The 57036-nt window shown below is 71.6% G+C and carries 48 protein-coding genes and 1 pseudogene (2 of these 49 cut by a window edge); 20 read left to right on the forward strand and 29 right to left on the reverse strand.

Translation table 11 applies throughout. The features are described 5' to 3' along the window. The 6 genes from MF672_RS11815 to MF672_RS11840 form a co-directional block, all read right to left on the reverse strand. Positions 1 to 554 carry the 5' portion of a GTP-binding protein gene (locus tag MF672_RS11815; protein ID WP_242380012.1) on the reverse strand. 19 nt of this gene lie to the left of the window's left edge, so only the first 554 of its 573 coding nucleotides appear in the window; it begins with the start codon at positions 552 to 554; its stop codon lies beyond the left edge, outside the window. Next, the gene (locus MF672_RS11820; RefSeq protein WP_242380014.1) at positions 535 to 900 is read right to left on the reverse strand and encodes a DUF742 domain-containing protein; all 366 of its coding nucleotides are present in this window, start codon (positions 898 to 900) and stop codon (positions 535 to 537) included. Before MF672_RS11820 ends, MF672_RS11815 begins: the two co-directional genes overlap by 20 nt. Next, positions 897 to 1304 carry a roadblock/LC7 domain-containing protein gene (locus MF672_RS11825; protein ID WP_242380016.1) on the reverse strand — a complete coding sequence of 136 codons (408 nt, stop codon included), beginning with the start codon at positions 1302 to 1304 and terminating at the stop codon, positions 897 to 899. The genes MF672_RS11820 and MF672_RS11825 overlap by 4 nt, the downstream gene beginning before the upstream one ends. Then, positions 1301 to 3430 (reverse strand): sensor histidine kinase, encoded by a 2130-nt coding sequence (locus MF672_RS11830; RefSeq protein ID WP_242380018.1) that lies wholly within the window; start codon positions 3428 to 3430, stop codon positions 1301 to 1303. Before MF672_RS11830 ends, MF672_RS11825 begins: the two co-directional genes overlap by 4 nt. A 164-nt stretch (positions 3431 to 3594) precedes the next feature. Further along, on the reverse strand, positions 3595 to 4455 hold the full coding sequence (locus MF672_RS11835; protein WP_242380021.1) for a PrsW family intramembrane metalloprotease: 861 nt from the start codon (positions 4453 to 4455) through the stop codon (positions 3595 to 3597). Further along, a complete protein-coding gene (locus MF672_RS11840; protein ID WP_242380023.1) occupies positions 4452 to 6122 on the reverse strand; it encodes an FAD-dependent oxidoreductase in 1671 nt (556 codons plus the stop codon). Before MF672_RS11840 ends, MF672_RS11835 begins: the two co-directional genes overlap by 4 nt. A 132-nt stretch (positions 6123 to 6254) precedes the next feature. On the opposite strand from MF672_RS11840, the gene MF672_RS11845 reads away from it, so the two are divergent. The 3 genes from MF672_RS11845 to MF672_RS11855 all read left to right on the forward strand — a co-directional run bounded on the left by MF672_RS11845 (position 6255) and on the right by MF672_RS11855 (position 8721). Next, a complete protein-coding gene (locus tag MF672_RS11845) occupies positions 6255 to 6455 on the forward strand; it encodes an NfeD C-terminal domain-containing protein (protein ID WP_242380025.1) in 201 nt (66 codons plus the stop codon). 12 nt (positions 6456 to 6467) lie between these two features. After that, positions 6468 to 7952: an SPFH domain-containing protein gene (locus MF672_RS11850; protein WP_242380028.1), complete on the forward strand. Its 1485-nt coding sequence runs from the start codon at positions 6468 to 6470 to the stop codon at positions 7950 to 7952. 73 nt (positions 7953 to 8025) lie between these two features. Then, entirely contained in the window at positions 8026 to 8721 is a 696-nt protein-coding gene (locus tag MF672_RS11855) for a hypothetical protein (RefSeq protein ID WP_247815227.1), read from the forward strand. A 12-nt stretch (positions 8722 to 8733) separates the two neighbouring features. Here MF672_RS11855 and MF672_RS11860 read toward each other — a convergent pair whose 3' ends face one another. From MF672_RS11860 to wecB, 3 genes are read right to left on the reverse strand one after another with little or no spacing between them, the layout of a single operon-like run. Continuing rightward, the gene (locus MF672_RS11860) at positions 8734 to 9711 is read right to left on the reverse strand and encodes a winged helix-turn-helix domain-containing protein (RefSeq protein WP_242380032.1); all 978 of its coding nucleotides are present in this window, start codon (positions 9709 to 9711) and stop codon (positions 8734 to 8736) included. Then, positions 9712 to 11748: a glycosyltransferase family protein gene (locus MF672_RS11865; RefSeq protein WP_242380034.1), complete on the reverse strand. Its 2037-nt coding sequence runs from the start codon at positions 11746 to 11748 to the stop codon at positions 9712 to 9714. A gap of 55 nt (positions 11749 to 11803) precedes the next feature. Continuing rightward, positions 11804 to 12934, reverse strand: coding sequence for a non-hydrolyzing UDP-N-acetylglucosamine 2-epimerase (gene wecB, locus MF672_RS11870; protein ID WP_242380036.1), 1131 nt, complete (start codon positions 12932 to 12934; stop codon positions 11804 to 11806). Positions 12935 to 12990: 56 nt separating this feature from the next. Here wecB and MF672_RS11875 point away from each other — a divergent pair, with 56 nt between their 5' ends. From MF672_RS11875 to hisC, 7 genes are all read left to right on the forward strand, one after another. After that, complete coding sequence (locus MF672_RS11875) at positions 12991 to 14676, forward strand: glycosyltransferase family 4 protein (protein WP_242380039.1); 1686 nt, start codon at positions 12991 to 12993, stop codon at positions 14674 to 14676. 130 nt (positions 14677 to 14806) lie between these two features. Beyond that, positions 14807 to 16054, forward strand: coding sequence for a nucleotide sugar dehydrogenase (locus tag MF672_RS11880; RefSeq protein WP_302893194.1), 1248 nt, complete (start codon positions 14807 to 14809; stop codon positions 16052 to 16054). Positions 16055 to 16073: 19 nt separating this feature from the next. Beyond that, positions 16074 to 17162 (forward strand): glycosyltransferase, encoded by a 1089-nt coding sequence (locus MF672_RS11885; protein WP_242380041.1) that lies wholly within the window; start codon positions 16074 to 16076, stop codon positions 17160 to 17162. A 20-nt stretch (positions 17163 to 17182) separates the two neighbouring features. Next, complete coding sequence (locus tag MF672_RS11890; protein ID WP_242380043.1) at positions 17183 to 18982, forward strand: DUF4434 domain-containing protein; 1800 nt, start codon at positions 17183 to 17185, stop codon at positions 18980 to 18982. A gap of 44 nt (positions 18983 to 19026) precedes the next feature. Continuing rightward, the gene (locus tag MF672_RS11895; RefSeq protein WP_242380045.1) at positions 19027 to 19692 is read left to right on the forward strand and encodes an NUDIX hydrolase; all 666 of its coding nucleotides are present in this window, start codon (positions 19027 to 19029) and stop codon (positions 19690 to 19692) included. Positions 19693 to 19702: 10 nt separating this feature from the next. Beyond that, positions 19703 to 20128, forward strand: coding sequence for an Rv1352/Rv1906c domain-containing protein (locus tag MF672_RS11900; protein WP_242380047.1), 426 nt, complete (start codon positions 19703 to 19705; stop codon positions 20126 to 20128). 9 nt (positions 20129 to 20137) lie between these two features. After that, positions 20138 to 21202, forward strand: a complete 1065-nt coding sequence (gene hisC / locus MF672_RS11905; protein WP_242380050.1) for a histidinol-phosphate transaminase — start codon at positions 20138 to 20140, stop codon at positions 21200 to 21202. Between the two features lie 15 nt (positions 21203 to 21217). Here hisC and MF672_RS11910 read toward each other — a convergent pair whose 3' ends face one another. Further along, positions 21218 to 22156: an EamA family transporter gene (locus tag MF672_RS11910; RefSeq protein ID WP_242380052.1), complete on the reverse strand. Its 939-nt coding sequence runs from the start codon at positions 22154 to 22156 to the stop codon at positions 21218 to 21220. Positions 22157 to 22307: 151 nt separating this feature from the next. Between MF672_RS11910 and MF672_RS11915 the strand changes: the two genes are divergently transcribed. Beyond that, on the forward strand, positions 22308 to 22733 hold the full coding sequence (locus MF672_RS11915) for a rhodanese-like domain-containing protein (protein ID WP_242380054.1): 426 nt from the start codon (positions 22308 to 22310) through the stop codon (positions 22731 to 22733). 303 nt (positions 22734 to 23036) lie between these two features. Here the strand turns inward: MF672_RS11915 and MF672_RS11920 are convergent, their stop codons facing one another. The 4 genes from MF672_RS11920 to purD form a co-directional block, all read right to left on the reverse strand. Continuing rightward, a complete protein-coding gene (locus MF672_RS11920) occupies positions 23037 to 24326 on the reverse strand; it encodes a GTP cyclohydrolase IIa (protein WP_242380056.1) in 1290 nt (429 codons plus the stop codon). 201 nt (positions 24327 to 24527) lie between these two features. Then, entirely contained in the window at positions 24528 to 25793 is a 1266-nt protein-coding gene (gene murA / locus MF672_RS11925) for a UDP-N-acetylglucosamine 1-carboxyvinyltransferase (RefSeq protein WP_242380058.1), read from the reverse strand. 79 nt (positions 25794 to 25872) lie between these two features. Then, the gene (locus MF672_RS11930) at positions 25873 to 26709 is read right to left on the reverse strand and encodes a phosphoribosylaminoimidazolesuccinocarboxamide synthase (protein ID WP_242380060.1); all 837 of its coding nucleotides are present in this window, start codon (positions 26707 to 26709) and stop codon (positions 25873 to 25875) included. Next, positions 26706 to 27923, reverse strand: coding sequence for a phosphoribosylamine--glycine ligase (gene purD, locus MF672_RS11935; protein ID WP_242380062.1), 1218 nt, complete (start codon positions 27921 to 27923; stop codon positions 26706 to 26708). Before purD ends, MF672_RS11930 begins: the two co-directional genes overlap by 4 nt. Before the next feature lie 395 nt (positions 27924 to 28318). On the opposite strand from purD, the gene corA reads away from it, so the two are divergent. Beyond that, positions 28319 to 29392 carry a magnesium/cobalt transporter CorA gene (gene corA / locus MF672_RS11940; RefSeq protein WP_242380065.1) on the forward strand — a complete coding sequence of 358 codons (1074 nt, stop codon included), beginning with the start codon at positions 28319 to 28321 and terminating at the stop codon, positions 29390 to 29392. Here the strand turns inward: corA and MF672_RS11945 are convergent, their stop codons facing one another. Beyond that, positions 29393 to 30298, reverse strand: coding sequence for a glycerophosphodiester phosphodiesterase family protein (locus MF672_RS11945; protein ID WP_302893195.1), 906 nt, complete (start codon positions 30296 to 30298; stop codon positions 29393 to 29395). It lies immediately after the preceding gene. Between the two features lie 108 nt (positions 30299 to 30406). On the opposite strand from MF672_RS11945, the gene MF672_RS11950 reads away from it, so the two are divergent. After that, a complete protein-coding gene (locus tag MF672_RS11950) occupies positions 30407 to 31063 on the forward strand; it encodes a GNAT family N-acetyltransferase (protein ID WP_242380069.1) in 657 nt (218 codons plus the stop codon). A 109-nt stretch (positions 31064 to 31172) separates the two neighbouring features. Here the strand turns inward: MF672_RS11950 and MF672_RS11955 are convergent, their stop codons facing one another. The 3 genes from MF672_RS11955 to fbaA form a co-directional block, all read right to left on the reverse strand. Then, on the reverse strand, positions 31173 to 32456 hold the full coding sequence (locus tag MF672_RS11955; RefSeq protein ID WP_242380071.1) for an adenylosuccinate synthase: 1284 nt from the start codon (positions 32454 to 32456) through the stop codon (positions 31173 to 31175). A gap of 107 nt (positions 32457 to 32563) precedes the next feature. Then, complete coding sequence (locus tag MF672_RS11960; RefSeq protein WP_242380073.1) at positions 32564 to 32974, reverse strand: DUF3151 domain-containing protein; 411 nt, start codon at positions 32972 to 32974, stop codon at positions 32564 to 32566. 34 nt (positions 32975 to 33008) lie between these two features. Beyond that, entirely contained in the window at positions 33009 to 34031 is a 1023-nt protein-coding gene (fbaA, locus tag MF672_RS11965) for a class II fructose-bisphosphate aldolase (RefSeq protein WP_242380075.1), read from the reverse strand. 128 nt (positions 34032 to 34159) lie between these two features. On the opposite strand from fbaA, the gene MF672_RS11970 reads away from it, so the two are divergent. Together MF672_RS11970 and MF672_RS11975 are read left to right on the forward strand one after the other, a co-directional pair. Beyond that, entirely contained in the window at positions 34160 to 34861 is a 702-nt protein-coding gene (locus tag MF672_RS11970; RefSeq protein ID WP_242380077.1) for a DedA family protein, read from the forward strand. A gap of 44 nt (positions 34862 to 34905) precedes the next feature. After that, positions 34906 to 35343 carry a hypothetical protein gene (locus MF672_RS11975; RefSeq protein WP_242380079.1) on the forward strand — a complete coding sequence of 146 codons (438 nt, stop codon included), beginning with the start codon at positions 34906 to 34908 and terminating at the stop codon, positions 35341 to 35343. On the opposite strand, the gene pyrE is transcribed toward MF672_RS11975, so the two are convergent. Next, positions 35340 to 35873 (reverse strand): orotate phosphoribosyltransferase, encoded by a 534-nt coding sequence (gene pyrE, locus MF672_RS11980; protein ID WP_242380082.1) that lies wholly within the window; start codon positions 35871 to 35873, stop codon positions 35340 to 35342. The two genes, MF672_RS11975 and pyrE, sit on opposite strands and share 4 nt — an antisense overlap. After that, positions 35870 to 36607: a hypothetical protein gene (locus tag MF672_RS11985; protein WP_242380085.1), complete on the reverse strand. Its 738-nt coding sequence runs from the start codon at positions 36605 to 36607 to the stop codon at positions 35870 to 35872. The genes pyrE and MF672_RS11985 overlap by 4 nt, the downstream gene beginning before the upstream one ends. Before the next feature lie 124 nt (positions 36608 to 36731). Between MF672_RS11985 and MF672_RS11990 the strand changes: the two genes are divergently transcribed. Further along, a complete protein-coding gene (locus MF672_RS11990; RefSeq protein ID WP_247815228.1) occupies positions 36732 to 38237 on the forward strand; it encodes a sigma-70 family RNA polymerase sigma factor in 1506 nt (501 codons plus the stop codon). Between the two features lie 1031 nt (positions 38238 to 39268). Further along, complete coding sequence (locus MF672_RS11995; RefSeq protein ID WP_242374253.1) at positions 39269 to 40579, forward strand: NYN domain-containing protein; 1311 nt, start codon at positions 39269 to 39271, stop codon at positions 40577 to 40579. A gap of 147 nt (positions 40580 to 40726) precedes the next feature. Here the strand turns inward: MF672_RS11995 and MF672_RS12000 are convergent, their stop codons facing one another. Beyond that, the gene (locus MF672_RS12000; protein WP_242374249.1) at positions 40727 to 41356 is read right to left on the reverse strand and encodes a response regulator; all 630 of its coding nucleotides are present in this window, start codon (positions 41354 to 41356) and stop codon (positions 40727 to 40729) included. A gap of 3 nt (positions 41357 to 41359) precedes the next feature. Further along, the gene (locus MF672_RS12005) at positions 41360 to 46084 is read right to left on the reverse strand and encodes a hybrid sensor histidine kinase/response regulator (protein WP_247815229.1); all 4725 of its coding nucleotides are present in this window, start codon (positions 46082 to 46084) and stop codon (positions 41360 to 41362) included. Between the two features lie 570 nt (positions 46085 to 46654). Here MF672_RS12005 and MF672_RS12010 point away from each other — a divergent pair. Further along, the gene (locus MF672_RS12010; RefSeq protein ID WP_242374247.1) at positions 46655 to 47749 is read left to right on the forward strand and encodes a PP2C family protein-serine/threonine phosphatase; all 1095 of its coding nucleotides are present in this window, start codon (positions 46655 to 46657) and stop codon (positions 47747 to 47749) included. Between the two features lie 569 nt (positions 47750 to 48318). Here MF672_RS12010 and MF672_RS12015 read toward each other — a convergent pair. The 3 genes and pseudogenes from MF672_RS12015 to MF672_RS12025 form a co-directional block, all read right to left on the reverse strand. Next, positions 48319 to 50085, reverse strand: coding sequence for a S9 family peptidase (locus MF672_RS12015; protein WP_242374246.1), 1767 nt, complete (start codon positions 50083 to 50085; stop codon positions 48319 to 48321). A 924-nt stretch (positions 50086 to 51009) separates the two neighbouring features. Next, positions 51010 to 51246 (reverse strand): annotated as a pseudogene (locus tag MF672_RS52085) (putative RNA methyltransferase); the annotation flags it as partial. Positions 51247 to 51274: 28 nt separating this feature from the next. Then, entirely contained in the window at positions 51275 to 51739 is a 465-nt protein-coding gene (locus tag MF672_RS12025; RefSeq protein WP_242374244.1) for a GntR family transcriptional regulator, read from the reverse strand. 194 nt (positions 51740 to 51933) lie between these two features. Between MF672_RS12025 and MF672_RS12030 the strand changes: the two genes are divergently transcribed. Further along, on the forward strand, positions 51934 to 52113 hold the full coding sequence (locus MF672_RS12030; RefSeq protein ID WP_242374243.1) for a hypothetical protein: 180 nt from the start codon (positions 51934 to 51936) through the stop codon (positions 52111 to 52113). Between the two features lie 310 nt (positions 52114 to 52423). Here MF672_RS12030 and MF672_RS12035 read toward each other — a convergent pair whose 3' ends face one another. From MF672_RS12035 to rho, 4 genes are all read right to left on the reverse strand, one after another. After that, positions 52424 to 52867 (reverse strand): hypothetical protein, encoded by a 444-nt coding sequence (locus MF672_RS12035; RefSeq protein WP_242374242.1) that lies wholly within the window; start codon positions 52865 to 52867, stop codon positions 52424 to 52426. 124 nt (positions 52868 to 52991) lie between these two features. Then, on the reverse strand, positions 52992 to 55094 hold the full coding sequence (locus tag MF672_RS12040) for a Rossmann-fold NAD(P)-binding domain-containing protein (protein WP_242374241.1): 2103 nt from the start codon (positions 55092 to 55094) through the stop codon (positions 52992 to 52994). Next, positions 55091 to 55342: a hypothetical protein gene (locus tag MF672_RS12045; protein WP_242374240.1), complete on the reverse strand. Its 252-nt coding sequence runs from the start codon at positions 55340 to 55342 to the stop codon at positions 55091 to 55093. Before MF672_RS12045 ends, MF672_RS12040 begins: the two co-directional genes overlap by 4 nt. Positions 55343 to 55417: 75 nt before the next feature. Then, complete coding sequence (rho, locus tag MF672_RS12050; protein WP_302893196.1) at positions 55418 to 56527, reverse strand: transcription termination factor Rho; 1110 nt, start codon at positions 56525 to 56527, stop codon at positions 55418 to 55420. A gap of 404 nt (positions 56528 to 56931) precedes the next feature. Between rho and MF672_RS12055 the strand changes: the two genes are divergently transcribed. Then, positions 56932 to 57036, forward strand: the 5' portion of a protein-coding gene (locus MF672_RS12055) for a hypothetical protein (protein WP_242374239.1). 42 nt of this gene lie beyond the right edge of the window; only the first 105 of its 147 coding nucleotides appear in the window; it begins with the start codon at positions 56932 to 56934; its stop codon lies off the right edge, out of view.

Consider the following 57036-nt stretch of genomic DNA (forward strand, 5'->3'; position numbering starts at 1 on the left):
GTCCGCAGCGAGTGCTCGACCAGGGTGATCATCACTTCCTTGGCCGAGGCGCGGCGGCGCACGTCGCACAACATCACCGGGACGTCGTCGTCGAGGTCGAGCGCGATGCGCACGTCGTCGACGGTGTGCCGCTCGGCGCCGTCGAAGCAGTTGACGGCCACCACGAACGGCGTGCCGCGCTGCTCGAAGTAGTCGACCGACGGGAAGCAGTCGGTCAGCCGCCGGGTGTCGGCGATCACCACGGCGCCCAGCGCGCCGTAGGACAGCTCGTCCCACATGAACCAGAACCGCTCCTGCCCGGGCGTGCCGAACAGGTACACCACGAGCCCTTCGCGGATGGTGATGCGGCCGAAGTCCATCGCCACGGTCGTGGTGGTCTTGGCCTCGACGCCGTCGAGGTCGTCCACGCCGACGCCGCGGTCGGAGAGCACCTCCTCCGTGCGCAGCGGTTTGATCTCGCTGATCGACCCGACCAGGGTGGTCTTGCCGACGCCGAAACCGCCGGCGATGAGGATCTTCAGCGCGACGGGATCCTCAGAGAGCACGGAGTCCATTGATCACTTCCTTGAGAATGCGCTCATTCGTCCGCGTCCCTCCGGCGGAGGGCGAGGAGACGGTGATGAGGCCGTGGTCACGCATGTCGCCCAGGAGCACCCGGACGACGCCGACGGGCAGGTCGAGCTCGACGGCCAGGTCGGCCACCGAGATCGGGGTCCGGGCAGCCCGCAGGATCAGTCGCTGCTCGGGACCGAGCTCGCCGGCCGGCGCCTCGCCGACGGCGCGCACGGTCGCGACGAGGTCGAACACGTCACCGGTGGGACGCGTGCGACCACGGATGAGAGCATAGGGCCGGACGACCGGTCCGGCCTCCTCATCGAACCACTGCGGGCCGTCGCTCATGACGCTCCAGCGCGCGGGTTGGTGGTGATGTGCTGGCCCACCCGCTTGACCAGCATCGCCATCTCGTAGGCGATGTGCCCGACGTCCACGTTGGCCTCGGCGATCACGGCCAGGCAGGTGCCCTGCCCCGCCGCGGTCACGAACAGGAAAGCCGACTCCATCTCCACGATGGTCTGGCGCACGTCGCCGCCGCCGAAATGGCGCCCGGTGCCGCGGGCCAGGCTCTGGAAGCCGGCGGCCACGGCCGACAGGTGCTCGGCGTCCTCCCGGGTCAGCCCCTTGGAGTGGCCGACCGCCAGCCCGTCGGTCGACAGGATGACCGCCTGGCGCACCGCCGCCACCCGCGACGTCAGGTCGTCCAGCAGCCAGTTCAGCTCACCGATGTTGCTGGTCGGCAGACTCATGCATCCCCCTTGCTCATGGGCCCCTCCTCAGAGGCTTCTTCTCGGGCGCGCTGGGTCCCCCGCTGGAAGGCCGAGAACAGGTCGCGGACCTCGTCGGGGGAGCGCTCGGCCGGCTTGTCCTCCCCGGGCGGCCGGGGCGGCCCTGAGGACGTCTCCGCCGGCCTGGGTGAGACGGCGGCCTGGCGCACGCGCCTGGGCAGCCCCTTGTGGGTGCCCGAGGTCACGACCGCGAGCGCCTTCTTCCGCGTCCGGCTGGGCAGCGAGGCCATCTCCTCGCCGCCGTGGCCGGCCGTCAGCGCGGTCTGCTCGGTGACCAGGGAGCGCGGCACCAGGACGATCGCGATCGTGCCGCCGAACGGCGAGCGGCGCAGCATGACCTTGACGCCGTGCCGCTCGGCCAGCCGGGCCACCACGAACAGCCCGAGCCGGTCGCTGTCGGCCAGGTCGAACTCGGGCGGGTTGGCCAGCACGCGGTTGGTGGCGGCGTACTCGGCGGCGGACAGGCCGAGGCCCCTGTCCTCGATCTCGATGGCGTAGCCGTTGCTGACCTGGTCGCCGCGCACCTGCACGGCGGTGTCCGGCGGGGAGTAGATGGTGGCGTTCTCGACCAGCTCGGCGACCAGGTGGGTGAGGTCGGCGGCGGCGGTGCCCTCGACCGCGCTGACCGGCATCGCCTGCACCTCGACCCGCGTGTAGTCCTCGACCTCGGCGACCGCGGCCCGGACGATGTCGATCACCGGCACCGGCTTGCGCCAGGCGCGGCCGGGCGCGGAGCCGGACAGCACGATCAGGCTCTCGGCGTGCCGGCGCATGCGGGTGGTCAGGTGGTCCAGGCGGAAGAGCTCCTCCAGCCGGTCGGGGTCGTGGGTGCGCCGCTGCATGCCGTCCAGCAGCGCGAGCTGGCGGTGCAGCAGCCCCTGCTTGCGCCGGGCGAGGTTGAGGAAGACCTGGCCGACGCCGCGGCGCAGCGCGGCCTGGCCGACCGCCGCGGTGACCGCGGTGCGCTGCACGGAGTGGAAGGCCCTGGCCACGTCGGTGATCTCCGCAGAACCGCTCACCTTGATCGCCTTGGCCTCCTTCCGCACGTCGACGTCCTCGCCCTTGCGCAGCCGCGCGACGAGGTCGGGCAGCCGCCGATCCGACAGCTCGACCGCGGCCGCGCGCAGCCCGCCGAGCTCCCCTGCCAGGCGACGACCGAAGCGTACCGAGATGATGATCGAGGCGAGCACCGCGATCAAGCCGAGGCCGCCCGCGACCGCGATCTGCGCGACGGTGGCGGTGGCGGCGTCGGAGGTGCGCGCGGCGAGCGCCTCGGTGGCGGCCCGGCCGTCCTTGTCGAGCCGGCCGGTGAGCTTGTCGAGGGTCTCGTGCCAGGCGGCGCCGTCGGCGGGCGGCGTGCCGGTCTGGGCGATCCGCGCCTCCATGGCGGTGAAGGTCTGGAAGGGCTCGGAGGCGAAGATCTGCTCGTACGGCCGCCGCAGCGACACGTCGAGGCCGGCCATGCCGCGCGCGTGCAGGAAGCGGCGGGAGGCGGCGTACTCGGTGAAGGCCGTGACCTCGGGCGGGGTGAGCCGGTGGTCGGCGAGGGCGGCGAGGACGAGGGCGTGCTCCCTCGCGATCTGCTCCCTGGCCGCGCCCATCGCCTGCAGCGAGCCGGCCTGCTGGAGTATGGCCAGGTCGGAGACGGAGACGAGGTGGTCGTAGAGGGTGAACAGCGCGTCGAGGATGCGGTTGTAGGCGGTCAGGCCGGTCAGGCGGGAGCTGATGCCGTTGTCGATGTCCGCCCGGACGGGGCCGAGCCGGTCGAGCGCGGCGGTGAGCGCGGCGAGCGGGGCGTGGAGGCCGTCGGCGGCGTCCCCGGCCTCGGCGACCGCCCGGCGGAAGTCCTCGACGGCGCCGTCGGTGCGGGCGCGCTGGGCGCCGAGCACGCCGGTGGGCTCACGCGTCGTGATCGCCTCGGCGGAGCGTTCGCGCTCGGCCTGGAGCTGGGTCCCCAGGTCGGTGGAGGTGACGCCGATGGTCCGGTACAGCGTGTTCGCCCGGAGCAGTGACTGGGCGTCGCCCATGGTGAGGTTGAGGACGAAACCCCAGAGCGCGCTCAGAGACAGGAGGGGTAGCAGCAGCAATAAGAAGATCTTGAACCGAATTGACCGGTTTCGCGAGCCCATGTCCCAACCTCGAGTCGGGGGCATTTCCACACCTTGTGTAAATACACCTCCGGAAGATCGCACAGGAGACTAGCACCGTTTATGCTTCCGGCGCAGTGGGAGGAACACGTTCATTACCGTGATTATTGGGACAAGATCTCCCGATCCCGGCGTCCCGTGCGCACCGTCGACCACAGCCAGCCCAGCGCGACCAGCGAGATCACGATGAGCCCCGCCCAGTTCAGCAGCGTGTAGACGTGCACCTGCCAGGCGGTCACGTGCGGCACCCGGCCGATCCGCAGCGCCTCGAACTGCCACGGCCGCCCGGTCAGCACGAGCGTGACCGCGATGGCGATGGCGCTCATCGAGTCCCACAGCGCGTGCAGCGCCGAGACGCCGAGGTAGGCCAGCACCACGCGGTTGGTCAGCCGGCCGCCCGCCGCGAACAGCGCGCCGCCCAGCACGGCCGTCCACAGGCCGTGCCCGACCGGGGCCAGGATGCCGCGCAGCACCTCCGTCTCGACGAGCTGCCCCAGCGACAGGCCGTCGGCGGTGAACAGCGCGTTGAAGGCGTAGCCGGCGCTCTCGAAGGCGGCGAAGCCGAAGCCGACCGTCGCGCCCAGGATGACGCCGTCCATGGTCGAGCGCCGCTCCATCCGCCGGGTGACGAACATCAGCGCCGCCAGCTTCACGCCCTCCTCGATGAGGCCGACGGCGACGTACATGAGCAGCGAGGGCCGGAGCAGCCAGCTCTCCAGCAACGAGGCCCCGAGCACGCCCAGCACGCCGCCCACGACGAACGCCATGAACAGCAGCTCGACCGTCACCCGGGGCGAGCGCCCCCGCCCGTACGCCCACACCACGAACGTCACCGGCACCAGGAAGCTGCCGAACAGCACCACGGTCGGCACCAGGTTGGAGTTGCCCGTCCAGGCGGTCACCAGCACCGTGGCCGCCCACAGGACGAACCCGGTGACGAAGATCCGCACCCACAGTCTCTTCATTCGATCAGCTCCTCGACGGCTCGGAAGGCGGCGGTGACGGCGGCGTCGGCGCGGGCGGCGGGAGCGGCGTCGGAGCCCGCGATCGCGATGCGGCCGAAGCGCCGGCGGGCCACGTCGGCGGGGAACGGCCCGTCGGGGTAGAAGGCGTGCCACGGCCGGCAGTACTCGGGGGCGTTGCCATGGCCCCAGCGGTTGACCGTGATGCCCTCGACGTCCCTCGCCGGGTCGAAGCCGGCCGGGCCGAGCAGCCGGGTGAGCTGCTCGCGGATCGTGCGCTCCAGCACCTCGTACGGCGTCCTGATCAGCTCCCTCCGCCCCGCCACCGCGCCCGCCCGGGGCCCCAGCTCCGCCCGGCACGGCGTCGCCAGCAGGTGCACCTCGGCCGGGCCGCCCGGCCGCTCCGGCGGGTCCAGCTCGACCAGCGACCAGTACGCGCCCGTCCACCGCACCCGCCGCACCCCTGCCCGCCGCCAGGCGTCCCAGTCGCGCACCCGCACGCTCGCGTGCACCAGCGGCACCCGTACCGCCTCGCCCAGGGCCTCGCGCTGCGCGGCCGGCAGCTCCGGCACCAGGTACGGGATCACCGCGCTCCAGCAGGCCAGGACGACCGACCCGGCCGCGACGCTCCTGACCCGGTGGCCGTCGAAGTAGGCGACGCTCGCCGCCCCCTCGCCGTCGCGCACCGACACCACCGGGCTGGACAGCCGGAACCGCACCCGGTCCCCGGCCCGGTCCGGCGAGCCGGGATCGGGCAGCATCCGGTTGACCATCGCGCGCACCAGCGCCTGGTTGCCCTCGGGGAAGAGGTAGACGTCGGGGTCGCCGATCCCCCACTGCTTCCTGACCGTCGGCGAGTTGTAGCGCGAGGGCTTGTCCGTCTCCAGCCCGAGCCCCCCGAACCCCGGGTAGCCGGTGCCCCAGGCGTCGATCGCGCCGAGCGCCCGGGTGTCGTAGCCCCACTCGGGGCAGGACATGCTCCGGCAGAACCGCTCGACCTCCGGGTGCGCGCCGCAGACCTCCAGCAGGAACGCCGAGTACGTCAGCCCGGCCAGCCGCTCCTGCTTGGCCTCGGCGGGCAGCCCGGGGAACCAGTCGGGCGGGTCGTGGCGGAGCCGGCGCAGGTCGTCCCTGGCGCGGGCGGCGAGCGGCAGCCGCGAGACCCAGTCGCCGGTGAGCCGGACCAGGGTGTCCGCGCCGAAGGACTCCTCGTCGCACATCACCGCGTCGGCGAGCCCGGCCTCGGCCCCGCCCGTCCGGCCGCGGACGCTCTGCCGGTGGAACATCGCCCGCCGTGCCTGCCCGCCGATCTCGTCGTGGTTGTCGAGGACCAGCACGCTCGCGCCCGGCCGCCGGCGCCGCCACTCGTAGGCCGCGCTGACGCCGCTCAGCCCGCCGCCGACCACGACGAGGTCGTAGCTCTCGCCGGTGGGCTCGGGCGGGCCCGCGTACTGCCAGAAGCGGCCGTCCCTGAGCGCGTGCGGCACGCTCAGCGCTTCCGGGCCGCCGCCGCGGAACCCGGAGGGGCCGGGAGGCGGGGCGGCCTGGCGCGCCGCCTCGGCCGTGCCGCCGGAAACCACGCTCCCCAGGGTGCTCACCGCGATGCCGTCGAAGAAGTCGCGGCGGGAAATAGTCCGGTTCATCCCGAGGTCCCGTGGCGTCAGTGTCATGGCGCGATCATCGGCAGCCCCGGAATTGCGGGCGCAGGGACGCGCAGCGCCTCGAGAAACATTTTGCGCGGCCTATTACCGCGAATGCCGGTTTGGAGTAGCGTCCGGAAGAGCGAGACGGGGGGAGCCGGGGTGGTCGGCAAGCAGGGCAGGGTCACCGGACGGATCGGGCCCGGCCTCGTCGGCGAGGTGATGATCACCATCAGGGGCGGCAGCGAGGCCTTCTACGCGTACCCGAGCATCCCCGACGAGGAGATCCCGGTCGGCGCCGTCGTCGTCGTGGTCGAGTACTTCCCCCCGCGCACCGTCTACGTGGCCAAAGCACTCCTTTGAGGGAGGCAACCGATGTCCCCGGAGCTCTACATCATCGGCGGCGGGGTGCTCGTCGCCGTCGTCGTCGTGATCCTGCTGTTCAAAGCGGTGTGGCGGGTGGCGGAGCCGAACGAGGCGCTGATCATCTCCGGTCTCGGCGCGCGCCGCCGCGGCGAGGGCGTGGACAGCCTCGGCTTCAAGATCGTGACGGGCAAGGGCTCGGCGGTGATGCCCGGCTTCCAGACCGCCCGCCGCCTCCGCCTCGACACCCGGGCCGCCAACCTCCAGGTCTCCTGCGTCACCCAGCAGGGCATCCCCGTGCACATCCGCGGCGTGGTGATCTACAAGGTCGGCGACGACTTCGTCTCCATCGCCAACGCCGCCCGCCGCTTCCTCGACCAGCAGGACTTCATGACCAGCGCGATCCACGAGCTGTTCACCGGCCACCTGCGCTCGATCATCGGCAACCTCACCATCGAGGACCTCATCCTCAACCGCGAGCGCCTGACCAGCGAGACCCGCGCCTCGGCCGCCGACGAGATGAGCAAGCTCGGCCTCGTCGTCGACTCCCTCCAGATCCAGGAGATCGACGACGAGACCGGCTACATCGTCAACCTCGGCAAGCCCCACGCCGCCAAGGTCGCCGCCACCGCCCGCATCGCCCAGGCCCAGCGCGATCAGGAGGCCACCGAGGCCGAGCAGGTCGCCGCCGCCAACATGGCCGCCGCCCGCCGCGACGCGCGCATCAAGGAGGCGTCCTACCAGGCCGAGATCGACCGCGCCCAGGCCACCTCGCGGCAGGCGGGCCCCCTGTCGGAGGCCACCGCCCGCCAGGAGGTGGTGGTCCAGGAGACCAGGGCCGCCGAGCTGGAGGCCCAGCTCGCCGAGCAGCGGCTGCAGTCGCAGGTGCGCAAGCCCGCCGACGCCAAGGCGTACGAGACCGTCACGCTGTCGCAGGCCGAGCGCGACGCCCGCATCGCCCAGGCCGAGGCGGAGGCCAGGGAGACCGAGCTGCGCGCCGCCGCCCAGGCGTCCCAGGTCAAGCAGGCCGCGGCGGCCGAGGCGGAGGCCGTGCGGCTGCGCGGCGAGGCGGCCGGCGCGGCCACCAAGATCACCGGTGAGGCCGAGGCCCAGGCCGCGCAGGCGCGCGGGCTCGCGGGCGCGGCCGCGGCCAAGGCGCTCGGCCTCGCCGAGGCCGAGGCGGCGCAGGCCAAGGGCCTGGCGGAGGCGCAGGCGATCAGCGCGCGGGCCCAGGCGCTGAAGGAGAACCAGGAGGCCGTCATCGCCCAGCAGCTCGCCGAGCAGTGGCCGCAGATCGTGGAGGCGGGCGCGAAGGCGTTCGGCGGCGTGGACCACATGGTGGTGCTGAACGGCGCGCAGGGCGTCGAGGAGATGCTGGCCAAGGCGCTCACCCTGGGCGGCACGGGGCTCGGCCTGGCCAGGGCGCTGCTGAATGGCACCGGCCCGAACGGCAGTAATTCGGAGAACGGCGTCAAAAGCGCTGAATCCCGCGAATAGCGTCGTTGCCGAGGTGGTGGTGGCGCGATTCCTCTAGCGTTCTCGAGAATGCCGCCAGAGGAATTGGAGAACCATGCTTAAGGCCATTTCCGGCATATGTCTGAGCATGATGGCCGTCGCCGGATGCTCGTCCGGCGGCGGCGACGCCCCGCCCGCGCCCGCCGCCGCGGCCGTCAAGCCGGCGCAGGGCTCCGGGGCGTCGTCCGCCGACGCCGCCCGGCTGCGGGCCGCGCTGCTGCCCGTCCCCGAGGGCATGAGCATCTCGTACGGCCCCGAGCTGGGCGCGTTCGGCTCGCTCAAGTCCACCCAGCAGGGCCTCGCCGCGGTCCGCCAGGCCCGGCTGGAGCGGCCGGAGTGCGCCGGGGCGGCCCAGCTCGACGCCGCCAAGCCGGACGTCGCCAAGGCCCCGGCCGCGGTGATCGCCTTCGCCGCCGAGCGCGGCTCGATCACCCAGGCCGTGGTCTCGCTCCCGTCGGCGGCCTTTCCCGCGCCCCTGCCGCGGCAGTGCACGTCCTACACGGCCGACGTCGACGGCGCCAAGGTCGTCTACAAGACCCGCGTGCTGCCGATGCCCGCCAAGGGCGACCAGTCGCGCGCCTACCTCACCACGGCCGCGGGCGGCAAGGAGAACGCCGAGATCGGCTCGGTGATGATCCGGCGCGGCAACCTCATCATGAGCATGCTCGTGGTGGGCCGCCAGGTGAAGCCGGACGGCCTGTACGAGCTGGCCAAGCTGGCCGACCAGAACCTCGCCAGGGTCACCCGCTGATCCCTGGCGCGGTCAGCCGCCGAACAGGCCCATCAGCACGGCGGCGCGCTCGGTGCGCCGGACGTGGATCTCGCGTCCCTCGCGCCGCCGGCTGATCAGCCCCGCCGCCTCCAGCCGGTTGCAGTGGTAGGAGATCACGTTCGGCGCGTACGCCACCTGCCGCGCGAGCGCGCCCATCGACAGCGGACGCTCCAGGACGGCCAGGATGGCCGCCCGCACCTCGCCCAGCAGCAGCTCCAGCCGCTCGTCGGGCCCGGGCCGGCCGGCCGCCGCGCCGCCCGCGCCGGGCAGCGGGTATCCGATCCACACGGCGTCGGGCCCGTCGAGGCGGGCGATGAGCGCGTTCGGGCCCGCCAGCATGGGCATCAGCACCAGCCCGCGCGAGCCGATGGCGAACGTCTCGGGCTCGAAGTCGGGGAAGCTGAGCGTGCCGTCCCTGAAGCTGCACCCGTCGTGCAGGTCGTCGAGCACCACGTCGAGCGAGCGCCGGGCGGCGGCCACCGCCACCCGCTCGACCTCGCGCTCGAACAGCGGCCGCGCCTGCTCCCACACCGGCCGCATCGCCCGCCACGCCTCCTCCACCAGGTGGGCGTAGCCGTGCAGCCAGCGGCGCGGGCGGCGCAGCGCGGGCCGCCAGTGCTCGGGCGGCTCCCCGCCGGTGATCGTGTCCAGCTCCGCCAGCAGCGCGTCGGACGGCAGGTCGCGCAGCATCTCCACCTGCTCGGGCACGTCCAGGTCGCGGGTGAACTCGCCGGGCAGCACGAGGTCGGGCAGCACGCTGAAGCCCGGCGTGGCGAGGGAGCGCAGCACCATCGCGTCCGGGGCCCCGGCCGCCGCGCGCACCCGCCGCCGCCAGGGCTCGGGGGCGCCCCGCGCCCGCCCGGACAGCGCGTCGGTGATCAGCGCGAGCATGGACAGGCCCGGGGTCAGCGTCACCGACACCGGGATCCGGTCGAGCCGCTCGATGACCAGGTTGGTGGTGGTGCGCATCTAGATCAGTACGTGGTCGTCCGGTCTGCCGACGAAGGAGAACTGGGCGTTGCGGGTCAGCTTGATGTGGTCGGCCTGCCAGGTGTGCATGGAGGCGTCGGCGCTGCGCCAGTAGACGAAGTTGAACCGGTCGGCCGAGTAGATCTTGACGGAGTCCTCCTTGAGCCGGCGGACCAGGTCGGTGTCCTCGCCCCGGGTGATGTCGGCGAAGCGGTAGGAGCGGAACATGTCGCCCTTGCCGAGGAACGTGCCGCCCTGCACGAGGAACGAGTACCGGTGCTCCAGGCCGGGCAGCCGCAGCATGGTGGTGTTGGAGCCCTCGAAGTAGGCGTAGTGCGCGCCCTTGCCGACCAGCTCGGCGTCGGAGTAGTCGAAGGCCCGCACCAGGTCCGACAGGTAGTGCTCGCCGTAGAGGTTGTCGTCGTCCATCTTGGCGATCAGCTCGCCCTCGGCGGCCGAGATGCCGAGGTTCATGCAGGCGCCGAGCGACAGCTCGGCGGCGGCGGGCAGCACCACGACGTCGGTGATGCCGGCCATGCGGGCCTTGTCGGCGACCACCACGGGGTCGATGTCGAGGCCGTGCAGCACCATGACGAGCTGGAGCGGCCGGTGCCGCTGCCGGGCCACCGACGAGATCGCGTGCTCGATCTGGGAGGCGCGGTTGGTGGGCAGCACGACCGAGATCGAGCGGGTGCGCGGGGTCACGTGGTGGCCGAGGTCCTGGAGGATCTGGTCCACGCGGTGGGAGAACAGGTGCTTGTCGAAGACCTCGCGCATGGCGAGGTGGCCCATCCTGGCGCGCAGCTCGGGGCTGTTGATCAGGTGCAGCACCTGGTTGTACGACTCGATCGGCTCGCGCGCGATGGGGATGAGGTCGCCGAAGGTCTCCTCGATGGCCCGCGACCAGCCGGTGACCACCGGGGTCGCGCACGCCGACAGCTCGAAGACCCGCCGGGCGCACATGGTGGGCGAGTCGAGCACGGAGTTGACGTTGAGAAAGACCTTGTACATCCGGTACGCGGCGAGCATCTGGTCGTAGGGCAGCTCGCCGACGATGTGCGGGCGGTACTTCTCCGGCCAGGCGTACTTCTCGTCCACCTCGCCGTTGCGGGCGAAGATGTGCAGGCCCAGCTCGCGCACCGGGTCGAGGACGGTCTCCATCTGCTCGCGGCGCTCGGGGTGCTTGTCGCGGAAGTACATCCCGGCGAAGACCACGTCGTGCAGCCGGCCCTGCTTCTGCTGAATCGGGTTGTGGACGCGGGGCTGGGCGGCGAACTGGAGCACGTCCACCCGGTCGTGTCCAAGAATTTCGCGATACTTCGGCAGCATGTCGCCGTCGCACGTGAACACGTAGTCGAACAGCTTGGCCGTGTCGATGAAGAAGTCGAAGTTCGGCGGGTCCTCCTTGTTCCAGAAGACCGTCGGGATGCCCTCGCTCCTGCACCAGGCCACCAGCTCGCGCAGCGGCTCCTTGGGCGCGTTGGTGCCGGTCATCTGGTAGCGCCAGCGGCCCTGGTTGCCGTGCCAGGCCGACTCGCAGAACAGCAGGTCCGGGCGCTTGTCCGCGAAGATCTCCGGCCAGTCCTTGAGCCCGAACTCGATCTGGTCCCACTCGTAGCGGAAGGCCATGCGGGAGAAGTCGTCGAGGATCACCGCGACCTTGAGGCCGGGCCGGTTCACCGGGCCGTTCGGCCACTTGACCGGGGGCACCTCGACCAGCGGCGGCCGGTTGTTCGCCAGCTCGACGGCCTCGGTCACCGGCATCGGCGGCTTCGGCGCGCGCTCCTTCGACCGCACGGCCTCGACGATCTTCCCCGGGCTCTTCGAGCCCAGGGCCTCGCCCAGCTTGAACGTGCGCTTGGCCTGCGTGGCCTCCAGCTTCCAGCTCGCGTATGCGGCCTTGGCCTCGGCGATCTCCAGGCGCCGCCGCAGCTCCCTGAGCTCCGCCTCGTAGCGCTCGACGACCTTGCGCTCCTCGGGCAGCCAGTTGACGGGACCGAGGCGCTGGTACGAGGGGGGCTCAGGGGTTTCGGCCATGGTGATGACGCCTAACGCTCAGGGGAGATTTGCCATGTTACGCCGCCGGTGATGGCTATTCGGGGCGTTTCGCCTGGGAAGCCGGTGCCAGGTTGTCGCCCTTGAGCCAGGCGGCGATCACCGTGGCGATGCGCGGCCCGGCCTTGCCGTCCCACAGCACCGGCAGCTCGCCCGCCGGGGTGGCGGCGCCGTCGGCCAGCGCCTTCTCCGCCGCCGCCGGCAGCAGGGCGGGCGTGACCAGGCGGTTCGTGCCGTGGGTGATCGTGATCGGCCGCTCGGTGTTGGGCCGCAGGGTCAGGCAGGGGACGCCCAGCACGGTCGTCTCCTCCTGCACGCCGCCGGAGTCGGTGACCACCAGCGCGGCCCCGCGGACCAGTGAGAGGAAGTCCACATAGCCGAGCGGGTCGATCACCTTGACCGTCCCGCCGTCCACCAGGCCCGCCTCGGCCAGCCGCGCCTTGCCGCGCGGGTGCACCGGGATCACCACCGGCACCTGCCGGGAGACCTCCAGCACCGCGTCCACCAGCTCCTTGGCGGCCTCCGCGGTGTCCACGTTGGCCGGGCGGTGCAGGGTCGCGACGGCATACCGATCGGGTATGCCGAGCCGCGCCACCACCGGCGCCGGGTCCAGGCGGGGCAGGGCCGCGTACAGGCTGTCGATCATGGGGTTGCCCACCAGGTGCACCTTGGCCGGCGGCACGTCCTCGCCCGCCAGGTACGCCAGCGCCTCGGGCGAGGTGGCGAAGAGCAGGTCGGCGAGCGCGTCGGTGACGACCCGGTTGACCTCCTCGGGCATGCCCCGGTCGAACGAGCGCAGCCCCGCCTCCACGTGCGCGGTCGGCACGCCCAGCTTGGCGCAGACCAGGATGGCGGCGAGGGTCGAGTTCACGTCGCCGTACACCACGACCAGGTCGGGGTCCTGCTCCTGCACGACCTCCTCCAGGCCGACCAGCAGGGCCGCGGTCTGCCTGGCGTGGCTGCCAGAGCCGACCCCCAGGTTGGCCACCGGCTCCGGCAGGCCGAGGTCGGCGAAGAAGACGTCCGACATCAGTGCGTCGTAGTGCTGGCCGGTGTGGATGATGCCCTGCCGCACGCCGAGCTCGCCGAGTGCCCGCACCACCGGGGCCGCTTTCACGAAATTGGGACGAGCACCCAAAACGTGCAGGACCAGGGGGTTCTCCCTCATTGACCTCGCCTTTCATAGCGGAAGGGAAAAAACGCTGCCTATGGTACGGTCCCTGCGTGGCATCCGACGCCAGTCGTCAAGACTCCTCCCAAAGCGCCGGCAGGGTTTCCGCGAAGTCCGCCCGTGCCGGTGTCGGCGGGCTTCTCAAGGGCTTCGTCCAGCACCCGATCATCGTCTCCCGCGTCGTCGCGACCAAGGTCAAGGCCGACCCCGTCCGGGTCGCCCAGGCCGCCGCCGACGCGCTCCCGCCCAAGCTGCGCCCCGTCGTGGGCAGCGTGGCCTGGCCGGCCGCGCGCCGGGCCCGCCGCCTGGTGCGCAAGTTCGGCATGCGCGTGGTCAAGGGGCCGTGGGCCGAGGCCAAGGCCCACTGGGACGCCGGCCGCGTCAGCGAGGCCGCCGCCGTGCTGGAGGCCCACACCAAGTACCCGTTCGTCAAGCGCAGGGCCGCCTACTACCGCGGCGAGCTGGCCGCGATCAGCCCCGACCCGATCCCGCCCGGCCCCAAGGTGGCCATCCTGGAGCGGGTCCAGGGGCGGGTGCTGCACCTGGTCACCAACGCGCTGCCGTACACGCAGGCCGGCTACACCGTCCGCACCCACCGCATCGTCACCTCGCAGAAGGCCGCCGGGCTCGACCCGCACGTGGTCACGAGCTGGGGCTGGCCGATGATGCAGGGGCACGCCGACGCGCCGCCGTACGAGGAGATCGACGGCATCCCCTACTACCGGCACCTGCCGGACGGGCACGGCGAGGTGCCCTTCGAGATGCGCGGCCGCATGGTCAGGGGCGCCGACTCGGTCACCAAGCTCGTCACCCAGCTCCGCCCGCAGGTCCTGCACGCCGCCACCGACCACCGCAACGGCTCGGTGGCCCACGCCGTGCGCGACCGCACCGGCACCCCGTTCGTCTACGAGGTCCGCGGCTTCCTGGAGGAGACCTGGGCCTCCCGCGACCCGGTCCGCGTCGGCAGCGAGCGGCACGTGCTCCAGCGCGAGCGCGAGGCGTTCCTCATGCGCGAGGCCGACGCCGTGGTCACGCTGGCCGAGACCATGGCCGCCGAGATCGTCGAACGCGGCGTGCCGCGCGAGCGCATCCACCTCGCCCCCAACGCCGTGGACGACTCCCTGCTCACCGCCCACTACGACGGCGCCTCCTTCCGCGACGCCTACGGCATCGCGAAGAACGAGATCGTCATCGGCTCGGTGTCCAGCATCGTGGCCTACGAGGGCTTCGCCACCCTGCTGCGGGCCGCCGCGCTGCTGCGCGACGCGGGCACGCCGGTGCGGGTGCTCATCGTCGGCGACGGCGCCGAGCGGGAGAACCTGCTGGCGCTGGTCGAGGAGCTGGCGCTCAAGGACGCCGTCCTGCCCGGCCGGGTGGGCCCCGAGGAGGCGCTGCAGGCGCAGGACGCCATCGACATCTTCGCCTGCCCGCGCGAGGACCTGCGGGTCTGCCGCCTGGTCACGCCGCTGAAGCCGGTCGAGGCCATGGCGCTCGGCAAGCCGGTGGTGCTCAGCGACCTGCCCGCGCTGAGCGAGCTGGTGGGCTCCGACGGCGCCGGCCTGCTGGTGCCGCCCGGCGACCCCGAGGCGCTGGCCGAGGCCGTCGCGGGCCTGCGCGAGGACCCCGCCAGGCGGGCCGAGATGGGCGAGGCGGGCCGCGCGGAGGTCGCCGCCAAGCGCACCTGGAGCCGCGTTGCCGAGACTTACCGGTCTCTTTACCAGTCGCTCACCGAAAGATGACCTTCGTGTTGGCTGTACGTTCTGAGCGTTTCGGTCGCATTAGGCGTGAGCTAGGTGGACTTGAGATAACCTTTGCGACCATGAAGTGTTGTATCCGGCTCCCAAAGGCACAGCTGTGACAGAAATAGACTTGGCTGTCATCGGCCTGGGCTACGTCGGCATGCCGCTCGCCAAGGAGGCGGTGGCCGCCGGTCTGCGGGTCGTCGGCGTGGACGTCGACCCCCGCAAGGTCGAGGCCCTCACCGCCGGACGGTCGTACATCGATGACCTGACCGACGCCGACCTCGAGCACATGCTGGCTCACGGCTTCACGGCCACCCTCGACGAGAGCGTGCTGGCCCGGAGCAACACCGTCGTCATCTGCGTGCCGACGCCGCTGGACGAGGACCACCGCCCCGACCTGTCCGCGGTCGAGGGCGCCGCCAAGGCCGTGGCCCGCAACCTCGCCAAGGGCACCCTCGTCGTGCTGGAGTCCACCACGTGGCCCGGCACCACCGACGAGCTGGTCCGCCCCCTGCTGGAGAGCACCGGCCTGGTCGCCGGCGAGGACTTCCACCTGGCCTTCTCGCCCGAGCGCATCGACCCGGGCAACCCGAAGTTCGGCCTCCGCAACACCCCGAAGGTCGTCGGCGGCTACACCGCGACCTGCCGCGACCGCGCCACGGCGTTCTACGGCCGCTTCATCGAGCAGGTCGTGCCGGTCAGCGGCACCCGCGAGGCCGAGATGGCCAAGCTGCTGGAGAACACCTACCGCCACGTGAACATCGCCCTCGTCAACGAGATGGCGATCTTCTGCGACGAGCTCGGCGTCAACCTGTGGGAGGCGATCGAGGCGGCGGCGACCAAGCCGTTCGGCTTCCAGAAGTTCCTGCCCGGGCCGGGCGTCGGCGGCCACTGCATCCCCGTCGACCCGTCCTACCTGTCGTACACCGTGCGCAAGCTCGGCTACCCGTTCCGGTTCGTGGAGCTGGCGCAGGAGATCAACGAGCGGATGCCGTCCTACGTGGTGGCGCGCGTCCAGCGGTTGCTCAACAGGCATAAGAAGCCCGTGAACGGCGCCAAAGTGGTTATGCTCGGCGTCACCTACAAACCGGATATCGCCGACGAGCGGGAGACCCCGGCGCTGCCGGTGGCGCGTGCGCTGCTGGAGCTGGGGGCCGACCTCTCGTTCGCGGACCCGTACGTCAAGGAGTGGTCGGTGGACGGCACCCTGGTGCCGCGTGAGGATGATCTGGCCGAGGCCGTGACCGGCGCGGACGTGACGCTGCTGCTCCAGCAGCACGCCGCGTTCGACCTGGACATGGTCGAGGCGAAGGCCAGGCTCGTGCTCGACACCCGCGGCGTGCTCGCCGAGGGTGAACGCGTCGAGCGGCTGTAGCGACGGAGGGCTGCGCGCAGTGCACGTGCTCGTCATGACGGTGGTGCATAACCCCGAGGACGCGAGGATCCTGCACCGGCAGATCCGCGCGCTCGTGGACGCCGGTCATGAGGTCACGTATGCCGCCTCCTTCACCGGCTTCGGCGTCGTCCCGCGCCCGTGGGTGACCGGCGTCGACCTGCCGCGGGCCGCCCAGCGCAAGCGGGTGGCCGCGGTGTGGGCGGCGCGCAAGGTGTTCAAGCGCATGCGCGGCAAGGTCGACCTCGTCCTCGTCCACGACCCCGAGCTGCTGTTCGCGGTGTGGGGCGTGCGCAACCGGCCGCCGGTCGTGTGGGACGTGCACGAGGACACCCCGGCCACGCTGTCGCTCAAGCCGTGGCTGCCCTCGGCCCTGCGCCCGCCGGTGCGCTTCCTGGCCCGCCTGCTCGAAGGCACCGCCGAGCGCCACCTGCACCTGCTGCTCGCCGAGACCGCGTACGCGGGCCGCTTCAAGCACGCCCACCCGATCGTGCCCAACGAGACCTGGGTGCCCGACTCCGTCACGCCGCCCGGCGACGACCGCGTCGTCTACCTCGGCTGGTTGTCGCGCGCGCGGGGCGTGTTCGAGGCGGTCGAGGTGGCCAAGCTGCTGCAGCCGTACCGGGTGGCGGTGGAGCTGATCGGCTACGCCGACCCGCAGAGCCGTCCGATGCTCAACCAGGCCGTCACCGAGGGCCTGCTGGAGTGGCGCGACTTCATGCCCAACGACGAGGCGCTGAAGCGGCTCGACGGCGCCCTCGCCGGGCTGTCGCTGCTGCACGACGAGCCCAACTACCGCCACTCGATGCCCACCAAGATCGTCGAGTACATGGCGCACGGCATCCCCGTCATCACCACCCCGTCGCCGCGCGCGGTCGAGCTGGTGGAGCGCTACGACAGCGGCGTGGTCGTGCCCTGGCAGGACCCGAAGGCGGTGGCCCAGGCCGTGCTGACGCTGCGCGACGACGTCCGGGAGCGGCGGGCGCAGGGCGCGCGCGGCTACGCGGCGGCCCGCGCCAACCACCACTGGCCCAACTCCGCCAAACGCTTCGTCGCCCAGCTCGAAGCGTGGGCGGGGGTCAAGTCATAACGAACGGCGGGACGTCGAAGGTGCGCTGGCTGTTCCTCGTCGTGGGCGTGGCCGTGCTGGCCCTGGTGGCCGCCGTCGTCATCGTGCTGCAACCGGCCGGTGAGGAGAAGAAGGTCGCCGCGGTCGCGCCGACCACCCCGGCCAAGCCGTCGCAGACCGCTCCCACCCCGAAGGTCAGCGAGTTCACCGACCGCTGCGGCACCTTCGAGACCAAGGAGAAGGCCCCCTACGCCGTCACCGGCTACTGGATCACCCCGAAGTCGGACCCCTGCACCTGGCGCACCCAGCTCAAGGAGATCCACGACGTCGGCGGCGACACCATCATCAGGATCGGCTACGGCCTGCAGTTCCGCACCGTCTCGGCCGACGGCGAGGTGCAGACCAGGGACGGCGAGCTCGACTCCCTCTACAAGGCGTGCCGCGAGGACGGCCTCACCTGCCACGACGCCGCCGAGCGCGACCTGATGAAGGCCAACCCGGACAACCGGATCGGCCGCACCTACGTCTACCGCACCGACGAGTCGTTCGGCCCGAACCTGTTCCGCTGCCCCGAGATGGAGCACAGCGTGCGGGCCGGCAAGCGCACCTACTTCCGGCTGATCACGCAGCCCGACGGCTCCGACGACTCCACCTGCGACTTCTCCAGCAAGGGCGCCTCCTACGACCTGATCCTCGTCGCGGGCTCCGAGACCGACAGCCTGACCAAGCTCCTCGACCTCGGCGACCAGTTCGGCATGCGCGTCTTCCCCGCCCTGCCGCTGGCCCCGCGCGACCCCAAGACGCCGATCAGGGCCAACAAGAAGCACCTCGGCACGCTGACCACCCTGACCCGGCGCATCCTCCAGGACTACGGCGCCCGCTTCGCCGACCGGGCCTCCCTCGGCGGCGTCTACCAGCCGTTCGAGGTGCAGATGTCGGACACCCTGGCGAGCAACCCGACGCTGGAGGTCTACGCCGACCAGCACACCATCGTCGAGCAGGAGCTGCCGGGCAAGCCCATCCTCATCAGCCCGTACATGGACGCGCGCCGCCGGGTGGCCTTCGGCCAGACCCCGAAGCAGGTGGCCGAGGCGTTCAAGGCGCTGGCCAAGACCGGGGTCGGCATCATCGCCCCGCAGGACAGCCGCGGCACCGGCAAGGTGGGGCTGTTCTGGCCGGACGAGCGCGACGAGGAGGTGGACGAGCGGCTGCGGCCGGTCGTCGGCGAGTCCACCTACGGCACCGCGTACTACGGCTCCACCCGCGACTACTACCGCGAGATGTCGCTCGCCCGCGACGAGATGGTCCAGGCCGGCTACGAGGTGCAGCTCTGGGCCAACGTGGAGGCGTTCGAGCCGTCCGGCGAGCGGCCGTGCGCCCCGCAGGGCACCCGCGGCAAGACCGACAAGAAGCGCCTGGACCAGGCGGTCACCATGACCGGCCGGTACGTGCAGAAGGTCGTCTCCTATATGTGGAGCGACTTCATGACCTGCGGCCAGCCGTCGCTGGAGAAGGAGATCACCGCCGACTGGCGGCGGCCGGTCGCCGTGGACGCCATCCGGCGCTCGCGCGACATCCAGGACGGCGTCGAGGTGCGCGGCTACAACCTGGCGGGCTCCACGGTGTCCGTGGAGTGGTCCGGCGGCACCCGCGAGCTGTCGGTGCCCCAGGTGGGCTGGCTGGAGGAGGACCCGCTGGAGGAGCTGCCCGAGGGCATGGCGACGGCGTGGGTGCCGTTCGACTGGACCCAGGTGCCGGCCGACGAATGGGTACGGGTCACCGTCAAGGGCGCGAACGGCCTGGTCTCCAGCGAGCCGCTGCACGTCCGCATCGCGGCCTGAGCGGGCGTTCGCCGCCCCTCACGGGTGCGTGTAACGTGCCGTGCATGGTCCCGAGCGTCCCGGTCAGCGTCGACCTGGTCGTGCTCACCGTGCGTAACAACGCCCTGAGCGCCCTGGTGTGGCGCCGCGACAACCCGCCGTTCCTGCGGCGCTGGTCGTTGCCGGGCGGCTTCATCCAGCTCGACGAGGACCTTCCCGACGCGGCCCGCCGCATCCTCGCCGAACGGGCCGGCCTGCCGGGCGCGCCCGTCCACCTGGAGCAGCTCCAGACCTACGGCTACCCCGACCGCGACCCGCGCCAGCGCGTGCTGAGCGTCGCCTACCTCGGCCTCGCCCCCGACCTGCCCGCCTCCGAGAAGGCCCACATGAGCTGGCAGCCGGTCGACGCCCTCGCGGTCATGGCCTTCGACCACCGCCGCATCATGCTCGACGGCGTCGAGCGGGCGCGGGCCAAGCTGGAGTACACCTCGCTCGGCGCGGCCTTCTGCCCGGCCGAGTTCACGGTCGCCGACCTGCGGCGCGTCTACGAGATCGTGTGGGGCCGCCCGCTCGACCCGCGCAACTTCCACCGCAAGGTCACCAAGGCCGAGGGCTTCCTGGTCGAGACCGGCGGCACCACCACGCGCGACGGCGGCCGGCCCGCCAAGCTCTACCGGCGCGGCCCCGCCGAGCTGCTGCACCCTCCGATGCTGCGCTCGCTCAAGGAGTAATGTCGATCGCATGAGGGCGGGCTCGTTGGGCATCCTGCTGCTGGCCGCGCTGGTCGCGGCGGCCGGTGTCGCCGTCGTCCTGTCGCTCGTCTCGCCGCCCGCCACGAGACAGACGCTCTCCATCCCCGGCACCGACGCCCCGCTGGCGATCAAGACGGTGCCGTGGCGGCAGGGCAGCGACCCCGACCTGCCCCACCTGCTGGTCGTGGGCTCGGACATCGAGCCGGGCACCTACGTCGCCCCCGGGTACGTCCCGGGCCGTGGCCCGAACGAGACGTGCGCCTGGGCGCGGCTGCGCGGCCTCGACGGGCGGGCCGGCGACGTCATCGCCTACGGCACGGGCGCCGGGCCGGGGCCGGTGCGGGTGACGATCCTGCCCACCGACAAAGGGTTCGTCACGGGCGGATGCGGTGAGTGGGTGCTCAGCACGAACTAAGGTAGGTCCATGCCTCGTTTCCGCCAGATCCTGGACACCATGGCCCCCTACCGGCCGGGCAAGGCGGTCGCCGCGCCCGACGGGCGCTCCTACAAGCTGTCGTCCAACGAGTCTCCTTACGACCCGCTGCCGTCCGTGGTCGAGGCGGTCGCCGAGGGCGCGCGGCAGATCCACCGCTACCCCGACGCGGGCTCGGTCGAGCTGACCGAGGCGGTCGCGGCGCGGTACGGCGTACCGGCCGAGCACGTGGCGCTCGGGCCCGGCTCGGTGACGGTGGCGCAGCAGCTTTTGGAGGCGGTGGGCGAGCCCGGGGGCGAGGTCGTCTACGCCTGGCGCTCGTTCGAGGCGTACCCGCTGCTGGCCGACCTGGCCGGGGTGACGTCGGTACGCGTGCCGCTGGCCGGCGAGGACCACGACCTCGACGCCATGGCGGAGGCGGTGACCGACCGCACGAGGCTGATCTTCGTCTGCAACCCGAACAACCCGACCGGCACCGCGATCCGCCGCCGCGAGCTGACCGCCTTCCTCGACCGGGTGCCCGAGGACGTGCTGGTGGTGCTGGACGAGGCCTACCGCGAGTACGTGCGCGACGAGGACGTCCCCGACGGCGTCGAGCTCTACCGCGACCGGCCCAACGTGTGCGTGCTGCGCACGTTCTCCAAGGCGTACGGCCTCGCGGGGCTGCGGGTCGGCTACCTGATCGGGCCCGAGCCGGTCGCGACGGCGGTGCGCAAGACCACGGTGCCGTTCGCCGTCAACCACCTGGCCCAGCTCGCCGCCGTGGCCTCGCTGCGGGCCGAGGGCGAGCTGCTCGAACGGGTCGAGCGGGTGGTCAAGGAGCGCACCCGGGTCCGCGAGGCGCTGGTCGGGCAGGGCTGGACGGTGCCGCCCTCGGAGGCCAACTTCGTCTGGCTGCGGCTCGGCGAGCGCACCATGGACTTCGCGGCGGCCTGCGCGGCGGAGGGCGTGGCGGTGCGGCCGTTCCATCCGGAGGGCTGCCGCGTCACGATCGCCGACCCGGAGGCCAACGACGCCTTCCTGGCCGCCGCCGAGAGCTTCCCGCACCGCTGCTGAACCCGCAGCGGCCGGTCAGGCGGTCACCTTCGCCGGCTCCGCGGCCCTGGTCCTGTTGCGGCGCTCGGTGGAGACGACCAGGGCGACGCCCACCAGGATGACCGCGCCGCCGATGATCATCTGCGGCGTGGCGACCTCGTTCACCACGAGCACGCCGAGGACGACCGCGACGACCGGGTTGACGTAGGCGTAGGTGGACACCAGCGAGATCGGCGCGTTGCCGAGCAGCCAGGTGTAGGCGGTGAAGGCCACCAGCGAGCCGGCCAGCACCAGGTAGGCCAGGCCCGCCCACGAGCGGCCCGACACCGCCGCGAGGTCGAGCCGTTCGCCGAACGACAGCCCGGTCACGATCAGGCCGAGCCCGCCGGCCGCCATCTCGACCATGCTGGCCGCCCACACGTTCGGCGGCATGGGCAGGCGTGCGGACAGGAACGACCCGATCGACCACGACAACGACGCCAGCAGGATCACCACGATGCCGGTGGTGCTCGCCGTCCCGCCGCCGCCGTTGAGCGACAGCGCGGCGACCCCGCCGAAGCCGACCAGCACGCCGGCGAGCGTCAGCAGCGCGGGCCGGTCCCTCGCGACGATCCTGAACACCACCAGCCACAGCGGCACCGACGCGACGAGCAGCGCCGCGAGGCCGCTCGGGATGTGCTGCTCGGCCACCGCGACCATGCCGTTGCCGCCGGTCAGCAGCAGCAGCCCGACCAGTGCCGCGCCGCCGGCCTGCCGGCCCGACATCCGGAACGGGGCGCCGCCCTTGCGCACCAGCAGGAACGCGCCGAGCAGCAGGGCGGCCGTGAGGAAGCGCAGCGCCCCGCTGAGCATCGGCGGCATGGTCTCGATGACGATCCTGATGGCGAGGTACGTCGAGCCCCACACCACGTAGACGATGCTCAGCGCGCCCCACGTGAGGAGGGGGCGGGGGGTGTCAGTGGTGTTCGCGCTCATGGCTCATGACGATACCGGGCAGAAGTGACAGAACGCTCGCGGGTACCAGACTCTGGACTGTGGCGGGATATGAGCGATAAGCGGCAATCACGCCACTGTCCGGGCCTCCGGCGCGGCTGTCAGGATCGTCGCCAGCCGAGAGGAGTTCCCCATGTCCGACGCCATCGCTCACTTCACCGCCCGCCTGGCCTTCGAGACCGACGTCTCCGACACCGCCGCCGCCCTGGCCGCCGGACGTCCCGGCCTGGTGGTGGTCGACTCCCGCAGCCGCGAGAGCTGGGACCAGGGCCACATCGAAGGAGCCGTGCACCTGCCGACCGCCGAGATCCCGGCCAGGGCCGCCGAGCTGGTGCCGCCGGGCTCCCTCGTGGTCACCTACTGCTGGGGCCCCGGCTGCAACGGCGCGACCCGCGCCGCGCTGGAGTTCGCCCGCCTCGGGTACGAGGTCAAGGAGATGATCGGCGGCTTCGAGTACTGGGCGCGGGAGGGCTTCCCCGTCGAGACCGCCGAGGGCGTCGCCCGGCGGCCGGTGGACGCCCTCACGGCCCCGGTGGCGGCCGTCGCGTGCGGCTGCTGACCCTGGAGCCCCAAGAGGCCGGCGGTGCCGCGCAGCGCTGTCACAGCGCCGCGCAGCGCCCGTTTCCGCGGCCTGCCGCCCCGGTGGCCGAAAAAGTTGGCGCCCCCGTCCGAATCGTGTCGATCGGGGGCGTGAGGAACATACCCGCATCCAGGCGGGTCAACCAACAACCCGGCAAGAGTCAATGCGCAGGTGCGCAAAGGTGACAGCGTCGGTCAACGCGCGGGTCACCATGACCCCTTGAAACGGCCCGGACGGGGCCGTACCGGACGGGCCCGCCGCCGGTGAGGACGGCGGAACCGTCTACCGCGGGCCCAGCTTCTCCACGATCAGCCGGTAGAGCTGCCGGGGGCGGCCCGGTTGCGGCGTGCGGTTGGGCGGTAGCGGCCACGCGAGTCCCTCGTCAACCAACGTGCGCAGCAACCGCCGGGCCGTCCGCGGGGTGACCCCCAGCATCTTGCCCGCTCCTTCCGCGTCCACCACCGTGTCGCCGCCCTCCAGCTTCGCCGCCAGCCGGGCCAGCACCTCCACGCCCTTGGGCTTGAGCGCGGTGGAGCCGGCCGGTGGCATCCGCGGGGCCGGGATGAGCGCCCGCCCCTCGCGGTCCACGGCGAAGCCCTGGGCCTGCTTGCCCGCCTGCGTGCGGGCCAGCGCGGCCCGCGCGTGCGACTCCGCGTCATGCGTCGTGCGCCCCATGCCCACGCCGACCTCGACCGCCAGCCCCAGCTCGTCGCGGATCCTGGCGGCGAACGGCAACACCCGGAACCCGTCGGTGGCCGCCGCGATCGAGCCCCTGGTCGCGGTGACCAGGTAGCTGTGATCGTCGATCGGCCAGACGGTGGCGTTGATCCGGTTCGCCTCCTGGACCAGCAGTCGGTGCAGCGACAGCCGCAGCTCGTCGCGCCAGTAGCGGGGCGCGGCGCGGCGCACGGGCTCGCGCAGCGTCGGCACCTCCACCAGCACCACGGTGAGCTGCGACTCCTCCAGCCGGTGATGCGCGCCGAGCAGCGCCGCGGTGTGCAGCGCGGTGCGCACGGCCGCCGACGTGGGCCGGATCCTGATGACCGGCACCCCGGCCGCGTGCAGGCGTTCGGCCACCGCGGGCAGGCACGTCAGCGCCCCCGTGGTGACCCCCTGGCGGGCCAGGCGTTCGTGGTAGGCCGCGATCGTGCCGGTGGCTCCCGGCTCGTCGCGGCTGTGCACGTCCGTGGCCGGTATGCCGAGGTCGGTGTACGCCTCCTCGACGTCGGCCCTGCTGATCACGTCGATGCTGACCCGCTGGGGGTCGATGCGGGTGTCCAGCGCCGCCTTGGCCAGCGCCGCCACCAATGCTGCTCCGCCGAGTTGCACGTAGGTCGCCGGCATCGTCAGCACACCTGAACGCCTGGCCAGGTCATAGGGGACCGGGCTGGCGAACAGGCACGCGTCGACGCCGGGACCGAGCCGCGTCACCTTGTCGGGCGCCTCCTGCTCGTCGCGGTAAGCGGCGGCGACGAGGCGACACGGCAGCGGTGCAGCGGCGTGACCCATCAGCATGACCCGCTCGACGAGGTCGTGGGGTCCGACCACGCCGATGGTGAGGTCCGGTGTCATAGCGCCCGGGCGTGACACTCGGGGAGTTTCTTCGGCCCTCTCGACCAATGTTCGTCCCATCCTGCCGTCCGTTGCAGTGCTCTCTTTTGGAACGATCGCTCGCGGGGGCCGTAATGTCACGCCCGACTTTTCCGGAAAGCCGTTCTGGTTGACCGCCCGACAAGATGTCTCAGCAGCTCAACGAGGTTTTTCTCGCGTTTTTTAGCGTTCGGAAATCTCTCGTGTAATGTCCGCGCCGAGCGCCCGCATTCGCGCGGCGAGATGTGCGTGGCCGCGGTCGATCAGGTATCCGGAGTCGATGACGGTCTCGCCTTCGGCGGCGAGGCCGGCGAGCACGAGCGCGATGCCGGAGCGCAGATCGTGGGCGGTCACCCGGGCGCCGGTCAGCGGGGTGCGCCCCCGCACCACGGCGCGGCTGCCCCGCACCTCGACGTTGGCGCCCATCTTGTTGAGCTCGCCGGCCAGGGCGAAGCGGCCGTCGAAGATGCGCTCGTGGATGTAGCTGGTGCCGTCGGCGAGCGCGGCGACCGTCATCATCGGCGACTGCAGGTCGGTGGCGAAGCCGGGGTAGGTGTCGGTGATGATGTTGATCGGGCGCAGCGGGCCCTCGCAGCGCACGTGCAGCACCGCGCCCTGGCGGGCGAACCCGACGCCCATCTGCTCCAGCTTGTAGCGCACGACGCCGAGGTCGAGACCGGTGCCGACGAGGCTCAGCTCGCCGCCGGTGATGGCCGCCGCCATCGCGAACACGCCGGCGTCGAGGCGGTCGGGCATCACGGTGTGCTCGACGGCGTGCAGCTCCTCCACGCCCTCGACCGTGATGAACCCGGTGCCGCCGCCGCTGATGCGCGCGCCCATCTTGGTGAGCAGGTCGATGACGTCGAGCACCTCCGGCTCCAGCGCGGCGTTCTCGATCACGGTCGTGCCCTTGGCGAGGCAGGCGGCCATGATGAGGTTCTCGGTGCCGGTGTGGGAGGGGGTGTCGAGGTAGAGGGTGGCCCCGGTCAGGCCGCTGGCCTTGACGTGGATGACCGTCTCGCCCTCGTCCACGATCGCGCCGAGGCGCTTGTAGCCGAGGTAGTGGAAGTCGAGGTTGCGGCTGCCGAGGTTGCAGCCGCCGACCCCTTCCACGATCGCCTCGCCGAGGCGGTGCAGCAGCGCCGGGGTGAACAGCACCGAGCCGCGGAAGCGCCGCGCGATCTCGGCGGGCAGCACGGGGCTGCTCACCCGGGAGGCGTCGATGACCAGCGTGCGCTCCGACTCGTGCAGCTCGACGTAGGCGCCGACGGACTCGGCCAGCTCGACCGCGCGCCGGACGTCCTCGATGATCGGGACGTTGCGCAGGACGGTGCGGCCCTTCGCGGCGAGCAGAGCCGCGCCGATCATGGGCAGCACGGCGTTCTTCGCGCCCTGGATGAACGCGGTTCCACGCAGTGCGTTGCCACCGCGCACGCGGTAACGGACCATTCGTGCGGCTCCTTGAATTCAGCGGTGAAGGGCTTGATCGGGCCAACAGTAGTCGCTAACACCACATGACCCAGCCGAATCATCCGCTAAAGGGAGACCCCGTGAGCCGCTCATACGCTTCTAGGTATCGCTGCCGGGTGCGCTCGACGACGTCGTCAGGAAGCCGAGGTGGGGGGTTTCCCGATGATTTGTCCCATCCTGATTCGGGCGAAAGCAACCAGTCGCGTACATATTGCTTGTCGAAAGACGGCTGAGAACGGCCCGGCTTCCACTCGTCGGCCGGCCAGAAACGCGAGGAGTCGGGGGTCAGCACCTCGTCGCCCAGCGTCAGCACGCCGTCGGAGTCCCAGCCCAGCTCGATCTTGGTGTCGGCGAGGATGATGCCGCGCTCGGCGGCGATCTCCGCGCCGCGCGTGTAGACGGCCAGCGTGATGCGGCGCAGCTCCTCGGCGGTCTCCGCGCCGACCTCCGCCACCACCCGCTCGTACGGGATCGGCTCGTCGTGCTCGCCCTGCGGCGCCTTCGTGGACGGCGTGAAGACCGGCTCCGGCAGCCGCGAGCCGTCCTCCAGCCCGGCCGGCAGCCGCACCCCGGAGACCGCGCCGCCCGCGCGGTACTCGTTCAGCCCGCCGCCCGCCAGGTAGCCGCGCGCCACGCACTCGACCGGCACCATGGTGAGCGGCCGGCACAGCACGCTGCGCGCCTCGGGCCCGGGGGCCGCCACGTGGTTGGGCACGACGTCCTTGAGCTGGTCGAACCACCACAGCGAGAGCTGCGTCAGGATGGCCCCCTTGTCGGGGATGTCGGGCTCCAGGACGTGGTCGAAGGCCGAGATCCGGTCGGAGGCGACCATCAGCAGCAGGCCGTCCTCGGTCTCGTAGAGGTCGCGTACCTTGCCGGAGTGCACGCGCTTCATCGGGCGATGTCCGTCCTGTGGTGCGAGCCGCGCAGCTCGACGCGGCCCGCCAGCTCGTAGGCGTTGGCGCGGGCGCTCTCCTGGTCGGGCCCGTTGCCGACCACCGCGAGCACCCGGCCGCCGTTGGCGACGACCTGCCCGTCCTCGCGCCTCGCCGTGCCGGCGTGCAGCACGTACGCGTGGGCGGAGTCGGCGGGCAGGGTGATCGGGTCGCCCTTGACCGGCGAGTCGGGGTAGCCCTCGGCCGCGATCACCACGGTGACCGCCGAGCCCGGCCGGAACACCGGGTCGAGGCCCAGCTCGCCGGTGGCGGCGGCCATGAGCAGCCCGCCGAGCGGCGTCTCCAGCCGGTCGAGCAGCACCTCGATCTCGGGGTCGCCGAAGCGCGCGTTGAACTCGACGACCTTCGGCCCCTTCGCCGTCAGGGCCAGCCCGACGTAGAGCACCCCCTGGTAGGGCAGCCCGCGCCGGGACAGCTCGGCGATCGTGGGGTGCACGATCTCCCGCATGACCTGGTCGGTCAGGCCCTCGGGAGCCCAGGGCAGCGGCGTGTAGGCGCCCATGCCGCCGGTGTTGGGGCCCTGGTCGCCGTCGTAGGCGCGCTTGAAGTCCTGGGCGAGCTGGAGCGGCACGGCCGTGCTGCCGTCGCAGAGCGCGAACAGCGACACCTCGGGGCCGTCGAGGTACTCCTCGATCACCACCCGCTCGCAGGCCCGCGCGTGCGCGAGCGCCCGCTCGCGGTCGGAGGTGACGACGACGCCCTTGCCGGCCGCCAGCCCGTCGTCCTTGACCACGTACGGGGCGCCGAACTCGTCGAGCGCCGCCGCGGCCTCCTGCTCGGTCTCGCACGTGCGGGCCCGCGCGGTGGGCACGTCGGCGGCCCGCATGATCTCCTTGGCGAACGCCTTGGAGCCCTCGATCATGGCGGCGTCGCGGGAGGGCCCGAAGCAGGCGATGCCCGCCTCGCGCACCGCGTCGGACACCCCGGCCACGAGCGGCGCCTCGGGCCCGACCACCACGAGGTCGGCCCGCAGCCGGGTGGCCAGCTCGGCCACCTGCCCGGGGTCGAGCGGATCGACGGGGTGGACGGTCGCGACCTGCTCGATGCCCGCGTTGCCGGGGGCACAGTGGAGCTCGGTGACCTGGGGATCGAGCTGGAGCGAACGGCACAGGGCGTGCTCACGCCCTCCGGAACCAATGACTAGAACGCGCACGCGCCCCATTGTCGCAGGCCCGGGGGACCGGGAGCCGGTCCAGGTGCCCACTGCACCTTATGCCGGAACAGGCGACAAACTTTGTGCGGTTCTACCTGAGCGGCACGCCGCCGCGAGGGTATCGTCGTTTACGTTCACCCGCCTGTGGTAGTTTAAGGCGGCTTTGCGGCGTCTCTTGCGATTGGAGGTGGTCCGGGATGAATCCTGGTGATCCCAGCAGTACGTGCCACATCTGCACGTACTCCCCGTGTGCCCCCGACCACTCCAATCAGGCAGCCTGATCGTGCCTCCACGCCAGTGAGGTGACTTTTTCGTCGCGTGGAGCGTGCCATGTCGGGCGGAAAGGGACTGCCATGCGCTCGTCCACGCTTTTCCGTCGTATCAACCGCCACCCCGTGCCGCGGCGTGCCGCGCACCCGATCGTGAAGCCCGCCGGTCGTGGCGAGCCCTGCGTGCCGCCCGTCGCCTCCGTCGTCGAGTTCGGCGCGTACGTGCGGGGCAAGAAGGTCCCCGCCGCCGGCATCGTCGAGGCCCTCGACCTCGTCCGCGAGCACAACAAGGACATCGAGGGCGCCAACGCCTTCGTCTGGGTCGGGCTGCACGAGCCCGAGGCCCCCGAGGTCGAGTGGCTGTCGGAGGTCTTCGGCCTGCACCCGCTCGCCGTCGAGGACGCGGTCAAGGCGCACCAGCGCCCCAAGGTCGAGCGCTACGGCGACTCCCTGTTCATGGTGCTGAAGACCATCGCCTACCTGGACCACGACCAGCTCACCGACAACAGCGAGATCATCGCCACCGGCGAGATCATGGTCTTCCTCGGCGCGGACTTCGTGGTCACCGTCCGGCACGGCGAGCACTGCCCGCTCACCGTCGTGCGCGAGCGCCTGGAGGACAAGCCCAAGCTGATGAACCGCGGCCCGGCCGGCGTGCTGCACGCCATCGCCGACCACGTCGTCGACCAGTACCTCCAGGTGGCCGACCTCATGCAGCTCGAACTGGAGGAGGTCGAGGCCACCGTCTTCGCCGACGTCAGCTCCCGCGACATCAACCGCATCTACCAGCTCAAGCGGGAGATGCTGGAGATGAAGCGGGCGGTCACGCCGCTCCAGGCGCCGCTGTCGGCGCTGCCGCAGCGGCGGGTGATCCCGTCGGAGATGCGGGAGTACTTCCGCGACGTCGGCGACCACCTCTCGCGGGTGTGCGAGCAGGTGGAGTCCTCCAACGAGCTGTGCAGCTCGATCCTCCAGGCCGCGCTGGCCCGCTCGAACGCCCTCGCCAACGAGGACATGCGCAAGATCTCCTCCTGGGTGGCCATCCTGGCCGTGCCCACGATGATCGCCGGCATCTACGGCATGAACTTCGACTTCATGCCCGAGACCAAGCAGGTCTGGGGCTATCCGGCCGTGCTGGCCGTGATGGCGGCCGCCTGCGTGCTCCTGCACCGCGGCTTCCGCCGCAACGGCTGGCTCTGATCACACGCCCACGGGCTTGAGCGGGCCGACGGGCTCGGGCAGCTCCAGGCCGCGCTCGCGCCACAGCTCGCGCATGCGATCGGGATAGTCGGTCACGATGCCGGCCACCCCGAGGTCCAGCATCCGGGCGCCGAGCGCGGCGTCGTTGACCGTCCACACGGCGACGTCGAGCCCCGCGGCGGCGGCCTCGGCCATCAGCTTCTCGTCCACCATGACGTGCTCGGGCGAGAGCGTGGTCGCGCCGGCCGCGCGGGCGGCGGCGGGCACGTCGGGGCCGAGGTCGTCGTGCCAGTGCAGGGTGTCGGGCTCGATCAGCGCGAAGCGGCGGGTGCCGGGCGCGACGCGGGCGGCGTGCCGGATGACGCGCCAGTCGAAGCTCAGGATGGCGACGTCGCCGAGCCTGCGGTGCCGGTCGAGCTCGTCGAGCACGAGGTCGGTGAACATCTCGGGGTCGGCGGTCAGCTCCGGCCTGGTGGGGTCGGACTTCAGCTCGACGTGCAGCCGCACGTTCTCGGCGTCGTAGGCGTTGACCAGCCCCAGCACCGCGCCGAGCGTCGGCATGCGGGTCTCGGGGATGGGGACCTGGGTGAGCGCGAACGGGTCCTCGGGGTGCCGCGGCAGGCGCACGCCCACGTCGAGCGTGCGGAGCTGGGCCAGCGTGAGGGCGTTGATCGGTTTGCCGACGTACGGGTAGAGCGGGTCGCCGTCGCGCAGCGGCCGCCGGTCGGCACTGGTGACCGCGGAGACCGTCAGGTCGTGCGTGAGCACGAGCCGCCGGTCGGCGGTGAGCGCCACGTCGAGCTCCAGCGCGTGAACGCCGAGCTCCATCGTGCGGCTCATGCCCGGCAGAGTGTTCTCCGGCCACAGGCCCCGGGCGCCCCGGTGACCATGAATCTCAACGCGCACAACCGGACCCTATCTGGAGGGAGGCGTGTTCAGGAGGTGCCACGCCGTGTCCTTTTTATCCTGCTACGCCCGGTCGGGTCACGCGCAGCGGACAATAGGCTGTTCTTCATGGCAGAGGTTCTCAAACCTGCCCATTTCCCAACAGTCCGGGCATGGGTCGACGGCTGGGTCATCTCCCGCAACGCTCCCCGGCCCGTCCCCGAGCCCTGGGGCCTGCGCGTGGACGTCGGCCTGCCCGGCCACGTGGCCCGGCACGTCGTCGCCGCCCCCACCCCGGACGTCCTCCGCCGGCTGACCGCCACCATCACCGCGCCGGGCACCTGGCTCAAGCTCTGCGCCCCCGCCGAGGCCGTCGCCCCCCTGCTGCCGCCGCCCTGGACCGTCAAGGACCGCGAGTTCATGATGACCGCCCGCCTGACCCGCCACGCGCCCCCGCCCGAGCCCCCGCCCGGCTACGCGCTGGCCGTCACCACCCGCGCCGGCGTCACGGCCGCCCGCCTGCTGACCGCCGCCGGCGAGGTCGCCGCCCGCGGCCAGTTCGCCGTCGCCGGCGCGACGGCCGTGGTGGACCAGGTGGAGACCGCGCCCGGCCACCGCCGCCGCGGCCTCGGCACCGTCGTCATGCGCACGCTCGCCGCCCGGGCCGCCGCCCGGGGCGCCCGCACCGGCGTCCTCGTCGCCACCGCGGAGGGCCAGGCCCTGTACGAGACCCTGGGCTGGACCCTCCACACCCCGATGACGGCCGCCGTCCTCACCCATCCCTGACCGGCGGGCGGGACCGCCTCTCCCGAGAACAGGACTCGACCGCCGCACGTCGAGCGGGGCGAGGGCGACCGGCGGCGCGGGAGCGGCTCGCCCCCACGCGCGGTCCCGATCAGACGAGCGGGCGGATCACCACCGTCTGGTCGCGGCCGGGGCCGACGCCGACGGCGCTGATCGGGGCGCCGCTCATCTGCTCCAGCGCCCGCACGTACGCCTGCGCGTTCGGCGGCAGGTCCTCGAAGGACTTGGCGCTGGTGATGTCCTCCTGCCAGCCGGGCAGCTCCTCGTAGACCGGCTTGGCGTGGTGGAAGTCGGTCTGCGTCATCGGGATCTCGTCGTGGCGCACGCCGTCCACCTCGTAGGCCACGCACACCGGGATGCGCTCCAGGCCGGACAGCACGTCCAGCTTGGTGAGGAAGTAGTCGGTGATGCCGTTGACGCGCGTGGCGTAGCGGGCGATCACCGCGTCGAACCAGCCGCAGCGGCGGTTGCGGCCCGTGGTGACGCCGTACTCGCCGCCGGTGGTGCGCAGCCAGTCGCCCATCTCGTCGGTCAGCTCCGTCGGGAACGGGCCCGAGCCGACGCGGGTCGTGTACGCCTTGAGGATGCCGATGATCTTGGTGAGCCGGTTCGGCGGGATGCCGGCGCCGGCGCACGCGCCGCCCGAGGTGGGCGAGGACGACGTGACGAACGGGTACGTGCCGTGGTCGATGTCGAGCAGCGTGCCCTGCCCGCCCTCCAGCAGCACGAACTTGTCCTCGTCCAGCGCCTTGGCGAGCACCAGCGAGGTGTCGGCGATGTGCGGCTTCAGCCGCTCGGCGTAGGCGAGGTACTCCTCCAGCACCGCCTGCGGCTCGATGCCGCGCCGGTTGTAGACCTTGGTGAGCACCTGGTTCTTCTCGGTCAGCGCGACCTCGATCTTCTTGGCCAGGATGCCGGGGTCGAGCAGGTCCTGGACCCGCACGCCCATGCGGGCGATCTTGTCGCCGTACGCCGGGCCGATGCCGCGCCCGGTGGTGCCGATCTTGGCCTTGCCGAGGTAGCGCTCGGTGACCTTGTCCAGGGCCTTGTGGTGCGGCATGATCAGGTGCGCGTTGGCCGAGATCAGCAGCCGCTCGGCGGAGATGCCCCGCTCGGCCAGGCCGTCGATCTCGGCGAGCAGCACGCCCGGGTCGATGACCACGCCGTTGCCGATCACCGGCACCACCTCCGGCGAGAGGATGCCCGTGGGCAGGAGGTGCAGCGCGTACTTCTGGTCGCCGATGACGACCGTGTGACCCGCGTTGTTGCCCCCCTGATAGCGGACGACGTAATCGACGTCGCCACCGAGCAGATCGGTGGCCTTGCCCTTGCCCTCATCGCCCCACTGGGCACCAACGAGAACGGCAGCCGGCATGGTTCAGTCTCCCGAGCACAAAACGAAACCCCTGGCGCAAGCGCGACAGGGGCTCTTGCGTAGAGAGACTACCCGAACGTGCCCTTTCGTCCCAAGAGGCCGCGCGGTCAGCCCTTCGTCAGCGCCTCGTAACCCGTCTCCGTGCTGTCCTTGAGGAACTGCAGGCAGCGCTCGGCCTCGTCCTTCTCGCCGATCGCCTGCGCGGCTCTGGACAGCGCGTACAGGCAGCGGAGGAAGCCGCGGTTGGGCTCGTGCTCCCAGGGGATGGGGCCGTGGCCCTTCCAGCCGCTGCGGCGGAGCTGGTCGAGGCCACGGTGGTAGCCGGTGCGCGCGAAGGCGTAGGAGGTGACCGCGTGACCCTGGGCGAAGTACTCCTCCGCCAGCGCGGCCCAGGCCGCCGGGTAGGCGGGGTAGCGGGCGGCCACGTCGGAGGCCTTGGCGCCGGACTCCAGCGCCTCCTTGGCCTCGGGCAGGTCCGGCAGGTGAGTCGGGGGCGGCCCGGCGAGAAGGTTATCCATAGGACAAGTCATACCCGCCGGGCCATGGAAGTGGCTACGAGATCTTCGTCCCAGCGCTCTTCAGGTTCTGGCACGCCTCGACGACGCGGGCGGCCATGCCGGCCTCGGCCGCCTTGCCGTACGAGCGGGGGTCGTAGGTCTTCTTGTTGCCGACGTCGCCGTCCACCTTCAGGACGCCGTCGTAGTTGCGGAACATGTGGTCGGCGATCGGGCGGGTGAAGGCGTACTGGGTGTCGGTGTCGATGTTCATCTTCACCACGCCGTAGGAGATGGCCTCCTGGATCTCCTCCAGCGTCGAGCCGGAGCCGCCGTGGAAGACCAGGTCGAACGGCTTGTCCTTGCCGTACTTGGCGCCGACCGCGTCCTGGATCTCCTTCAGCACGCCCGGCCGCAGCTTGACGTGGCCCGGCTTGTAGACGCCGTGCACGTTGCCGAAGGTGGCGGCCAGCATGTAGCGGCCCTTGTCGCCGACGCCGACCGCCTCGGCGGTGGCGAGCGCGTCGTCGGGCGTCGTGTACAGCTTCTCGTTGATCTCGCCGACGACGCCGTCCTCCTCGCCGCCGACCACCCCGATCTCCATCTCCATGATGATCCGGGCGCGGGCGCACTTGTCGAGGAGCTCCTTGGCGATCTCCAGGTTCTCCTCCAGCGGGACGGCGGAGCCGTCCCACATGTGGGACTGGAAGAGCGGGTCGAGGCCCTTGGACACCCGCTCCAGGGAGATGTCGATCAGCGGCCGCATGAAGCCGTCGAGCTTGTCCTTCGGGCAGTGGTCGGTGTGCAGGGCCACCGTCACCGGGTACTTCTCCGCGACGATGCGGGCGTACTCGGCGAGCGCGGTCGCGCCCGTGACCATGTCCTTGACCGTCGCGCCGGACAGGAACTCGGCGCCGCCGGTGGAGACCTGGACGATGCCGTCGCTCTCCGCCTCGGCGAAACCGCGCAGCGCGGCGTTCAGCGTCTGCGACGATGTCACGTTGATCGCCGGGTAGGCGAATCCGCCGGCCTTGGCCCGGTCGAGCATCTCAGCGTAGACCTCTGGAGTCGCAATAGGCATGATTCATCTCCCTGAGAAGTTACGGCTGTGCGCCAGGGCCCAGTATTCCGGCTCCCTACCCGCCGTGGTAGAGACAACGCGTCTCCGGGAGACACGTCCCGCATGCCCGCTACGGGTAGGCTCTGCGCGTGGACTGGCTTTTGAATCTCCTCGACCCGACGTGGTGGCTCACGATTCTCGGCGCTTTCGCCACGATCGGGGTGCTGGCCATCATCTTCGCCGAAACGGGTCTGCTGCTCGGGTTCTTCCTGCCCGGCGACTCGCTGCTGGTGGCCGCGGGGATTTTCAGCTCCGCGTCGGTGGCGGCGGGGATCGGGATCGAGCCGCTGTCCTTCCCGCTCCTGCTGGTGGGCACGCCGCTGTGCGCGGTGGCGGGCGCGCAGCTCGGGCATTTCCTGGGCGTACGTTTTGGCCGGAAAATGTTCGACAAACCCGATTCGCGGTTGTTCAAGAGGGAGCACGTGCTCCGGGCCGAGGAGTTCTTCGAGAAGTTCGGCCCGGCCAAGGCCGTCATTCTCGCCAGGTTCGTGCCGATCGTGCGGACGTTCATGAATCCCGTCGCGGGCGTCCTGGAGATGCCCTCCCGGCGCTTCCTGCTCTGGAACAGCGTCGGCGGCGTCGTCTGGGTCGAGAGCATGCTGCTGCTCGGCCACTTCCTCGGCGGTCAGGTCGACCCCAAGCAGATCGACAAGTACATCCTGCCGGGCGTGTTCGTGATCGTGCTGATCTCGCTGATCCCGATCATCGTCGAGGTGGTCAAGAAGCGGCGGCAGGTCAAGCGGCTGCCCGAGCCCAACGGCAAGCACCACCGCGTGGGCGACCCGTTCTGAGCTGAGATCGGGAAGAGCGGCATACCACGCGGTACGCTCCCTGTGTGGGACGCCACAGGTCCGATCCGATGGGCCTCGCCCGCCTGGCGCTCGCCGTCGTGGCGGCAGGGGCCCTGGTGACACTCCTGGTCATCGGCGCTCGCGCGCTGATCGGCACGCTCGGCACGCCGTCGCAGGCGGAGCGCGAGCGCGCCTCCGCGCCGGCCACCCCCTCGGGGAAGTCCAGCGCGCAGGTGCCGACCGTGCGCATCGAGTGCCTGGCCGAGACGTGCCCCACCGTCACCGTACGGGTGCCGGGCGGCGACGTGCTCCAGCACCGCGAGATGAGCAGGGGCGAAGAGGTCAACTACTTCGAGCCCGAGCTGGACGTCGTGGTCAGCGACGCGGGCACGGTCCGCGTCACCGAGAACGGCGCGCCCCGCCCGCAGGGCGAGCAGGGCGCGAGGCAGGCGTTCACCGTGCGCGCCCGCGCGAAGAGCTAGAGCCCCAGGTCCTCCAGCGCGTACGCAGTGCGGTACTCCAGGCCCTCCCGCACGATGCGCTCCCGCGCGCCCCTGTCCATGATCGTCGCGACGGCCACCACCTCGGCCCCGGCCTCGCGCAGCGCCTCCACGGCGGTCAGCACCGAGCCGCCGGTGGTCGAGGTGTCCTCCACCGCCAGCACCCGCCGCCCCGCCACGTCCGGGCCCTCGATGCGCCGCTGCAGCCCGTGCTGCTTGGACGCCTTGCGCACCACGAACGCGTCCAGCGCCCGCCCCCGCGCCGCCGCCGCGTGCAGCATCGCGGCCGCCACCGGGTCGGCCCCCAGCGTGAGCCCGCCCACCGCGTCGTAGCCGAGGTCCTCGGTGAGGTCGAGCATCACCTTGCCGACGAGGGGCGCGGCCACGCCGTCGAGCGTGATCCGCCGCAGGTCGAGATACCAGTCGGCCTCGATCCCCGAGGAGAGGGTGACCTTGCCGTGGACGACGGCCTTCTTCTTGATCTCGGCCAGCAGGTTGTCGCGATCTGTCATGCGTCCAAGCTTAGGGTCCGGACCAGGGCGAGGGCCTGCCCGTACGCCTTCGGCAGCGGACGCACCCGGACCTGGGGGCGGGTGCCGTACAGGATCTCGGCGGCGCGGAGCCGGGCCAGCTTGCCCGCCAGCAGGTCGTCCGCGCGGGTGAGCGCGGCCACCCGCGAGGGCGCGAGCAGCGCCAGCGTCTCGTCGCCGGGGAAGGCCCGGCGCAGCGCGGTCGCCAGGTTGAGCGCGGCGGCCAGCCGCTCGGCCAGCTCGGGGGCCCGCCGGTCCGGCTCGGCGACCACCAGGCAGGTGCCCGCCGCCGAGCCCCGGTAGAGCTGCGCCAGCCGGGTGCGCAGGTACGCGGCGCTGGCCAGGCCGGTCAGCGGGTCCTCGCAGCCCAGCTCGCCCATCGGCGCGAAGCTGCGCTCGGCCCAGCCCGCCGCGAACGCCCGCAGCACCGCGAACGGCGGCTCCCCGAGACGGGCCGCCGTCCACAGGGCCGCGAGGTCGGTCATGGCCTCCGCGATCCCCACGCCGGCGCCGGCCCGCGCGGCGCCGAGCGCCCGGCAGGCGTCCGCGGTCAGGTCGTGCTCCCCGCCGCCCTGCTCCCGCTCGCCGAGCCGGGGGCGAGCCTCGCGCATCGCCTTGAGCAGGCAGTCCGCCTCCGGCGTCCACCAGTCGTCGGCCAGCGACCAGCCCGCCGCCAGGCTGCGGGCACGCCAGCGCGCCGTCATGTCGTCCTCCATCCGCTCCTCTCCCTTCACGGCCTCCGGACAGGGCCTTCACAGGTAAAGACGGACTCGCGGTTTAGTCATGACGGGGAATGCGGAATGATTGCGCGGGGCAACCCCACGTAATCAAGAGGTCACTATGGGTGTCGAAGTGCCGCGAAGTGACGCGGATCTCCTGCGGGCGTCCAGGGAGGGCGACGCCGCCGCCTTCGGGCAGCTCTACGAGCGCCACGTCGCCGCCGCCCGCGCGCTGGCCCGCCAGCTCGTCCGCGGCACCGAGGCCGAGGACGTCGTCGCCGAGGCGTTCACCAAGATCCTCGACCTGGTCGGCCGCGGCGGCGGCCCCGAGTCGGGCTTCCGCACCTACCTGCTCACCGTCGTGCGGCGCACCGTCTACGACCGCTCCCGCGTCGAGGGCCGCCAGCTCACCACCGGCGAGATCGAGGAGTACGACCCCGGGGTGCCGTTCGTCGACCCGGCCCTCGTCGGGCTGGAGAGGTCGCTCATCGCCCGCGCCTACCTGTCGCTGCCCGAGCGGTGGCGGGCCGTGCTCTGGCACACCGAGGTCGAGCGGAGCCGGCCCGCCGAGGTCGCGCCGCTGCTCGGCCTGTCGGCCAACGGCGTCGCCGCGCTGGCCTACCGGGCGCGTGAGGGGCTGCGGCAGGCGTACCTCCAGATGCACCTCGGCACGCAGCCGCGGCGCGAGTGCCGGCCGGTGCTCGGCAAGATGGGCGCCTACGTGCGGGGCGGGCTGGCCAGGCGCGAGTCCAGGTTCGTCGACGAGCACGTCAGCGGCTGCGAGGAGTGCCACGGCGTGCTGCTGGAGCTCACCGACGTCAACCGCGGGCTGCGCGTCATGGTGGGACCGCTGTTCGCCGGCCCGCTCTTCGGCGGGTACGCCGCCGCGCTGGCCAAGGGCGGCGCGGGGGGCGCGGCCGGGCTGCTGCGGGCCCTGGCCGCGCTGCGCCGGGCGCCCCGGCACCAGCAGGCGGTGCTGGCCGGGGGCCTCGCGGTCGCGGCCGCGGTGACCCTCGCGTTCCTGCTGGTCTCCGGCGACGGGCCGGCGCGCGAGCCGGCCACGGCGGCGCCCGGGCTCCTGGGGTGCCGATGTCGCCGACGTTCGCCGCCGTCCCGCCGCCACCGCCGCCCGGCGAGCGGCCCGCGCGGTGCCGCCGCCCCGGCCGGCACGCCTTCGGCCACGCCGCGCGGGCAGGCCCGGCTGCGGGCCGCCATCGACCCGCTCGGCTCGCTGGTGCGCGCCCAGGCCGGCATCGTCGGCATCCGGCTGCGCAACGACGGCGACGCGCCGAGCGAGGCGCTGGCCGCGCTGGTCGAGCTGCCGCGCGGCGTCACGCTCGTCCCCACCGCCCGCGACCACCAGGCGGCCGCGCTCAGCGGTCCCGCGGGCACCGTGGACGGCTGGGCCTGCCGCCCGACGGCGGCGGCGCCCGGTGCTCGCGGGCCCCGCTGCGGGCCGGGGAGAGCACGGCGGTGTTCCTGCGGGTGCTGGTCGCGGAGGAGGCGCCCGAGGGCGCGGGGCCGGCCGTGCGCGTCGAGGCCGGGCCGCTGCGGGTGCGGGCGCGGGCCGAGGACGGCGTGCGCGCGAGCGGCGCGCCCGCCAGGTTCGCCACCGACGGCAGGGTGACCGTGCGGGCCGTCGGCAACTCCCTGCTGAGCTGCCCCGAGGAGCGGGCGGGCTGCCTGGAGGCGCGGCGGCGGCAGGGCGACCAGCGCGACGACGACCTGTGGCCGATGACCGCGCTCGACCGCGACGACGTCCCCGCCACCCACCACTCCAGCGCCGCCCGGCTGACCCTGCCGAAGGGCGGGCGGGTGGTGTGGGCCGGGCTCTACTGGTCGGCGAGCGGCGAGGAGTCCGGGCCGATCAAGGTGCGGCCGCCGGGGCGGCGGTCGTACGTCACCGTCCGGCCCACCCATGTGGCCGTGCGCGACCTGCCCAACGGGCCCGTCTACCAGGCGTACGCCGACGTGAGCATGCTGGCGTCCGGGGCCAGGCGCGGCGGCCTGTGGTGGGCGGCCGACCCGCCGCTGCAGGAGGGCGTGGCGCGGCACGCCGGGTGGAGCCTGGTGCTGGTCGTCACCGACCCGGACGCGCCGTACAGCCAGGCCGTGGTGCTCGACACGGCCACCGTCGTCGGCGGGCCGCGGCGGCGGGTGCGCCTGCCCATCGGCGGGCTCACCCCCGCCGCCGCGCCCGCCCGCGCGGAGCTGGTCACCTGGGAGGGCGACGCCGACCTCACGGGCGACCGGGTCTCCCTCGGCACCGGCGCCCTCACCCCGGCGGGCGGCGACCGCGACCGCGCCAACGTCTTCGACGGCTCATCGGGCGGCGTGGCGGAGATGACGTTCGGCGTGGACGTCGATACGGTCGGCGCTGAGCTCGGGGCCGATCCCGGGCTGACGATCGCCACGGACAGGGACGTGGTCCTGTTCGGCGTGGCCGCCCTGAGCGTGCGTGCGCGGTCGTGACCACAAACGGGACAAACTGGTACGGTCTGCCTAAGTGGTCTGGCGCACCGGTGACCGAGGGGCGAATCGTCGGGATTCACCCTCGGACGATCACCTGCTTTCATTACCCTGAGAGAGGGCCGCCAAGTCCGGTCTCTGACGGTGCAGAGCCAGCAAGGTCGGACCACCAGGAAAGGGGCGGTGTCAGTGGATCGCTGCGCGCTGTTCGTGGACGCTGGCTATCTGCTGGCTGACGGGGCGATGGCCGTGCACGGCACGCGTCATCGCGAGGCGGTCGCCTGGGACTACCCAGGGCTGCTCCAGCTGATGACCCAGTTGTCGCGCGAGCGCACCGGGCTGCCGCTGCTGCGGTGCTACTGGTACGAGGCCACGGTCGAGGGCCGGCGCACGCCCGAGCACGACGCGCTGGCCGACATCCCGGGGCTCAAGCTCCGGCTGTCGCGCATCAGGCCCGGCCGCCGCGAGGGCGTCGACGCCCAGGTCCACCGCGACCTCATGACGCTCGCCCGCAACACCGCCATCTGCGACGCCGTCGTCGTCAGCGGCGACGAGGACCTCGCGCAGGTCGTCTGCGACGCCCAGGACCTCGGCATCCGGGTCACCGTCATCCACATCGCCGCCGAGGGCGGCTGGGCCGTCTCCCGGTCGCTGCGCCAGGAGTGCGACGACCTGGTCGAGCTGGGGGCGGTGCACCTGCGGCCCTACGTGGCGATGGTGTCGGGCATGGTCGAGCCGTCCTCCAACGGGCATCACCACCAGCCGATGAGCAACGGGCAGACGACGCACTCGCTGCCGCCGGCGCAGCCGTCCTCGCTGCCGCCGCCGTCCCTGCCGCCCTCCTCGCCGCTGCCCTCTTCCTCGCTCCCGTCCTCGTCGCTGCCCTCCTCGTCGCTGCCGTCGTCCGGGAGCCACGCGGCCGGGTCGTCGGGCTCCACCGGGCAGCACTCCGCCAACGGGTCGGGCTCCTCAGGGCGCGGGCAGTCGTCCTCGTCCACGCCGCCGGTGCTGCCGACGTACTCCAACTACCAGATCGAGCAGCCGCCCTCCGCGGCGCCGGTGACCGGGCCCATCCCGGCGCAACCGGCCGAACGGCCCCAGCCCGCCCCGCAGCCGCCGTCCCAGCCGCAGTCGCCCAGCACCGGGCAGTTCGCCTCGCCCTCCAGCAGTGGCACGTACCAGCCGTCGCAGCTCGGCCCCTACACCGGGCCGCAGGCCGCGCCCGTCGTCCCGGCGGCGGCCACGGCGGGCGCCACGACGCTGGCCGACGCCGTCAAGGCCGCCCACCGCGAGGGGCACGACTTCGGCGAGTCCGTCGCCAGGGACGCGCCCGCGCTGTGGCTGGAGGCCGTACTGGCCCGCAAGCCGCGCATGCCGTCCGACCTGGAGGCGCGGCTGCTGCAGGGGTCGTCGCTGCCGATCGACTTCCTGCTGCACGACGAGGTCCGGCACGCCCTGCGCCGCGGCTTCTGGGACGCCCTCGAACGCGCCCGCCACTGACCCGACGGCACCACCGGCACCACTCCTCCGCCGCGGCCCTTCCCCGCCGCATCACCCCACTCCCGCCATCCGGCACCCGCTCCGGCGTGCCCGCACCGCGCCCGCCGGGCGCGGAGCGGGCGGAGCCCGGGGACGCCGAGGGCGGGGTCAGGAGAGGGCGTCGAAGCCGGCGCGCAGGTGGGTGACCCGGTCCGTGAGATCGGACAGCGGCGCGGCCAGCGCCTGGTCCTGGGACTTGCGGACGAGCTCCCGCATCCGGGCCAGCTCGTCCTCCACGGCCGTCAGCCGCCGTGACAGCTCCGGCAGCACCGACGCGTGGTCGCCTGCCCCGGGCGGCAGCTCGCCGGTGAGCCGCTCGCGCAGCAGCGACGCCTGCTCGGCCAGCCGCTTGTTCATGTTGTACAGCTCGGTGAACACCGACACCTTGGCCCGCAGCACCCACGGGTCGAACGGCTTGGTCAGGTAGTCCACCGCGCCCGCCGCGTAGCCGCGGAAGGCGTAGTCGGGGGCGCTGTCCACGACGGTCAGGAAGATGATGGGGATGTTCCTGGTCCGCTCGCGCCGCTTGATGTGCGCGGCCGTCTCGAACCCGTCCATGCCCGGCATCCGCACGTCGAGCAGGATGAGCGCGAACTCGGTGTTGAGCAGCGCCTTGAGCGCCTCCTCGCCCGACCGGGCGCGCACCGGCACCAGGTCGAGCGAGCTGAGGATGGCCTCGAGCGCGATGAGATTCTCCTCGCGGTCGTCGACCAGCAGGATCTTGGCACGATCCGGCATCGATCACGCCCCTTCGGCTGATGAGTCGGATGTGGCGCCCTTGCCGCGGCTGAGCCAGCCCCGCAGGCGTTCGAGCAGCCGGTCGACGTCGACCGGCTTCGGGACGTAGTCGGACGCGCCGGAGGCGATGCTCTTCTCGCGGTCGCCGCGCATGACCTTGGCGGTGAGGGCGATGATCGGGAGGTCGGCGAACTGCGGCATGCGCCGGATGGCCGAGGTCGTCGCCCAGCCGTCCATCTCCGGCATCATGATGTCCATCAGCACGAGCGCGACGTCCTCGTTCCGTTCGAGCTGCTCGATCCCCTCCCGGCCGTTCTCAGCGTAGACGACGGTCGAGCCGTGCCGCTCCAGCACGCTGGTCAGCGCGAACACGTTGCGGATGTCGTCGTCCACGATGAGGATCTTGGAGCCGTTGAGCGGGTCGTCGCCCTGCCACTGCGGCGGGGTCTCGACCGGCGGCTCGACCAGCTCGGGCATCGGCAGGTCGAGCGGCATCGGCGGCTCGGGCAGCGCGGTCGGCTCGTCGGACGGCGGGCTCATGAGCTGGCGGCGCGCCACGCCGCCGTCGGTGGCGGCCAGCGGCCCGGTGTAGGAGGCCGGCAGGTAGAGCGTGAACGTGCTGCCCTGGCCGAGCTCGCTGTCGACGTGGATCTCGCCGCCGAGCAGCCGCGCGATGTCGCGGCAGATGGCCAGGCCGAGGCCGGTGCCGCCGTACTTGCGGCTCGTGGTGCCGTCGGCCTGGCGGAACGCCTCGAAGATGACGTCCCGCTTGTCGGGCGCGATGCCGATGCCGGTGTCGATCACCTGGAACGCCAGCAGGTCGCGGGCGTCGTGCAGGGTGTCGTCGTCGAAGTCGACGCCGGGCGGCGCCATCGACACGCGCAGCTTGACCGTGCCGCGCGGGGTGAACTTGACCGCGTTGGAGAGCAGGTTGCGCAGCACCTGCTGGAGCCGCTGCTCGTCGGCGCGCAGCTCGTGCGGCACGTCCTCCTCGACCTCGACCGTGAACTCCAGGCCCTTGTCCTGCGCGAGCGGCGCGAACGCGGCCTCCAGCAGGTCGACCATCTTCGGCAGCGACACCTGGATCGGATGGATGTCCATCCGGCCCGCCTCGACCTTGGACAGGTCGAGCATGTCGTTGATGAGCTGGAGCAGCGCCGAGCCCGCGCTGTGGATCGTGCGGGCGAACTCGACCTGCTGGGAGGTGAGGTTGCCCTCGGCGTTCTCGGTGAGCAGCTTGGCCAGCACGAGCAGGCTGTTGAGCGGGGTGCGCAGCTCGTGCGACATGTTCGCGAGGAACTCGGACTTGTAGCGCGAGGAGACCGCGAGCTGCTCGGCGCGTTCCTCCAGGGTGCGGCGGGCCTGCTCGATCTGGAAGTTCTGGATCTCGATGGCGCGGTTCTGCTTGGCCAGCAGCGCCGCCTTGTCCTCCAGCTCGGCGTTGGACCTGCGCAGCTCCTCCTGCTGGCGCTGGAGCTCGTCGGAGCGTTCCTGGAGCTCGCGGGTCAGGCGCTGCGACTCGGTCAGCAGGTCCTCGGTGCGGGAGTTGGCGATGATCGTGTTCATGGTGACGCCGATGGTCTCGACGAGCTGCCGCAGGAAGTCGAGGTGCACCTCGCCGAACGGCGTGAACGAGGCCAGCTCCAGCACGCCGAGCACGCGGTTCTCGAACAGGATCGGCAGCACCACGATCTGCGCGGGCGTGGACTGGCTGAGCCCGCTGTCGATGGTGATGAACTGCGGCGGCACGTCGTCCAGGACGATGTGCCGGCCCTCGGCCGCGGCCTGCCCGACGATGCCCTCGCCGATCGCGAACCGCCGGCGCGGCGCCTTATCGGGACGCACGCCGTAGCCGCCGATCAGCACCAGCTCGTGGTCGCCCTCGGGGTCGATGCCGTAGAAGGCGCCGTAGCGGGCCGAGACCAGCGGCGTCAGCTCGCTCATCGTCAGCTTGGCCACCTCGAACAGGTCGCGGTGGCCCTGCATGAGCCGGGAGATGCGGGCCAGGTTGGACTTGAGCCAGTCCTGTTCCTGGTTGGCCTGGGTGGTCTCGCGGAGGTTGGCCACCATCGAGTTGATGTTGTCCTTCAGCTCCGCCAGCTCGCCCTGCGCCTCGACGGCGATCGAGCGGGTCAGGTCGCCGCGGGCGACGGCGCTGGTGACGGTGGCGATGGCGCGCACCTGGGTGGTGAGGTTGCCGGCCAGCTCGTTGACGCTCTCGGTGAGCCGCTTCCAGGTGCCCTCGACGCCCTCGACGCGGGCCTGGCCGCCGAGCTGGCCCTCCGAGCCGACCTCGCGGGCGACGCGGGTGACCTCGGCGGCGAACGACGAGAGCTGGTCGACCATGCGGTTGATGGTGGTCTTCAGCGCCAGGATCTCGCCCTGGGCGTCCACGTCGATCTTGCGGGTGAGGTCGCCGTTGGCGACCGCGGTGGTCACCTCGGCGATGTTGCGCACCTGGTAGGTCAGGTTGTTGGCCATCGAGTTGACGTTGTCCGTCAGGTCCTTCCAGACGCCCGACACGCCCTGCACCCGGGCCTGGCCGCCCAGCTTGCCCTCGGTGCCCACCTCGCGGGCCACGCGCGTCACCTCGTCGGCGAACGACGAGAGCTGGTCCACCATCGTGTTGAGGGTGTCCTTGAGCTGCAGGATCTCGCCCTGCGCGTCGACGGTGATCTTCTTCGACAGGTTGCCCTGCGCCACCGCGGACGACACCGCCGCGATCTGGCGCACCTGCGAGGTGAGGTTGTTGGCCATCGAGTTGACGTTGTCCGTCAGGTCCTTCCAGACGCCGGACACGCCGCGCACCTGCGCCTGGCCGCCGAGCTGGCCCTCGGTGCCGACCTCGCGGGCCACGCGGGTGACCTCGGAGGCGAAGGAGGAGAGCTGGTCGACCATCGTGTTCATGGTGGACTTGAGCTCCAGGATCTCGCCCTGGGCGTCCACGTCGATCTTGCGGGTGAGGTCGCCGTTGGCGACCGCGGTGGTGACCTGGGCGATGTTGCGCACCTGGTAGGTCAGGTTGTTGGCCATCGAGTTGACGTTGTCGGTGAGGTCCTTCCAGACGCCCGACACGCCCTTCACCTCGGCGCGCCCGCCGAGCTTGCCCTCGGTGCCGACCTCGCGGGCGACGCGGGTGACCTCGTCGGCGAACGAGGAGAGCTGGTCCACCATCGTGTTGAGGGTGTCCTTGAGCTGGAGGATCTCGCCCTGCGCGTCGACGGTGATCTTCTTCGACAGGTTGCCCTGGGCCACCGCCGTCGCCACGGTGGCGATGCTGCGCACCTGCGACGTCAGGTTGTTGGCCATGAAGTTGACGTTGTCGGTGAGGTCCTTCCAGACGCCGGACACGCCGGTGACCTGGGCCTGGCCGCCGAGCTGGCCCTCGGTGCCGACCTCGCGGGCGACCCTGGTGACCTCCTCGGCGAAGCCGGAGAGCTGGTCGACCATCGTGTTCATGGTGGACTTGAGCTCCAGGATCTCGCCCTGGGCGTCCACGTCGATCTTGCGGGTGAGGTCGCCGTTGGCGACCGCGGTGGTGACCTGGGCGATGTTGCGCACCTGGTAGGTCAGGTTGTTGGCCATCGAGTTGACGTTGTCGGTGAGGTCCTTCCAGACGCCCGACACGCCCTTCACCTCGGCGCGCCCGCCGAGCTTGCCCTCGGTGCCGACCTCGCGGGCGACGCGGGTGACCTCGTCGGCGAACGAGGAGAGCTGGTCCACCATCGTGTTGAGGGTGTCCTTGAGCTGGAGGATCTCGCCCTGCGCGTCGACGGTGATCTTCTTCGACAGGTTGCCCTGGGCCACCGCCGTCGCCACGGTGGCGATGCTGCGCACCTGCGACGTCAGGTTGTTGGCCATGAAGTTGACGTTGTCGGTGAGGTCCTTCCAGACGCCGGACACGCCGGTGACCTGGGCCTGGCCGCCGAGCTGGCCCTCGGTGCCGACCTCGCGGGCGACCCTGGTGACCTCCTCGGCGAAGCCGGAGAGCTGGTCGACCATGGTGTTGACGGTGTTCTTCAGCTCGAACATCTCGCCCACGGCGTCGACCGTCACCTTGCGGCTCAGGTCGCCCTTGGCGACCGCCGTGGTGACCACGGCGATGTCGCGCACCTGGGCCGCCACGCGCGAGGACATCGTGTTGACGGCCTCGGTGAGGTCGCGCCAGCTTCCCGACATGCCGCGCAGGTTGGCGCTGCCGCCCAGCCGGCCCTCGGTGCCCGCCTCGCGGGCCACCCTGGTCACCTCGGAGTTGAACAGCGCGAGCTGGTCGACCATGCCGTTGATGGCCTTGCCCAGGCGGCGCACCTCGCCGCGGGCCGAACGGTCGAGGTCGATGCGCCGCGACAGGTCGCCCTTGGCGACGGCGTCGATGACGTCGGCGGCGCCGCTGACCGGGCTGACCAGGGCGTCGATCAGCATGTTGACCGACTCGACGCTCTCGGCCCAGGCGCCGACGCCCGGGCCGGGCGTCAGCCGTTCGCTGAACCGGCCTTCCTTGACCACTTCTTTACGTACGCGGACCAGCTCGTTGGCGAGGTGCTCGCGGCGGTCGGCCACCTCGTTCAGCAGCAGGCGCACCTCGCTGAGGATGCCCGGGGGAGCATGAGGCACCCGCCGCCGGAAGTCGCCGTCACGCCACGAGAAGAGGGTCTCCAGAATGGGCACGAGATCGGACTCGGTGTAAGTCCTCTCCTCCGGGGTCGGCGCGGCCTTGGCCGTGGTCATGGGGCCTCCTTCACTCGCTCTGGGCCTCGGCGAGTGATTCAAGTCTGTCACGATGAGTAGCTCGTAGTCCTGTCCTTGGATTTACCCCAAGTCAGTGAGAAGTGTGGTAGGCACGTTGGGATGACTGCTTCTCCTCAAGGGGTGCTCGCTGCGACGTTCGCGCCGGGTGAGACCGCTGTGACGGCCGCGATGAGGTTCACGCGCGAGGTGATGACCGCGTGGGCCACCGGTGGCGTGCTCCACACCGCCGAACAAGTCGCGGGCGATTTGGCGGAGCAAGTCGCTGACGAGCCATTTGAGGTGATTTGGAAGCATTTCGGGGACGCTGTGCAGGTCGAGTTCCGCCAGCGCCTCGTCTCCCAGGGTGATCCGAAAGCTCCTTCCGCGAATGTCGAAGAGTGGGGAGTCACCTTCAGGGGCGATTCCCGTGTCCACTGGGCAAGGCTCACGCTACCTGGCTCAGCGGACCGAGTGGCAGCCGAATGGTCGGAGGAGAGCGCTCGCGGGCCACATTGGCTGGGGTTCCTGGCTGACGCGAGTGACCTGCTCGCGGGCACCCTCGACCCCGACATGGTGCCCGCCATCATCGCCCAGATCGTGGTGCCGCGCCTGTCGAGCTGGTGCGCGGTCTACACCTCCGACGGCGACTCCGGGCCGCTGCGGCTGGTCTACCTGTGGCACGCCGACGAGGCCCGGATCGACGGGCTGCGCGTCCAGCTCTCCGACATGGACGTCGCCGCCGCCGACGACCGGGTCACCTCGCTCATCCACCTGACCGACTCGCAGGTGCTCGCGGTGCCGCTCACGGCGCGCGGGCGCGGCCTCGGCATGATGTGCCTCGGCCGCCCCGACCGCTTCCCCGACGAGGTCATCCAGTTCGCCGAGGACATCGGCAGGCGCGCCGCCCTCGCCATGGACAACGCCCGCCTGTACGCCCAGCAGGCCGCCGCCAACCGGGCGCTCCAGCGCAGCCTGCTGCCGCCCAACGAGCCCGAGGTGCCGGGGCTCGACTACGGCGTCATCTACGAGCCCGCGGGCGAGGTCAACGAGGTCGGCGGCGACTTCTACGACCTGTTCAAGGCGGGCGACGACTCCTGGCGCTTCGCCATCGGCGACGTCTGCGGCACCGGCCCCGAGGCGGCGGCCGTGACCGGCCTGGCCCGGCACACGCTGCGGCTGCTGGCCCGCGAGGGCTACGGCGTCGCCGCGGTGCTCGGGCGGCTCAACCAGGCGATCCTGGAGGAGGGCGAGCGGGCCCGGTTCCTGACGCTGCTGCACGGCGACATCACGCCCGTGGAGAGCGGGCTGGAGGTGCGGCTCGTGTCGGCGGGCCACCCCGAGGCGCTGCGGCTGCGCCCGAACGGCACGGTAGAGGCGGTCACGACGCCGCAGTCGCTGCTCGGGGTCTTCCACGAGGTCGTCTTCGAGGCCGACACCGTGCACCTCGACCACGGCGACGTGCTGCTCGCCGTCACCGACGGGGTGACCGAGCGGCGCAACGCCGGCCGGCTGCTCGACGACAACGGCGGGCTGGCCAAGATGCTGGCCGAGTGCGCGGGGCTGTCGGCGCGGGCGGTGGCGGAGCGGATCCGGCGGGGGGTGGCGGAGTTCGCCGCCGAGCCCAGCGCCGACGACCTCGCCATCGTCGTCCTCCGCGCCCGCTGACGCATTCGGGACGACCCGCGAAGCCACCCGCCCCCACCGGCCCGCAGCCATCGGCTTTCCGGACCCGTCCCCAGCCGGCGCCGATCGCCCTCCCGGCTCGCGACCGCCGCCCCCCCCCACCGGACGCTCATCGCCCTATGGACCCGAGGCCACCAGCCCTCCCAGTCGGCCTCTACCGCCCTTCCAGCCCCGCGGCCACCGAGCCCTTCCTTCCGGCCCCCTCCGGCCCTCCTAAGGGCTCCCAGAGACTCCTGCTGGGCCCGCCAGCCCCTTCACCTGGGCCCGCCACGTTCCGCCGGGCCCTCACCCGGCCCTGCGCACCCCCAGCAGGGCGTACGGCGGCAGTCGCCGCGCGCCGACCGTACGGACGCCGTCACGGGGCCCGTCCGCGACGGCGTCACCCCGCGAAAGAGGCCGGGCCCGCCCTCCGGGCGGTGGGCGCCGCTCGGGGCAGGACCGGGCGGCGGCGGGCCGGGAGGGCGTGGCCGGGCGCTCCGCGCGATGCTGGCAGCGCGGGCAGCCGACGATCAAGACGCCGGCGGGGCCAACTCTTTACGACCTGTCAGCGGTCAACGCCCGTTAACGTGCTTTTTCGCGAACTCCAGCTGCAGCGCCACCTGCGCGATCCGCTCCGACACCACCAGCGACTCCCGGATCGCGTCATAGGTGTAGACCTCGTGCTCGCGCCCGTGTTCAGCCAGTTTGGCCACGTATTTCTCGATCTGCCGGAACGGGCAGCGCGTGTCGTTCTCGCCTGCCAGGATCAGCAGCGGGCTGCTCACCTGCTCCACGTACGTGATCGGCGAGCTGGCCGCGTACCGCTCGGGCCGCTCGTCGGGCGAGCCGCCGAACAGCGCCCGGTGGTAGGCGCGCAGGCTCTCGACCTCGTCCTCGTACGACGTCTGGTGGCACGCGATCGGCGCCGCCGCGATGCCGGCCGCCCACAGCTCTGGCTGCACGCCGAGGCCGAGCAGCGTGAGGTAGCCGCCCCAGGCCGAGCCGGCCAGCACGAGCCGGTCGGGGTCGGCGATGCCGCGCTCGACGACGCGCCGGCGCACCGCGGCCACGTCGGCCAGCTCGATGTGGCCCACGTCGCCGTGCAGCGCGTCGCGCCAGGCGGTGCCGTAGCCGGTGGAGCCGCGGTAGTTGACGCGCACCACCGCGAAGCCCGCGTCCACCCAGGCCGCGACCTCGGGCGAGAAGGAGTCGCGGTCGTGCATGGTGGGCCCGCCGTGCAGCAGGAAGACGGCCGGGTACGGCGCGGAGCCGGTCTCCGGCTTGCTGATGAGCGCGTGGATGCGCCCGCCCTCGCCCTCGACGTCGAGGTCCTCGACCGGCACGCTGGGCGGCGCGGCCGGGCCGCCGGGGTTGACCACGACCTGGCCGTTGGTGGAGCGGATGACGGGCGGCCGGGACGCGCTGGACCACGCGTACTCGACGTGCCCGCCGGGCCGGGGCGCGGCCTCCTCGATGACGCCGTGCGGGGTCTCGATGGCGGTGAGGGTGCCGCCGGCCAGGTCGTAGCGGTGCAGGTAGCTGCGGGCCCGGTCGTCGCGCAGGATGAGCAGGCTGCGGCCGTCGTCGTACCAGTCGGCGTCGAGGTCGCCGGAGTCCTTGAGCCAGATCTCGCGCTGCTCGCCGGTGACCGGGTCCCAGACCAGCGGCTCGTGGCGCTGCCGGCGCTCGTGCAGGGCGAGCAGCCGGCGGTCGCCGGGCACCGGGGCGAACCTGAGCCCGATCACGCCCTTGCCGGGGCCGTCGTACAGCTCGCCGACGACGTCGCCGTCGGCGCGGACGACGCGCAGCCCCGGGTGGCGGAAGTCGCCGTACTCGCCGTGGTTGACGGCGATGAGGGAGCCGTCGAGCGACATGGCGGCCACCCAGGCGGCCTCGGTGTGCTCGTAGAGCAGGCGGAACGGCTCGCCGTCGCGGACCAGGTGGATGCGGAAGGTGCCCTCGCTGGCCCAGCTGATCGCGGCGACGCCGGTCATGGACAGCGCGATGCCGCCGGGCTGGCCCGGAGGCAGGCCGGGGGCGACCTGCTCGTCGGGGCCGCCGGTGAACGGCTGGCGCCACCACACGCCGTACTCGTCGCCCTCGACGCCGCCGAACCAGTAGATCCACTGCCCGGTCGGGTCGAGCGCGGCGTACGCGGTGCCCTTCGGCCGGTCGGTGACCTGCCGGACCGCGCCGGTCACCCGGTCCCAGGCGTAGACCTCCCACTTGCCGGTGGAGTTGGAGCGGTAGATGGAGCGGTGCGGGGCTTTGGGCGCCCAGGACGGCAGCGTCATGCGCGAGGCCCGGAACCTGGCCTGCCAGCGTTCCTCCGCCTTCATGCGGCGCGCCCCCTCCCATTGATGTCCCGGGCCTCTGGGCTCGGGATGCCGTCCAGTATTGCGCCTGTGTGGGAGAAATACTCGGGGAATGTGGGGGAATTTCGGACTAAATACCCCATCAGTAACACCAGTCGCAGCAGCCCGTCAAGGAACAGGTCTTGAACGGGGTGCGGGCTCGAAGATAGACAGATGAAACGCCGCGCGCGTTACTACTTTCGCGCCATTCGCCGCCACATATGCGGCTATGCGGGCGTCGAGCTCGGCCGCGCCGGTGTGCCACGCGCTGGGTCCCATGCCGACCACCTGGGCGATGCCGCCCGCGTCCAGCTCCATCTCGAACGCGACGCGCCGCCGCCCCGCCGGGACGAAACCCGCCATGCTCCGCTCGACCCGGCGCTCCTTCTCCGCGTCCACGGAGAGCAGCCCCAGCCCGGACACGAGCGGGCTCAGGTGCTCCGCGGCCGGCGTGACGACCACCGCGACGCCGCCCGGCCGCAGGATCCGCCCGAACTCGGGGCCGTTCCTGGGCGCGAAGACGTCGATCAGCACGTCCGCCACCTCGTCCCTGATGGGCAGCGGCCTCCAGACGTCGGCCACGAAGGCTCCCGCCCTCGGATGCACCCGCGCCGCCCGGCGTACTGCGTGTTTCGACACATCGAACGCCATCCCGATGCCATCGCTCACGGCATTGAGCACGGCCGCCAGGTAGTGCCCGGTGCCCGCGCCCGCGTCGACGACCACCGGCGCGGACCTGCCCTCCGCGCGGCGACCCTCGGCGCCGTTCCGGCCCGGCACAGAGCCTCCTGCTGACCCCACGCCATGACCGGCCTCCATTCCCGCCCCACGGTACGCCCTCAACCCGCCGCCGTCATTGGTTTCGGTAATCGACTCATGTTCTGCCGCAAGGTGCTCGCGCACCGCGTCGGCCAGCGCTTCGGTGAGGGGCGCGTAATGCCCGGCATCGAGGAAGGCGGCCCGCGCCGCGACCATCTCCGCACTGTCAGCCGTCCCGGGCGGACGGGAACCGACGAGCAGGCTGACATACCCCTGCCGGGCGACGTCGAAGGCGTGCCCGCCGTCGCAGCGCAGCGCGCGCTCGCCCAGCCGCAGGCCGGCCCGGCACACGGGACAGGCGAGGTATTCGACGATGTCAGCCAGCATGCCGCCCATTCTCGCCCACAAGGAACTCCTATCCGGGAGGGGAGGGATAGGTGCCCCGGCCTGCCACCGTGAACACCACCCCCTGGTCGCGCAGCAGCGCCAGCGCGCGCCGAACGGTGCCCTTCGCCACCTCGTAGTGCTGAGCGAGCTGGGTCTCGGACGGCAGCGGCACGTCCTGCTGGAAGTCTCCGGCCCGGACCCGCGCGGCCAGGTCGTCGGCGATCGTCTGGAACCTCCACCCCGACCTGGCCTGGCGCGACGCGCTCTCCGGCCCGACATAAGAGCCTTCGCCCCTGATCGTGTAGATGACGCCCGCATCGCGCAGCTCCCGGATCGCATGCCGGGCGGTGATGCGCGCGACGCCGAACTCGCTCATGAGCTCGGCTTCAGACGGCACGAGTGCCCCCGGCTGAAGCTCGCCGTCGTCGATCCGCTTGCGAAGGAGGTTGGCGAGCTGCCGGTACAGCGGCACGGGGCCTCGGGGGTTGAGCACGGCGTCATGCTAGATGTCCTAATACGTGCTTCACCGACCGACTACAACCCATAAACCGGCCAGTACTGACGCAGCAAGATCTAAGACAAGCCCTGTACCGGACAGGCCACGTCCTGTTAGTCTGGGCCGCGCCGCACCGAGATGGACTGGGGCGGTGCTCGCGAATCCTTCAGAAGACGGCAGAGGTCCAGGTCATGGCTGACATCCCTGCAGATTCACGCTTCGAGCCCCTCGCGGCCGAGATCAGGACCCTGCTCGAAGCTCGCGGATACCGGCTGCCTCCAGGTGGCGATCACATCCGTGAGCTCGTCCTGGAGCGAGTCGACCTGGCGCTCCAGAACCTCGTCGAGATCTTCGAGGGAAGGACGCGGTGACGCGGCAAGCAGGACAGTTCCCCGACTTCCACGGAACGCATGCCGGACCGCTTCTCCCAGGCCACCGCGTATTGACCTGGTACGAGCCGGCACAGCGGACGTCGCGCATCCGCGTTGTCTCTTGGACGTGCGCATGCCGACCGACGGCGTACGAGCTGTGCAGCATTTCAGGCCAGGGCTTCGTCCGCCGAATCGTTCGCGGCATGCTGCATGAGACAAGATGGACGTTGACCGCGAACGCCAGACGCACCTTCGACCAGATACTGCGTGGCGAGGCCCGGTGAGAGTCGACCATCGTCACAGTGACGCCTCAGCCCTGTGGCTGGCCACCGGGTTTGCACCTGAACATCTCGGCGAACCGCCGCTGAGCTATGCGCATGAGCTGAACGAGGTCCTGGTCCTGGTCTCGGGCTGGATTCTTGTTGACGTAGATGGTGATGAGCGAGTTCTCGTTCCCACATCGGAACAAGGTGCCGGCCGAACGGAACGAATAGCCTCGGACCTCGTAGCTGTCTATCGCGCCGATGCCCAGTTCCTGCGGGAGCTTGATGCGGCCGTTCTCCTCCCCGTTCTGCATCCATTTCTCGATGACATCCCGTTCTGCCGCGCGCTCGTACCCCGTGAGGAGGATGCTCTGCGCGTCGTTCATGACCGCACAACTGTGCGCGGCGGAGATCTCGCCGGGACCCGCTGTGTAGTGGCCGGTGTAACCGGTGACATCGGCCACGGCGGCCTGCGGGATGAAGTCACACAAGTAGGGAGGTCGGTCGATGACGTCGCCGTGTGCAGCCGAAGGCGTGGAACTCGGATGGTCGGGCGTACACGAGACGGTCAGCAGGACCAGAGCGGTCGCCAGGCAGACCCGTGCTCTCCGCCGGCTAGTCACCGTCCCCCGCCTTCCGCCCGGAGCCCCCGATGTTGATCGTGAATTCGTCTGCGCCTACTTTGACTTTGGTCTGGGCGCTTCCGAAGTCGTCGGGCACCCTGGAATGGCGATCCAGCCAGCCTACGAAGTTGTCGTACTCATATCTGGTCATCTGGTCAGGCGCCTTGACACGCGGCGGGCTGCCTTCCGCAAAAGGCTGCCGCTCCAAACCGCCGCGATCGTGGTATCCGTGGGCGACGGAGGACGATTCAAGCATCTGCCGCAACATCTGCTCGGCTGCCTTTTGATCGTTCGCGGCCACACGGAAGCCCTTGGCCGTCCGCCCGCCACCGTGCCCGGCCTGTTCCACCAGCCAGTCCCCGGCCTTCGCGTAGCCGTCCTTGACGAAGTCCTCGAAAAGGCTGCTGGCTGCTTCGAGCCCCACTTTCCCCACCTGCCCGGCGAAGGGGACGGGAACGAGGCCGATGCCCTCCTCGACCATCTTCCGGAAAGTCGCGTCCGTTGCGTCGGCCTCTTTGCCTCGGCTCACCAAAGCTTGTTTGCGTCCCTCGAGCAGGTGTCCGAGCGCTCGGGAATCGTTGGTGATCACGTTTTGCAGGAAGGTGTTGTCGTGCGTCGCGATCGCCTCGTCGATCCTGCCCCGCATGTGTGCGATCTGCCCAAAGAGCAGTGCCTGATATCCCTTCTCGTCGGCGGCCACGTCGAGCAGGACGAGGTCGATGTCCGGAGGACTGAACTGGGCGATCGGCCGCCCGTCGACAATGCCCGTGAGTTCATCATCCGGTGCTCGTCCGTAGTTCTTGTAGAAAGAACTGACGATGTCGTCGGTGTGCTCGGCGAGGATGCGGCCCAGGTTGTCGCGGATGCCGGAGAGCCAGTCGAGGTCGGACGGGTCCGTGAGCTCGACGTCCCCGGCGTCGTTGAACGACACGTGCGGTTTCACGTCGTCGGCGAGGAACTGGGTGGCGAGGACCGCCAGTCGCTTGGAGGTCTCGTCGGTGCCCTTCATGGCGGACTCCATGGCGGCGCCCAGCGACTCGCCGTGATCGCCCATCGCCCATTGCGGGCGCCGGTCGCTCATCAGGTACTTCAGCAGGTCCCTGTCGCCGAGCAACGCCTGGGCGCGGTCGCGGGAGGTGCCGGCGACGGTCAGGAGGGCGGCTATCGGGTCGGCGGCGCCGATGGCGTCGGAGCCCTGGAAGGGGTGGGTGTCGGTGGGGGCGGGGAGGTTGTAGACGTCGGTGTCCTTCGGCAGGAAACGGGTGCGGTGCTGCTTCAGGTAGTCGCGGTCCCAGCGGATCATGTCCTGGCCGACGGTCTTCATGAACCACTCGCTGTACGCCTGCTGGGGCGCCGCCGCGAGGAGCTGGCCGAGGGACCAGTAGCCGGGGTTCGTCAGGCCGCCCATGTCGGGGGCCGGGAGCTCGGTGCGTCCCTGCTGCTTGAGCTCTCCCAGGAACTTGCGGCCGAGGTGCGCGTTCCTGGCGGGGTCGGTGGCCGTGGCGAGGGCCTGGCTCAGCATGGCGAGGACGTCGCGGTTCTGCCGGCGGAGGGTCGCCGCCGAGCCGTCGTCGGCGTCGAGGGCCTTGCGCACCCGGGTCCCCATGGCGGCGGGGATCATGAGCAACGTGCGCGGGCCGAGCTGTTCGAGGAGGGCGGTGGCGAACCGCGGGTCGGAGAGGCGGGCCCGGAAGGCGGCGAGCTTCTGCAGCGCGCCGGCGTCGCCGCGGGCGGCGGCGGTGAACAGCGGGGCCGCTCGGGCCGCCTCGGCGCGCACCGCGGCCGGGATGATCCTCGCCTCGTCGATCCGCGTCATGCCGGTCGGGACGACGGCGCCGGGCAGCGGGTTGCCGAAGACGTCCACGTCGACCTTGTCGGCCTCGTACGCCAGGTCGCGCCGCCGGTAGAGGTCGGGGGCCTGGTCGGTCAGCCACTGCCCGATCCGGCCGATCGCGGCGGCGCCGGGGTGGGTGAGCTCGACCTCGTCCAGGATCGCGCGGAGCTGCGCCGCGCATTCGGTCAGGCTCTTTCCGGCGGTCTGCACGCCGTGTCCGAGCTGGTGCATCTCTCCGGCCTGGATCGAGGAGTACGTCATTCGTCCCTCGGCCCCATCACGGTCTGGTGGGAGATCGTCTCGTGGAGGTGGTCGATGACGCCGCGCAGCCCCCGCCACAGCTCCGCGCGCTGGTGCGCCAGGTCGCCGGCGAACCGGTCGGCGGCCGGCCCCGTCCACGTGCGGCCGCTCGAAAGCTGCAGCATCGGCCGGTCGAGGGAATGCCAGTGCTGGTCCGACAGCTCCTGCGCGCGGCGCAGCGCGTCCAACAACTCGGCACGAGTAGCCATGCTGACCTCCCACCGCAGTTGTACGCGGACCGTGCCCCGCCAGTCTCGAATACATGCGGATTGACTCTGCGAGGTTCAGGCGGCGGCGGCCGTCTCCAGGAGGAAGGCGGCGTTGGAGGGGGTGGCGCGGAGCTTGTCCATGAGCATCCGCACGGCCTGCTGCCTGTCGAGGCCGGACAGCGAGCGGCGCAGCCGCCAGACGAGCCTGCGCTCCTCCGGGTGCAGCAGGATCTCCTCGCGCCTGGTGCCGGAGGCGTCGAGGTCGACGGCGGGGAACAGGCGCTGCTCGGCCAGTTCGCGGAGCAGGTGCAGCTCCATGTTGCCGGTGCCCTTGAACTCCTCGTACAGGCTGTTGTCCATGCGCGAGCCGGTGTCGACGAGCGCGGTGGCGAGGATGGTGAGCGAGCCGCCGTCCTCGACGTTGCGGGCGGCGCCGAAGAAGCGCTTGGGCGGGTAGAGGGCGCCGGCGTCGAGGCCGCCGGTGAGCACCTTGCCGCCGCCGGGCGCGAGGTTGTTGTAGGCCCGGCCGAGCCGGGTCAGGGAGTCGAGCAGCACCACGACGTCGAGGCCGTCCTCGACGAGCCGCTTGGCCCGCTCGATGGCCAGCTCGGCGACGGCGGCGTGGTCGCGGTCGGGGTGGTCGAAGGTGGAGGAGAAGATCTCGCCGGGGATGCTCGCGCGCATCTCGGTGACCTCCTCGGGACGCTCGCCCACCAGCACCACCAGCAGGTGGGCCTCGGGGTGGTTGCGGGCGATCCCGGCGGCGAGCGCCTGCAGGACCATCGTCTTGCCGGCCTTGGGCGGGGCGACGATGAGGCCGCGCTGGCCCTTGCCGATGGGCGCGAACAGGTCGATGACGCGCGTGCTGAGCGACTCGGTCTCGACGCGCAGCCGCTCGGTGGGGTGGACGGGGACCAGGTCGGCGAAGGCCGGCCGGTCCCGCCACCGGTCGGAGCCGTTGACGGACTCGACGGCGGCGAGCCTGCCGCCCGCGTACGACGCCACGACGTGGTCGCCGGGACGCAGGCCGAACTGCCTGATCTTCTCGGGGGGCACGCGCACGTCCCCCGCTCCTGGCAGGTGCCCGGCCCTGAGGAACGCGTTCTTGTCGCGTACGTCGAGAAGGCCGCTCACCCGCCGGTCGGCGGAGTCCGCGCGCTGCTGAGGAAGGGTGTGCACAGACATGGTGAACCTCTTGGGAATGTGCCGGGCCGATGCGTGGGCCGGCGGATGATGTGAGAAAGCCGGGCCTGCCGGAACGAGCCGGGGCGAGGCTGAGATGAAGATCGGCGGAGCTAGGAAGCTCAACGCTTGGTGGCAACATACCACACGATCCGACCTACGAAACGTCTAGCCCTCTCGGACTATTCCCGGGCGGTTCTCGCCTTTTCTGCCCCGGATCCGCGACACGGCGCGTGACAATGGTCTTCTCAGCGGCCGGCGCCGTGGAAAATTACCTCGGCCCGGTGTCTCGCAGGGCACAGAACCCCCAGCGCGGCGGCGTCATCGTGTCAAGTGACATGCAGGGCCCCTGCAACTCGGTGAGGGTTCCATAGAGCAGGACAGAAACTCCTTGGGGGAGCACCATCATGAAGACCGTCAACCACTGCCCGCGGTGCCACCACGAGCTCGACGAAGGCCCGATCATGTACCGCTGCGCGAACTGCCGCCGCGCGGTCTACGCCGCCGACCTC

Origin of the sequence: Actinomadura luzonensis (assembly GCF_022664455.2) — a bacterium.
Classification (GTDB): domain Bacteria; phylum Actinomycetota; class Actinomycetes; order Streptosporangiales; family Streptosporangiaceae; genus Nonomuraea; species Nonomuraea luzonensis.

Excerpts from the sequence above, each read along its gene's own strand:
- MF672_RS11955 (WP_242380071.1), bottom strand. The coding sequence starts at position 32,456 with ATGCCGGCTGCCGTTCTCGTTGGTGCCCAGTGGGGCGATGAGGGCAAG.
- MF672_RS11835 (WP_242380021.1), bottom strand. The coding sequence starts at position 4,455 with ATGAAGAGACTGTGGGTGCGGATCTTCGTCACCGGGTTCGTCCTGTGG.
- MF672_RS11950 (WP_242380069.1), top strand. The coding sequence starts at position 30,407 with ATGGCAGAGGTTCTCAAACCTGCCCATTTCCCAACAGTCCGGGCATGG.
- fbaA (WP_242380075.1), bottom strand. The coding sequence starts at position 34,031 with ATGCCTATTGCGACTCCAGAGGTCTACGCTGAGATGCTCGACCGGGCC.
- MF672_RS11990 (WP_247815228.1), top strand. The coding sequence starts at position 36,732 with ATGGGTGTCGAAGTGCCGCGAAGTGACGCGGATCTCCTGCGGGCGTCC.
- MF672_RS11915 (WP_242380054.1), top strand. The coding sequence starts at position 22,308 with ATGTCCGACGCCATCGCTCACTTCACCGCCCGCCTGGCCTTCGAGACC.
- MF672_RS11820 (WP_242380014.1), bottom strand. The coding sequence starts at position 900 with ATGAGCGACGGCCCGCAGTGGTTCGATGAGGAGGCCGGACCGGTCGTC.
- MF672_RS11825 (WP_242380016.1), bottom strand. The coding sequence starts at position 1,304 with ATGAGTCTGCCGACCAGCAACATCGGTGAGCTGAACTGGCTGCTGGAC.
- MF672_RS12010 (WP_242374247.1), top strand. The coding sequence starts at position 46,655 with ATGGTGCCCGCCATCATCGCCCAGATCGTGGTGCCGCGCCTGTCGAGC.
- MF672_RS11895 (WP_242380045.1), top strand. The coding sequence starts at position 19,027 with ATGGTCCCGAGCGTCCCGGTCAGCGTCGACCTGGTCGTGCTCACCGTG.
- MF672_RS11930 (WP_242380060.1), bottom strand. The coding sequence starts at position 26,709 with ATGAAGCGCGTGCACTCCGGCAAGGTACGCGACCTCTACGAGACCGAG.
- MF672_RS11985 (WP_242380085.1), bottom strand. The coding sequence starts at position 36,607 with ATGGAGGACGACATGACGGCGCGCTGGCGTGCCCGCAGCCTGGCGGCG.
- MF672_RS11865 (WP_242380034.1), bottom strand. The coding sequence starts at position 11,748 with ATGGCCGAAACCCCTGAGCCCCCCTCGTACCAGCGCCTCGGTCCCGTC.
- MF672_RS11860 (WP_242380032.1), bottom strand. The coding sequence starts at position 9,711 with ATGCGCACCACCACCAACCTGGTCATCGAGCGGCTCGACCGGATCCCG.
- hisC (WP_242380050.1), top strand. The coding sequence starts at position 20,138 with ATGCCTCGTTTCCGCCAGATCCTGGACACCATGGCCCCCTACCGGCCG.
- MF672_RS12030 (WP_242374243.1), top strand. The coding sequence starts at position 51,934 with ATGGCTGACATCCCTGCAGATTCACGCTTCGAGCCCCTCGCGGCCGAG.
- MF672_RS12040 (WP_242374241.1), bottom strand. The coding sequence starts at position 55,094 with ATGACGTACTCCTCGATCCAGGCCGGAGAGATGCACCAGCTCGGACAC.
- MF672_RS12045 (WP_242374240.1), bottom strand. The coding sequence starts at position 55,342 with ATGGCTACTCGTGCCGAGTTGTTGGACGCGCTGCGCCGCGCGCAGGAG.
- MF672_RS11855 (WP_247815227.1), top strand. The coding sequence starts at position 8,026 with ATGCTTAAGGCCATTTCCGGCATATGTCTGAGCATGATGGCCGTCGCC.
- MF672_RS12015 (WP_242374246.1), bottom strand. The coding sequence starts at position 50,085 with ATGAAGGCGGAGGAACGCTGGCAGGCCAGGTTCCGGGCCTCGCGCATG.
- murA (WP_242380058.1), bottom strand. The coding sequence starts at position 25,793 with ATGGTCCGTTACCGCGTGCGCGGTGGCAACGCACTGCGTGGAACCGCG.
- rho (WP_302893196.1), bottom strand. The coding sequence starts at position 56,527 with ATGTCTGTGCACACCCTTCCTCAGCAGCGCGCGGACTCCGCCGACCGG.
- MF672_RS11850 (WP_242380028.1), top strand. The coding sequence starts at position 6,468 with ATGTCCCCGGAGCTCTACATCATCGGCGGCGGGGTGCTCGTCGCCGTC.
- MF672_RS12005 (WP_247815229.1), bottom strand. The coding sequence starts at position 46,084 with ATGACCACGGCCAAGGCCGCGCCGACCCCGGAGGAGAGGACTTACACC.
- MF672_RS11900 (WP_242380047.1), top strand. The coding sequence starts at position 19,703 with ATGAGGGCGGGCTCGTTGGGCATCCTGCTGCTGGCCGCGCTGGTCGCG.
- MF672_RS11910 (WP_242380052.1), bottom strand. The coding sequence starts at position 22,156 with ATGAGCGCGAACACCACTGACACCCCCCGCCCCCTCCTCACGTGGGGC.
- MF672_RS12000 (WP_242374249.1), bottom strand. The coding sequence starts at position 41,356 with ATGCCGGATCGTGCCAAGATCCTGCTGGTCGACGACCGCGAGGAGAAT.
- MF672_RS11960 (WP_242380073.1), bottom strand. The coding sequence starts at position 32,974 with ATGGATAACCTTCTCGCCGGGCCGCCCCCGACTCACCTGCCGGACCTG.
- MF672_RS11920 (WP_242380056.1), bottom strand. The coding sequence starts at position 24,326 with ATGACACCGGACCTCACCATCGGCGTGGTCGGACCCCACGACCTCGTC.
- pyrE (WP_242380082.1), bottom strand. The coding sequence starts at position 35,873 with ATGACAGATCGCGACAACCTGCTGGCCGAGATCAAGAAGAAGGCCGTC.
- wecB (WP_242380036.1), bottom strand. The coding sequence starts at position 12,934 with ATGAGGGAGAACCCCCTGGTCCTGCACGTTTTGGGTGCTCGTCCCAAT.
- MF672_RS11840 (WP_242380023.1), bottom strand. The coding sequence starts at position 6,122 with ATGACACTGACGCCACGGGACCTCGGGATGAACCGGACTATTTCCCGC.